This window comes from Petrotoga sp. 9PW.55.5.1, assembly GCF_003265365.1.
Lineage (GTDB): Bacteria > Thermotogota > Thermotogae > Petrotogales > Petrotogaceae > Petrotoga.
Map to the genome: position 1 here is coordinate 1 of NZ_AUPM01000058.1, position 55,719 is coordinate 55,719.

Below are 55,719 nucleotides of genomic sequence, written 5' to 3' on the forward strand. Positions count from 1 at the left end.
ATTCCAAAAACCCTATGCACTATTGAGTGAGTAATAGGGGGTGAAGAGAACGATACGGGAAACACCCAGACCCATACCGAACCTGACGGTTAAGCCGTATCGTGCCGATGGTAGTACGATTCATTCGTGCAAGAGTAGGTATCGCCCCCTTTCTTTTATTTAATTGCCGCTTCTTTTTAGAGCGGCAATTTTTTTGTTATAATTTGTACTATTAGTAGATAAATTTTAATGATCCAAGAGTTATAATAATATATAAGGCTTTAAAAAAATAATTTAATTATAAGAGAGGGGGGTTTCTATGTTGATGAATATTTTGTCGCTTTTAGGAGCTATATTTTTAATCATTTTAGCTGTACTTTTTTTTCCTTTGATCTTTAGAATTTTAATTATTATCGCCGGTATAATTTTAGTAGTTGTTGCATTTTTTGGTTTGGCTACTATTGCGTTTCCAATTATATTGATTCTTCTTGGAATAACTATAATTTATCAATTGATTACATATTTCTTTTAAATTTAGTTGACTAGCGAGTATTTTTGTGATAAAATATAAAAAATTCAGAAGAGTCAGGTGTTCATATGTTTTACAGGGGCGAAATAATTAGTTTTATTATAAGCTTTAGTAGTTTTCAAAATAATAATAATAACAATACACAGCGTCGGTAATTTACGCTGAGTGTTGTCATATATTACCGACGCCAAATATTTAGCGTCGGTTTTTTTATTTTCTACAAACATACAGGAGGGGAAATTTTATGAAAAAGATTTTAGAAATGTCAAAAAAGGTAGATTCTGTTGAAGTTGTAAAGAGTTATTTATCTGATAAAACTTATTATGACGCTTTGATAATTCAATCTGAGATTTTGGGGTCATCAAGAGAATTTCTCGTAGAGAGAGGTTTTGTTGAAATGTTACCAGTAATTATTTCAACAATTACAGATCCTTTGAACCATGATGTTCTAGATGCACAAATTGATTATTATGGGTATAAGTATTATGTGACAAAATCGATGATTTTACAAAAGCAAGTTAGTGTTTTAGTTCACGATAAAATATTCTCTTTTTCTCCAAATTTAAGGTTAGAAAAAGAAGAAAAGTATGATTCAGGAAGACATCTAATAGATTTTGTTCAGCTTGATATTGAAATAAAAAATAAAAAAAGGGAAGAGATTATGGATTTAATGGAAGATTTGATTATTTACGTTATAAGAAATGTTTTGGAAAAATATTCTGATATAATAGAAAAGTATCATCCATCATTAAAAATTCCTTCGAAGCCATTTAAAAAGATTTCTGTAAAAAAAGCAAAAGAACTTTATGGTGATGAATATGAAAAATTGTTGTCCGAACAGAGTGATCAACCTCTTTGGTTGATAGATTTTCCTATTTTGGAAAGAGAGTTTTATGATAAGCAAGATCCAAAAAATTCTGATATTCTTTTAGATTTTGATTTAATATACCCCGAAGGTTTCGGAGAAGGTATTTCTGGGGGAGAACGTGAACATGAATATGAACAAATTGTGAAAAGAATAAAGTTAAAAGGAAATGGGCTGGAAAGTTATGAAGATTATTTAAAAATTGCAAAAGAAGGATATTTAGAACAATCAGCTGGCTGCGGTATTGGTATTGAAAGATTCACCCGATTTATTTTAGGTTTGGATCATGTAGAAAAAACAAGATTGTTTGGAAAAGCGCCTGGGAAATTTACAATTTAATAATTTATTTTTGGAGGTTATTTATGAATATTAAAAGGGCGATAATTTCTGTTTATGATAAGACTAATTTGGAATCATTTGCCAAATTTTTGTTTGAAAATGGGGTAGAAATAATAAGCACTGAAGGAACAGCAAGATATTTAGAAAAAAAAGGCATATCTACTATAAGAATGTCGGATTTTATAGGATTTCCTGAAATTTTAGATGGTCGTGTAAAGAGCGTTGATCCTAAACTTATGGGAGGAATTTTAGCTAAATCTAATAAGAAAACTCATGAAAAGGATATGGTAGATTACAATTTAAAAAGAATTGATATGGTTATTGGAAATTTCCCCTCTTTTGAGGAGATTGTAAAAACTACCGTTAATGAGGAATCTCTTTTGGATTATATTGATATTGGAGGATTTTCTCTTTTAAGAGCTGCAGCAAAGAATTATAAAGATGTTGTTTCTTTGGTAGATCCAAAAGATTATCAACTTGTAATGGATAATTTAGAAGATTGTGGAGATGTTCCATTACAATTGAGAAGAAAATTGGCTTTAAAAGTTTTCTTTTCAACATCTAAATATGATGCAAATATTCATAAAACTTTTTCTGAGTTGTTTGCGGCTGAAAAATTTGATCATGAGTTTTTTGAGATTTTAGGAAATCTTAGATATGGTTCAAATCCTATGCAAGAAGCTACTTTGATGAAATTTTTGGGTGAAGACAGCTTTATAGATTTTTTGGAGAATATGACTTTTCATAAAAAACCAACTTTAAGAATTTTAAAAGATATTAAGATTCTTTTTAAATTAGCCAGTTTATCTGAAGATGAATTTTTAGGATTTGCCAAAAAAGGTGTATTTGTTTTTGGATATTTAACTCCTACTTCAGAAGAAAAAGAAAAGTTTGTAAAAACAATAAGGGAGTTAAAAGGTGGGGTTATTTATACTGATGATATAAATGTTATTAAGGAGTTAAAAGATTCGAAGCATGATGCATTATTATTTTCTAATGATTTTAATAATAGAGAAGAATTGATATCTTACAAACCAATGGTTTTTAAGATCAATAAGCAAATTCTAAATTTAAACGAAGAATACATAATTGATGGAGATTTACTTATTAAACAAAATTATCTTGATGTTTATATGGATTTATCTTCAACAGAAAAATTGGCTTTTGAAGTTGCAAAAATTCATAAATCAGATACAGTTGTATATGTTAAAGATAATTTAATATGTTCAGGTAATCAATCTTGTTTAAATAGAGAGATAGCATTAAATGCTTTGGAATTGACTTTGCAGAGATTTGAGATAATTCCTCAGAAGGGAATTATTATTTTTGATTCTCCTGTAAATTCAGACCAAATTGTGCAAACATTATTAGATTGGAATATCGGAAAAATTATTGTGCCTTCTAGTTTACCGGGGTATGAAAAATATTTGAAACTATTAGAGGATAATGGTATTAATATTATCACTAGTCAGAGAAGATATCATAGATACTAGTAGTTAAAGATATTAATTTTCTATGCTAAGAAAAATAAAATCTTACTAGAAAGAGAATAATTGCAATTTATAAAGGTGTAAAAAAGGAGTTGAAAGTTAAAATTAACCAGCCTTTAGTTTCAGTAATTCTAGTTTGTAGAAACGAAGAAATGACAATAAGAAAATCTTTGCTCTCATTGATAAAGCAGTCATATGAGCCTTATGAGATTGTTGTTGTTGATGGAAAGTCAACAGATAAAACTGTTGAAATTGTTAGAGAAATAAAAAGGGATTTTTCAAATATTAAAATTATTAATAATGAAAAGATTTACACCCCTCACGGTTTAAATTTAGGGATTAAAGAAAGTAAAGGGGATTTTATTTTGATTGCTGGGGCCCATACAGAATTTAGTAAAGATTACATCAAAGAATCTGTGAAATTTTTACTCAGTCATCCAGAAGCTGATGCTGTTGGTGGTGTATCGATGGCAAAGGGATTAGACAAAAATAATTGTATTCAAAATGCAATATCATACGCATATTCTTCAGTTTTTGGCACTGCTGCAAAACATAGGTATTATACAAAAGAACCTAGAGAAATAGATACAGTTGCATATGCTTGTTATAAAAGAGATGTTTTTGAAAAAGTAGGTTATTTTGATGAGAAGTTAATTAGAAATCAAGATATCGAGTTTAATTATAGAATGAGGAAACATAATCTAAAGATATTCTTGATACCTCAGATAAATTATTACTATGTTCCTTCAAAAATTAAGTTGTTTTTGAAAAAAAACTTTTCCAATGGTTATTGGAATTATATTACATTAATAAATTCACCTTACGGCATTTCTATCAGACATTTCATTCCTTTTCTTTTTTCTATATATATCATTTTTCTGATATTATTTTTAATCTTTTCTAAGAATTTTATTTTTAATTTTGTATTTTTAATTCCTTTAATTTTTTATTTTATTCTTGATGTATATTTTTCCTCTAGATTTTCAATAAAATTGAGGAATTTAAAATTATTTTTTTGTAGTCTTCTTGTATTTCCATCTTTACATATTTCATATGGATTGGGAACTCTTTTTAGTATAATAAGAGGTGGAAAAAAAGAAAAACAGAGTATATTATAATATTCTAATATTCTAAAAGATCGAAGGTGTAATAGAAGTTGCTGATATATAAAGTAATGCTTTCTTTCATTTTATCGCTTTGTTTAGTTCCTGTTATGATAAAAGTTGCTTTTAAATTTGATATAGTTGATAAACCTGATAATAAATTAAAACTTCATCAGAAACCTATACCTTATTTAGGTGGCATTGTAGTTTTTCTTTCAGTTTTGCCTTTCTTTTATAAAGATATAGGATTTATAGTTCCTGCCTCTATCTTGACTTTTATTGGTTTATACGATGACATAAAAAGCGTGTCTCCTTATATAAGGTTAGTAAGTGAATTTGTAGTAGTCTCTATGGCGGTTTATTTTGTAGCAGGAATAATTCAACCTGTTCAATTTTTATTATTAGTAATAACCGGAATGGCTCTTATTAATGGAGTTAATATGGTTGATGGAATGGATGGAGTGTGTGCTGGTACAGCTATAGTTAGCTTGTTGTTTTTTTCGATAATTTCAAAAAATTACGAATTATTGATTTTTGTATTTGCCATTTCTGGATTTTTAGTTTATAATTTTCCACCTGCCAAGATTTTTTTAGGAGATGCAGGTTCATATCTTCTAGGATTTATTTTGTTCTATTCTTTTTCTTTCCTCTCAGGAAGATCGGGAAGAGGGGGGTATTTTATTTCATTAATGATTACGGCTTTTTATTTTACCGATTTGGTATGGGCAATTATAAGAAGAGTTATTAATAATAAATCTCCATTCTTTGGAGATAAGGAACATATATATGATAAAATTAGAAAAAAATTTAATTTAAAACCTTTATTTGTTGCTTTGATCACATATTTTATATCTTTTATTTTTGGCATAATAGGATTAATTGCATGGGATTTTCAAGTAATTGGTGTTATAATTACAATAATAACCTTTATTTTTGTAGGATATTTTTTCAAGTTATACAAATATGATTAATTTACTAGAAGAGGTGCGTTTTTATGATTATTTTAAAAGGAAATTACGGTGATTATATGAAACTTCGTCCAATATCTGTAAAAAAGATTTTTTTAGACGAAGCTATGTTAAGAAACAACAAAAATCCTGATATTTATGAAAAATATATATATGAAGTAGAAGGCAGATTTGGAAATTATAAGTGGTTAAACAATGAGTTTAACATTGGTGATGAATATAAAGGGAAATTATCAAAATTGAATGTGGATATTGAATATATTCCTCTTGTATTAACAATTCTTAGAATGAATACGTTTTTTAAATCAAAAAAGAAAAGTATGATTTCTATACTTTCTTCCGATCATGAAAATAGAACTCATGAAATAATTACGGAGGAATCTTTTTTTTATGCAATAAATCAAGAAAATAATTTGGTCTTTTTATTTTTAAAAAAAATGGGCAAGGGATTAATTGAACACCATATAATATTTACAAATAGTAGTTATGGAGATTATTTTGATATTTATATTCAAACTGATAGAAAGAGTCTTCAAGGTTTTTATAATAGCCTGTTAAAAGAAACAAATAATTTTAGGGTAGCTGTTCTTCCAAATATAGCCCAAAGAATAACGCCTTTTTACGATAGGATAATTGAAAAAATTTCTATCGTTAATTATGAAGACATCAGTGAAATTACGGACGAATATTTTTCAGCTTATAATTTATTACCAAATGATTTTATTAGAGAGAATGAAGCCAAAAAGGAATTAGAGCGTTATACAAACTTTTTATATAGTAACAAATTTGATGAAGATGATTATATATTTGATGATGATATAGATGATGTAGATTTAGATTTTACAATAAAAAACATGGAAGATATTGAAAGTGAGTTACTAGATGCAACAACTTCTAGTCCAAAAGAGGAAAGTTACAAAGGTGATTATTATGATGACTCTTATGACTTATTTATAGAAATGGAAGAAGAATTTATGGATTTTATGGATCATATTATATACGATGAAAATATTGGTAAATTAGATAAAGAGCATTATTTTTTTAGAATAAAAAATATGATAAATGAAGTTTCCTCAATATTCCAAGATTTAAAAAGCAAAAGAGAGTTTGAACGAGAACTTCTACTAGATTTAGTAAATGCCTATGGTATAGAACAGATAACTAACAAGAAAAATTTATTAGCAAAAATATTTGAAGAAATTGATATGGAGAAAGATTTAAAAGAAATATACGAAATTTCAGAGGATAAAATTTTGAATGATTATAAAAACTGGTATAAAGATATTTTTTCCAAGAATGGAAAAAGTATGAAGGAGTTTATAAAAAATTAAATTTTTTAAATATCAGAGGAGTCCTATAAGGACTCCTCACTTTATTGTTTGGATATTAAAACAATTCACCACTACCGAGTTTGAAATCTACCAACTTTAATTTCTTTATTATAGGAATATCATAAGGGCATCTTTCTTCACAGACCATGCATTTTGTACAATTATTATAATTTTTATTTAAATCACTATAAGCTTTTTTAGCTACATTTTGATTGCCAAACCAGAACGCTAACCGTTCTCTTAGAGCATAATCAGGAGCTTCATGGGGCTGATAATCTCTCATTTGTCTATCAAACCAACCTTCAAATTCAAAAATTTTCATTATGTCTATACTTTCAGGGCAGGGCAAACATTTTCCACACTGTCTACAAACATAGTTGCCAAGCTCTTGCGCTTTATAATAAAGATTATCAATAGATTTTTGAGATAAAGGTTTAAAATTATTAGCTATTTCAATATCCTTTTTCAACATATCCTCCGAATTGGCTCCTACTACCATAACATCAATATCCTGAGTTAAAGCATAATTCAGGGCATCTTCTGTAGATCTATAAAGGTAACCATCGGCAAAAGCTTTCATACCAACTATTCCCATATTTTTTGATCTTGCTACAGGAATAAACTCATTGTAAGTACTTGGAAAATTAAAAACATCAAAATAATTAAATTGGGTCATAGCTACATCTAAATCTACAGTTTTAATTAGCTTAAGTGCAAAATCACAAAGTCCATGAAAAGAAACCCCTAAATTTTTAATAAATCCTTTATCTTTCATTTTATAAAAATAGTCGAGAGATGAGTCACTATTTAATAAAGCCTCTAAATCTTCTTGAGTTGTAACATGATGTAGAAATAAAACGTCTAAATAATCTGTTTTTAAGTTCTTTAATGTTCTTTCCAAGAAATATTGAGCATTTTTCATATCTCTTGCATGACATTTGCTGGCAAGAACTACCTGGTCTCGTCTACCTTTTAAGGCATATGCCATTTTATTTTCCGATTCACCGTCTCCATACTCAGCAGCCGTTTCAATATAATTTCCCCCCGACTCTAAATATATATCCATCAATTTTGCGACCAATTCTTTGGAAATTTCTAACATATGAAATCCACCAAGTCCTAAAAGAGAAACTTCTAAGCCTGTATCACCCAATTTTCGAGTTTGCATCTGTCTCACCTCCGTAATTTCAATGAGATAATTCTAGTTCTTTTCTCACCATTTTTAGAAGAGAAATTATAGGTAGATGTTGTGGACATTCCTTTTCACAATCACCACATTCCTCACATCTTGAAGGATCTACATTATCTGTTATTAAGGATTGATATCTTTTTTTAGCTTCTTCTATATTATCATAAATATATCCTTCGTTGTATATACTAAAAACGCTTGGAATGGCGATGTTATTTTTGCAAGGTACACAATAGTTACAACCAGTACAATTTATTTTTGATTTATTATTGTAAATGTTTTTAACTTTGTTAATTATTTCTAGTTCTTTTTCTGACAAGGATTTCGGGCCTGAATCTTCTGCACTTTTTATGTTATCTATAACCTGTTCCATATTTGACATTCCACTTAAGACAGTAGTTACTTCTGGATGGTTCCATACCCATCTTAATGCCCAATACGCTGGAGTTTTCGAAGGATCTAAAGCATTAAGAATATCAAGTGCTTCTTGAGGTAATTTATTGACTAACTTTCCACCTCTAAGAGGTTCCATCACAATAACTGCTAAACCTTTTTGATGAGCATATTTTAACCCTGCAAGTCCTGCTTGGTAATGAGTATCTAAATAATTAAACTGGATTTGACAAAAATCCCAATTGTAAGAGTCTATAATACTTTTAAATGTTTTAAAGTCATCGTGAAAAGAAAATCCAGCGTATCTAATTTTCCCAGTTTTTTTTGCATTATCTAGAAACTTTAATCCATTCAATTTATATACATTTTTCCACCGATTTTTATCAAGAGAATGCAATAAATACATATCTATGTAGTCAGTATCAAGTTTCTTTAACTGTTCATCAAGATATTTTTCAAAATCTTCAAACGTATTTACCAACCAAACAGGATTTTTAGTAGCTAAATAGACTTTTTCTCTGTATCCGTCTTTCAAGGCCCTTCCAACAAAGTATTCACTGTTACCTAGATGATAAGGATAAGCGGTATCTACATAATTCAACCCATTGTCTATTGCATATCTAAGCATTTTTGTTGCAGTTTGTTCATCGATTTTTCCTTCATCATTATCAAGAATTGGTAGTCTCATGCAACCAAAACCTAATGTAGAAATTTTATCATCAAATTTACTAAACTTTCTATATTTCAAAAACAAACACCTCCATAAAAATAATAAAAAAAATACAAAATATTTAGTTGGCATAATAAACTTTTCTGTTTATATTATATCTTAAATACAATAAAAAGAGAAATTATTATTTTAAAAATATAGGAAAAAAGTTGATTATGATATAATAAAAATAATTCTATATATTGAAAAATTTTTCAATTATTCTCTTCTCAGGAGGTAGTCGAATGGTATTAGAAGATATGCTTTATTTTTTCAGCAGTAGTGGATTTATGAATATTTCCCTATCTCAAGTTTTCATGATAATACTCGGTCTTATAATTATTTACATAGCTATTTCAAAGCATGCTGAGCCTCTTTTGTTAATTCCTCTCGGCTTTGGAATGATTATAGCTAATATTCCTCCAGAGGTAACAGGAGTTTTGATGCAACCAGAAAATGGTCAACCCGGAGGATTGTTATGGTATATTAAGTTAGGGTTAGATAAAGGGATATACCCACCTTTAATTTTCTTAGGAATTGGAGCATTAACGGATTTTTCATACCTTATTGCTAATCCAAAATTAATTTTGTTAGGGGGAGCTGCTCAAATAGGAATATTTATTAGTTTTATTCTTGCAAATCTGATAGGGTTTAATATTAATTCAGCTGCTGCTATTGGTATGATTGGGGGTGCAGACGGGCCTACTTCAATTTATTTAGCTTCAAAGTTTTCTCCAGACTTGTTACCCGTTATTGCTGTGGCAGCTTATTCTTATATATCTGTTATACCTATTTTACAACCGTTCATATCTAAAATGTTGACTACAAAAAGAGAAAGAAAAATTCGGATGAGAAGATTAAGAGTAGTTTCAAAAAGAGAAAGAATTATTTTTCCTATAGTAACCACTATTTTAGTTTCTCTAATTGTTCCTCAATCTTTACCTTTGATAGGGATGTTAATGTTAGGAAATTTATTGAAAGAATCTGGAGTTACCGGAAGACTTGCTGAAGCTGCTTCGCGTTTTATACTTGACACTGTTACCATATTGTTGATGCTTTCTGTTGGGGTTAAAGCTACGGCTGAAGTTTTTTTATCAATGGTTACATTAAAAATAATTTTATTAGGAGCAATTGCTTTTATTGTTGCCATGGCAAGTGGAATTGGGTTTGCAAAATTGATGAATCTATTTTCCAAGGAAAAAATTAATCCCTTAATTGGAGCAGCTGGTGTGTCCGCGGTTCCAAATTCAGCCCGAGTAGCTCAGCATATAGCTCAAGAAACGGATCCAGGAAATTTCATTTTAATGCATGCTATGGGACCAAACGTAGCAGGAGTTATTGGTTCGGCAATAGCTGCTGGAATGTTTTTAAGCGTACTTTGATTAAAATTCTTTTTAGGAGGAATATATTAATGCCATCTAGTACAAAAAGTTTCAAGGTGTTTATCAATTACAATTATTGTAAAAATTGTGGTATTTGTTCATGGATTTGCCCTGTAAATGCTATAATAGAGGAAAGTTTTGGAAAACCGGTTGTACCAGATCATGAAAAATGTACAGGATGTTTACAATGTGAAAGAATGTGTCCGGATTTTGCTATAAACGTTATAGAGATTAATTCATAGCATTTTTTAAGCTTCAAAAAGAGGTGAATTAGATGGGTAAAATGCTTTTTTTACAAGGTAATGAAGCGGTTGGGATGGCAGCAATAAAAGCAGGATGTCGATTTTTTGCTGGATATCCCATAACTCCTTCTACGGAAATTGCAGAATATATGTCCAGAGAATTACCTAAAGTAGGTGGGACATTTATTCAAATGGAAGACGAACTTGGGAGTGCAGCTGCAATGATTGGTGCTTCACTTGCCGGCGTTAAATCAATGACAGCTACTAGTGGTCCTGGTTTTTCTCTTATGCAGGAAGCTTTAGGTTACGCAATTATGACAGAGGTTCCATGTGTTTTTGTTGATGTTATGAGAGGAGGACCCAGCACGGGACTTCCAACTAAACCTTCTCAAGGAGATATAATGCAAATACGTTGGGGAACACATGGAGATCATCATATTATTGCAATTTATCCCTCAACAGTTGAAGAGGTTTATAATTATACAATTACTGCTTTTAATTATGCAGAAACTTATAGAACACCTGTAGTTTTAGTTCTGGACGAGACATTAGCTCATATGAGAGAAAATGTTTATTTTGATTATGAGAAAGAAAATCCTCAGGTTGTGGAAAGATTAAAAGAGGTGGATATAGGTGAAGAAGAATTGTTTTTGCCTTTTGATTTAGAAGAAAGATTTTCAGTAAATCCACTTGTTGAAATGGGGAAAAGTAGGTTTCATGTTTCCGGACTGGTACACGATGAAAGCGGTTTCCCAATTAGAGATCCTAACACAATATCAAAAGTTATAGAACATCTTGATTCTAAAATTAGATTATCGGCTGAAGAAATTTCCATTTATAACGAATATATGTTACAAGATGCTGATATAGTTGTTGTCGCATACGGTAGTGTTGCAAGAAGTGCATTAAAAGCCGTAAAACAAGCTAGAAGTGATAAAATACCAGTTGGTTTTTTTAAACCTATAACTATATGGCCTATGCCTACTTCAAGGTTGAAAATGATATTTAAAAACGCACAAACAATTATTGTACCAGAGATGAATATGGGGCAGTATGTTAAAGAGATGTCACGTCTTAATAAAATGAACAAACATGTAGAATCTTTGACTAAAACTTCAGGAGAATTAATAACTCCCGAAGAAATATTGAATGTGATCATGAAAATGTGGGTGCAGATAACGGAGATGTGATTACATGGATAATATAATTCCAGAAAAGTATATAAAAAATATAAAAATTTCTTATCTTAATCCCGGCATTACGTTTTTAGTAAAAAATCTAACAAAAGAAATTCTTCTTGAATTTTGGGTAGATATACGAATCCATGAAGATCCAAATGAAGTTCCAGAAACTTTTTACAAATTTCTTAAAGTATGTAATTCCTTTTCTGTTTTTGTTATTAAGAGTGTCGAAGAAGTTGATAAAAGTGTGGAACAACGTATAAAGATAAAATTATCTGATTATAATGATGAATTTGTAATAATAGATTATGAAATTCTCAAAAAAAATGAGACAGATTTTATATTTGAAATTATTAAAAAAGCTAATCCTTTGATAGGTTTAATTTTAGTTGATATTTTGATTAATTCTTCAAAACTTGCTAGTGTATTCAACACATCTAAAGAGCTAATAAAAAGAGGTTATAATCCTGATTCTACTATAGATGAAATGGTTTTTGCATCTATGGTTGGGATTACAGGTGGATTCAGTGGAGCTTTTAACAGATCGATATTGTATGTTGAAAGCAACGACCATTTCGAAGTTCTAAGAGCTTTAGGACCTGGAAATGCAAAAGAGGCCCATCAAATATATGAAGCTTTTGAAACATTAGAGGATAATATAGAACCGTACTTAGAAAGATATGATAATGGAGTTAAATACTTCTCGAATTTAGAGAAGTATTTAAAAATGTATACTTTAGATAAAAAAGTTATTTTAAATAACGGTCTTTTTCTTCAAGCGATTCAAGAAAATAAAACAATAAAAGTGCCAGTGAGTAGAATAGATAATGAAATTGTTAATCTTTTAGATTTAAGAGGAGAAATAGCGTTTTCTCCTTTTTATACAGAAAAAGATCATTTGGCTTTTTTTATTTGTGACAATCGTTATACTATGAGATCTATAACGGACGAACAACTTGATATACTTGATTATTATGCAAAAGAATGCGTCATGATGTGGCAGAATAAACTTTTTCAGAATACTTTAAAAAGAGATGCAGAAATAGATTCTCTTACTAAAATTGGCAATAGAAGAGCTTATGAAAAATACGTCTCTTCTTTGAAATATACGAAAAACAAAGAAATATCAATAGCAATATTTGATCTTGATGACTTTAAAAATATTAATGATAAATATGGCCATTCTCAGGGGGATATAGTGTTAAAAGAGTTTTCTGAAACTTTGAAGCTTAGCATGAGGGATTCTGATAAAATTTTTAGATATGGAGGAGATGAATTCGTAGCCTTCATTAATGAAATAGATAAAGAAAAGGTTTACTCAATATTAAAAAGAGTAAACCTAAATTGGAAGAAAAAAAACAAACACACTTTTTCAGTAGGTGTAGCAAGGGGTAATAGTAATCAAATAGATACACTGTTTGAAAAAGCTGATGAAAATTTATACAAAGCAAAAAAACTTGGTAAAAATAGAATTGTGATAGATTAAGAGATAAAACCGTCTATAACAGTTAACATTCCCAGAAAAATAAAAGCAAACCCTGCTATTTTACCAAGTTTTTCTTCAGAGGCCATATTTGCAAATAAAGCAGCCATTTTTGAACCTATAGCAGCTCCAACTACACAGAAAATAAGTAGATCCCAAGGGATAGGAGCATATAAAGCATGAGTAATAGCTCCAGATAAAGCTGTAAAAGCCATTATAAGAACAGAGGTTCCTATTGCAACATGAATTCTATAGCGTAACACAAATGCGAGTATTAAGAGAATCATAACTCCGCCACCTGCACCAACAAATCCTGCTATAATCCCTATTAGTAATCCCCAAAAGATAGAAATTATATATGTTTTTACTGAGTTGTTAGAAGAAGATGAATTATATTTTTCTTGAAAATTTTTGATTCTTTCATTTAGAGGTTTCTTTATAAAACTGAATCCTATTAATAGAATAGCTATTCCTGTGAAACCTCCTAAACCAGCTGAAGGGACAAAAGAAGAAAGCCAACTTCCTATTATTGCTCCGAAAATTGCGCTTATAGCCATTTGGATTCCAGACTTTAGGTCTATATTCCCATTTTTTCTATATGTGTTGGCAGCAACTAAAGATGCAACTACGTCAGTGGCTAAGCTGATACCTATAGCTTCAAAAGCAGGCATATTCAAAAATGCTATAAAAACTGGTACGATCACAACCGCGGCACTAGCGCCTATAATCCCTGTAACAACACCTGCTCCCCAACCTGCAATTATTGATATTATATAAAAACTTATCAACTTGTTTCTTCCTCCTTTATTTTTTTATCCTAAGGCAACGTCTAATATTAACATAAGAATAAAACCAAATATTAAAGAAAATGTTGCGGTTCTTTCGTAACCATGTGAATGAGTTTCGGGAATAATTTCATCACTTATAACGTATAGCATCGCTCCGCCTGCAAATGACAAAAAGAAAGGTAAGGCAGGTTGAATAAAAACTACCAAGGATGCACCAATTAATCCACCTATTGGCTCTACTAAGCCAGTCAAAGAAGTCCAAAAGAAGCTTTGTTTTTTGCTATAATTAGCTTTCAACAATGAAAAAGCTGTTGCTGTACCTTCTGGAATATTTTGTAAACCGATAGCCACAGCTACAGTTATACCATTGGCTATCATTCCTCCACCAAAACTCACACCTACGGCCATACCCTCAGGAAAATTATGTAATGCAATGGCTATAACAAAAAGCCATATTCTTTTTAACCTGGCTAGTTCGGGACCTTCGTGCCCTTTTAAAAAATGTTCGTGAGGTGAAAATTTATCCATTAAATCTATTGCTAAAGCTCCACTAATTATTCCTAAAACGGTTATCGGAATACCACCTATTTCAATAGAAGGTATGATAAGTGAAAACATGGTAGCAGCAAGCATGACCCCTGCAGCAAAACCAAGAAACATATCCAACTGTTTTTCTTCCAACTCTTTCTTTAAGAAAAAAATAGGGATAGCACCTATAATTGTTGCTAATCCAGCAATAAGGCTAGCAAGAGTTCCAAATAGCCATATCTGGGTTCCGGATAAATTCCCCATGATTACACCTCCAGCATCATTATTTTATTAAATTATTTAAGATTAAGAAATTTTCTCTAATAATTATAGATTGATTATTTTTTTACGGTGTTACGAAATTTGAAAAAATTAGTAAGGATTAAAATTGAAAGTTTGTAATTTATTTGGTATAATGATTATGTAAAATATGTTCAAAATATTATTTGGAGGTAGAAAAGTGGAAAGAAAAAAGAGTGAGAACGTAGTATGGCATGAAGGAAAAGTAAAAAAAGAGGATAGAGAAAGGTTATTAGGTCAAAAGGGTGTAATAATTTGGTTCACAGGGCTTTCAGGTTCAGGGAAGTCTACTATAGCGCATGAAGTTGAAGAAAGGCTATATCAAATGGGGAAATTAGGATATGTATTAGACGGAGATAATATTAGGCATGGATTGAATGGAGATTTAGGTTTTTCTCCTGAAGACAGGGAAGAAAATATTAGAAGGATAGGAGAAGTAGCGAAGTTGTTTTCTCAGCTTGGTATAATAACGATGACTGCTTTTATATCCCCTTACAGAAAAGATAGAAAAAGAGTAAGAAATTTAGTTAAAGAAGGAGAGTTTATAGAAGTCTATGTAAAATGTCCTTTAGATGAATTAAAACAAAGAGATCCAAAAGGGATGTATGAAAAGGCGCTGAAAGGAGAAATAAAAGAGTTTACTGGAATATCTGCTCCTTATGAAGAACCACAAAATCCTGAAATAATCTTAGAAACAGAAAAAGAAACTATAGAAGAATCATCAAAAAAAGTGATTAATTACTTGAAAAGCAAAAAAATAATTTAAAAATGAGTTGATTATAAACTTGCTCAGAAAAATAAATTGTCTAATATTTGGAGGAATAAGACTATGTCAAACGATCAAAAAAAAAGAAACAACAATTTTAATTTTATTATCATAACTTTAATATTTTTTGCAGGGTTAGGAATTTTTCAATTTTTTATGTTTAGAAATTTGCAGCTCAACTTTCAGGTATTAAAAGGAGATATAAAATTTGAAATATACGAAGACTACACAGTTGATTTTATAACAAACGTAGATATAAGAGCAGAAAATGAAAGAGATTTTAATACCTTGTTAGAAGGATTTCAAACATCTGATGCGGAGAAACTACAACATTTTCAAGAAGAATTGAATAAATTAGAAGAACAAATTCCTAGGGATTTTGTAGTGTTATCTTATGAATCAAAAGTTAATTCTAACTTTCCTATAATCAATCTGCATGAAAGTGTTAAGGTAAAAGGTTTTGTGTTTAAAAAGGATGACGGTAATGTGGAATTTTCGCTTCCAAATCAATTCTTAAGTGGTCCAAATCAAAGAGTTACAGTTGAAATTGTTTATCCTGAAAGTTGGGAAATAATTAGTGTTGATCCTACTCCAACTTATATAGAACAAAATTTAATAGGTTATACCTATACCGGCACTTTTGGATATCCTTCTATAGAATTTAAAGAATAGAATATTTTTGACAGTAGGTGGGCAAATATGATATTTTTGTATGTACTTGTAATATTCTCACTTCTAGTTTCGATTATAAACGTTTTTCTTTTAATACATTTTGTTAAAACCTTAAATAATAGTGAAGTAAAAAACGTTAATGAATCTATCTCTGAAGAGGGGAATCTTTTTTTAGCCAGATTTCAAAAAATAACTTCTTCACGATTAAGAGCATTAGATAACAAAATCGAGTTAGTTGATGAGTTATTAAAAGATTTAGATGAGGCTTACTCTAAAACGTTTTCTTTATTAACTGACTTAGAAAATAAAATAAATGAGTATAAAAAAACATCCACACAGAAAAAGGAAGAAAAACAAAAAATTCAAGAAAAGATAGATGATCTGAAAATATTAAACCAAAAAGTAGAAGAACAAAATCAAGATTCCAATGCCGGTATGAGAGTTTACGAATTATCTAAGGAGTTGGGTATTTCAAGTAGAGAGTTAATCGATTTTGTAAATGAAAATATTGGAATTAATATAGAAAATCATTTAGAAAAGTTAACATTTAAAGAAATTGATTCTATAAAAGAAAAGTTTATTGTTGAGAACTCAAAAGATGTTAATAATTCAAAGGTACAACATAATTCATTGCAGTCTAACTATGATAATAAAGAAAAAATATTAGAACTTTACAAACAAGGTATGACCCCACAAGAAATTGGAAAAGAACTTAAAATTGGAGTAGGAGAAATTATGCTTGTGTTAAGTTTATTTGCTAATCAGGGGAAATAAATACAAACCTTCCTTTACCAAAAGAGTCAGGAATTATCTTGGGGACCCCGATGTTAGAAAGAATCATTGCCGTCTTATTTATAGAAAATTCACTCGATTCAAAGATTAAATATTTGTTAATGAGAAGATTAGAATATTTTTTTGTAATTACTCTAAAAAAATTTTGACCATCATTACCCCCATTTAATGCAATGTATGGTTCGTATTTTAGTGAAGTATTCGAGTCAATAAAATCTGTTTCAACGTAGGGTGGATTTGACACGATAAGCTCAATTTCATTTAATTCTTCTAAAAAAGGCTCTAAATATGCTCCTGTTTTAAATTCTACATTTGCGCCTAGTTTTTTTGCATTATATTTTGCTGTCTTAATTGCTTCAGATGAAATATCAGATGCTTTAACATTTATATCGTTTATGTTTTTTTTTATAGATATTGCTATTGCTCCAGAACCAGTACCAATATCTAATACATTTTTTATCTTTTCTTCTTTTATTAAATTAATAGCAAATATGACAAGATCTTCAGTTTCTATCCTTGGAATTAACACATTTTCATTTACATAGAATTCATTTCCCATAAATTTTACTTTATTTGTAATGTATTCTATGGGATAGCCTTCTTTAAAATGTTTTAATATATTTCTAACAGATGATTCTCTGACTTCCAAATTAGGGTTAATAAGATAAAAAGAAATATCTTTTTCTTCAATTTGTGATAAAACTTTTAAAATATGAAAAGGGGAGATTTTAAGCTCCCCCTGAAATTTATTTACTAATTCTTGCACTTTCATTTTTTATATCTTTCCTCTATAGTCCTAAAAGATTTTTAACTTCTTCACTCGCCATTTGTGGATCCCAAGGCGGATCAAACGTTAGTTCTACCTCAACTTCATTTACCTCTTTTATTTCTTTTACTTTTTCTTTGGCACTATCTACGATAAAACCAGCAAGAGGACACATAGGCGTTGTTAAAGTCATCAATATGTGTACATTGTTATTATCATCAACATCAACTTTATATATTAAACCAAGAGAAACAATGTCAAAGCCTATTTCTAGATCGTAAACCTCTTTTAGGGCATCCATTATATTTTCTTTTCCAACATTTGGCATATAAATAACGTCCTCCTTAAAATAACTCAGAATTGATTATTACGACAGAGTTTTTTCTAAAAATTTCAAACTCTTCTGGTAAAACTTTATCAAAATATTCTTGAGTTTTTTTGTCTTTTAAGTTAAAAATTATCTGGTTTCTTGCTTCTTCAAAACTTAATTGTCTTTCTGGATATTTTTTTTCAATTTTCAATAGTGCAAATGTATTGTCTTCAGTATTATAAAGGATTGGTTCAGTAATATATCCTGGAGGATTGTTTTTCACTGTGTTAACCAAATTATTTAATTCATCTTCTAGGCTAATATTAGTAGTGACATTATTGTCAGACAGTTCAAACACTTCCTCAAAAGTATAATATCCCTCAATAATCCTTGTATATGTGTAAGAAGCTTCTTCTTCAGTATTAAAGACAACGATCTTTATATCCGCGGAAGGGCGGGATTTGTAAACAGGTTTATTATTATTATATTCGGTTAAGATTTCTTCTTCTGAAACAGTTTGTTGTTGAAAAATAAATTCATATAAGGCCATTATCGAATCGTTATACAAAACTTGATAAAAAAAATCATCAATAAAATTGCTTTTTGATGTATAACCTAGAAGCAACAAGTATTCTTCGATATTTTCATCAGGGATACCCGCATCTTTAAAGACATTTGAGAATTGATTTTCTATTTCATTTCTAAGAGATTCCCGTTCTAAGTCAATTCCTTTTTGTTCTACAAATTGAACAAAAAGTACTTGGTTAATAATTTTCATAGCCTGGTCATTCAAATATGTTTGAATAAGTTCTATTCCTGTGGCTGTATTGGTAAGAACTGTATAAAAGTCTTGGTAATTAGTACTCATATCAGATAATAAATAAACAATCTGTGATCTCGAAACTAAAAGTTCTTCACTTAAAGTTTCATTATTAACTTTTGCAAAAATATTTTGATTTATTGGTTGATAAGAAAAATCTGAAAATACCAAGGTAGAAAAAACCATAAAAAATAATAAAAAATAGAAAATTTTGTTTCTCACTTAAAGGACCTCCTAAAATAAATTATTAAATATTCATTGTATTATATTTATTATGCCCTCTTCTATAAATTTCTTAATCGGATTAAAAGTTTTTCTATGCTCTGATATTATACCAAATTTTATAATATTTTCAATATGCTTTTTTGTCGGATATCCTTTGTGACTTGCAAAGTCATAATTTGGGAATATGTTATGCAAATGTATCATGTATTGATCTCTTTCATATTTAGCTATAATAGAAGCTGCGCCAATCAGAGGTGAAATTTCATCTCCCTTTACAATACATTCTGAAGAATATGGAATCTTAAAATATTTTCCGTCTATAATAATATGATAGTTAGAATTATAAGGATCTATATGTTTTTCTACAAGTTTTGTAATCGCTTTTTCAGTAGCCTTAAAGATATTGATTTTATCAATTAATGAAGGAGTAGAGAAGTTGCTATAACACTTAAAATTATTGATTAATTGAAAGTATCTTTTTTCTCTCTCTTTGGATGACAGACTTTTTGAATCTTTTCCTATTTTAGATAAAATTATAAAATCATTTTTGGATTCTATTACTACTGCGCCTATAAAAACAGGGCCAGCTAATGGCCCTCTTCCAGCTTCATCTACCCCTATAAGAGTTTTGTATTTCAATAATAAATTATACTCTATTAAATCTTGCAAAAATAGACTCCTCTCATCAGTTTGTTATTCTTTTTCGTATGGCACACCATCAGCAGCAGGAGCTCTAGTTCTTCCAACAAATCCTCCAACGACAATAATAGTTAAAACAAAAGGTAATAAATTTAACAACGCTTTAATTTCTGAAGGAAGAACCATCAGTGTTTGTAACTGGATATTCATTGCTTCTGCAGCTCCAAAAAGTAAGGCTGCCCACATTGTACCAATTGGATTCCAGTTTCCTAATATCATGGCAGCTAATGCAATAAAACCTTTACCTGCAGGCATTTGTTCCTGAAATTGACCAATATCTCCTATAGCCAGATACATACCGCCTAAAGCAGCCAAAACCCCACTCATTAATACCCCAAAATACCTTATTGCTTTGACGTTTACGCCTAAAGTATCTGCAGCTTTCGGATTTTCACCAACAGAGCGCATTCTTAATCCTAAAGGAGTTTTGTAAAGTAAAAACCAAGAACCAAAAATAACTACAAGAGCTATATAAAAGAAAGCACTAATTTCTCCAAAAATTTCTCCAATAAAAGGAATATTTTGAATAGCTTCTATTTTAACATTTGGGATTTTAGTTACAAAATCAGTTTGTCCTTCTTGCCCAAAAATAGGTTTCATTAAAAAACCGGTAAAACCTTGAGCGATTAAAATAAGAGCAGTTGCAGAAACAATCTGGTTTGCTGACCACTCAATAGATACATAAGCGTGTAAAAATGCTAAAATTAAACCGCCAAGCATACCTAACAGCACTCCTAACCAAGGATTACCTGTTAGAAAAGTAAAAGCTACAGCAGTAAAAGCACCTAATTTCATAATACCTTCAAGGGCAATATTTGTTACACCAGTGATTTCACTAAAAACTCCTCCGATTCCCGCAAAAACAAGAGGTAATGCAGAAAGTATAGTTAGCTTATAAAAAAGAGGAGATGCAAAAGCTGTAAATATAGCTTCAACCCAGTTCATTCTTCTTCACCATCCTCTATTTTCTCTGGTGATTTTTTTCTACCTAAACTTGAAGCTTTTATTATCCAAGTTTTAATAATTCTGTCGGCAGCAACAAAGAAAATAATTATACCTTGTATAACAACAATAATATCATCTGGTACACCAATAGTTTGCATAGCGTTTGATCCTGATCTAAGAGAAGATATAAGAAAAGCAGCAAATATAATTCCTATAGGATTATTTTGTCCTATGAGGGCTATAGTAATTCCATCAAAACCTCTGTCGCTTGTAAATGCACCGAATATTCTGTGATGGACTGACATGACCTCTAAAGCACCAGCTAATCCTGCTAAAGCACCAGAAATTGCCATCGTTAATACAATATTTTTACTAATAGAAATTCCGCCATATTCAGCAGCATATGGATTTAACCCGACAGCTTTAACCTCATAGCCAGTAGTTGTTTTATCTAATATAATATACATAACTATAGCCGCCACTATTGCTATTAAAATGCTTGAAGGCAAAGTAGATGCTTGTACGGTAAAAAGAGGAGGAAGTTGGGCACTTTTTGCTATTTCAGGAGATTTGGGAACACCAGCACCTACAGCAAAAGGTCCAGCCACTAAATAATTTGTAATGTGATAAGCAATCCAGTTTAGCATTATAGTACTTATAACTTCGTGTGCACCAGTTTTAGCTTTTAACCAACCTGCAATAGAGGCCCAAAAAGCTCCACCAGCCATACCAGCGATAATAGTAATAGGTATAGCTATTGCAGGAGGAACATTTCCAAGACTTAATCCGACAGTTACAGCCATAATACCACCCATAGCCATTTGACCTTCTGCCCCGATATTGAATACACCGGCTCTAAATCCGAATCCCACAGCTAAACCTGTAAGTAATAAACTTGTCATTTTTGTAATATTATCAGCCCAGGCTAAGCTACTACCAAATGCACCTTTAATCATTTCTCCGTATGCTTTAAGTGGATTTTGACCAATAATTAATATTATTATTGCTGCTATTAAAAGTGAAACTAATACAGCTAAAGTTGGAACTAAAAAAGACATCCATTTTGAATTTGCAATTTTTGATGAAGAAGTCACCTCTTTAGCGCCTCCTATGTTATTAGTCTTTTATATTTCATGTGCCTCTTCTAGTAATTTTATTTCTTCTAAGGTTTTTCCGGCCATCATCAAACCAATTTCTTCGATTGTAAATTCGCCATTCTTAAAAATACCCATAGACTTCCCCTCATACATTACCATAATTCTATCAGATAAAGAGAGAACCTCTTCTAATTCCATAGAAATAAGTAATATAGCAACACCTTGTTCTCTTAAGCGAATCAATTCTTTATGAACGTATTCTATTGCTCCCACATCTAACCCTCTGGTGGGTTGAGAAACAATCATAAATTTTGGAGATGATCCTATTTCTCTAGCTATAATAACTTTTTGTTGATTTCCGCCTGATAAATTTCCAGTTGAAATATCTATTTCGGGTGGTCTTACATCAAATTTCTTTATTAAATCTTTTGAATATCCCCTTATTTCTTCAATTTTTAAAAAGCCTCTATTAGAAAAGTTTGATTTATCATGTAAACTTAAAATTAGATTATAATAGTTTGGAAACTCGCGAACCATTCCGCGTTTTTGTCTATCTTCAGGGATATGGCCTATACCTATATCTCTTAATTCTTTAACAGTAAAATTGGAAACATCTTTATTATCAAAGAAATAATTACCTTTTTCTATTTTTCTTAATCCCGCTAAGGCTTCAGCCAACTCAGTTTGCCCATTACCCGCTACCCCAGCTATTCCAAGTATCTCTTTTTCTTTGATTTCAAATGAAATACCTTTTACTGCATCAAGTTTTCTATTATCTTTTACCCAAAAATTCTCTACCCTAATTAAAGTTTTTCCAGTTTCTAATTTCGGTCTATCAATACTCAGAACTACCTCTCTTCCAACCATCATATTTGCTAATTCTTTTTCATTTGTGGACGAAGTTTTGACATTTCCTGTTACTTTGCCAAGCCTCATAACGGTAATATTGTCACTAATTTCTAAAACTTCTTTTAATTTATGACTTATAAAAATAATTGTTTTACCATCTTTTTTCAAACTTCTAAGAATATCAAAAAGTTCTTCTGTTTCCTGAGGCGTCAAAACAGCAGTTGGTTCGTCCAAAATAAGAATATCTGCACCTCTATATAACGTCTTAATGATTTCAACCCTTTGTTGCATTCCAACGGGAATATCTTCAATTTTGGCTTCTACATCGACTTTTAGTCCATATTTATCTGATAATTCTTTGACTTCATGTTTTGCTTTTTTAAAGTTGAATGTGATTCCTTTTCTTGGTTCAGCACCTAAAACGACATTCTCAGCTACGGTTAAATTTTCTACTAACATAAAATGTTGGTGAACCATTCCTATACCTACCGATATAGCATCAGATGGCCCTTTAAAATCAACTTTCTTGCCTTTTATATAAATTTCTCCGCTAGTAGGTTGATATAAACCATACAATTGATTCATTAAGGTGGTTTTACCGGCGCCGTTTTCTCCAATCAATGCGTGGATTTCTCCATTTTTTACCTTAAAATTAACTTTGTCATTTGCAACGACTTTTGGAAATATTTTAGTAATTTCTTTCATATATACAGCATATTCATTTAAATTTTCTTGTACATTTAAATTTTGAGGCATTTCATTCCTCCTTTCAAAATTAATTCAAAAAATACTTTTGAAATATTCTAAAATATTCTACAAAATAGGCGGGAATTTCTCCCGCCTAATTTATCATATTAAATGATTGTTAGAATGGGAAAACAATGTTGCTAGCATCAAATCCTCCTAATTCTGTTTCACTTTGAGGAATTTTAATACTTCCTTCAACAGCTAATTTTTGTAAAAATGCTAATTCAGCTATAACTTCATTTGGAACTAATCCTTTAGTGTATTTCATAGCAGAAATACCTACACCATCATCAGCAATGCCTAGGTTATTATGTCCAGATTGGAAATATCTTGCGGAAAGGGCTGATTCGATACCTTCGAAAGTTGCAACATCGATTTTCTTTGTGATACTTAATAAGACATATCCAGGAGCCATATAATCTTGATCAACATCAACACCGATTGCGAAATAACCTCGTCCTTCTTCATAGTATCTATCGATGATGTATCTCAATGAAGCATTAGGACCTAGACCATAAAAAGAGGATCCTTTTTCTTTTGCAGCGTCTATAACGCCATTACCGGTTGCTCCTGCAGCAGCGAATACAATGTCAGCACCAGCATCGTACTGAGAAAGAGTTAATTGTTTACCTTTAGCAGGATCTTCAAAACTAGCAGCATAACCAACTATAACTTCAATATTAGTTCCGTGGATTTGGTTGTATGCTTCTACTCCTGCTCTATAGCCGATTTCATACCTTTTTACTGGTGGGATTTCGATACCGCCAACAAACCCAATCTTGCCAGTTTTAGTCATAGCTGCAGCAACATAACCACCAAGGAATCCAGCTTCGTGTTCTTTGAAGGTATAAAGTGCCAAATTACTAGGAACAGTTTGTCCTGGCGACGGTTCAATGTCAATTCCTATAAAGAATGTATCTGGATATTGAGCAGCAATATTAAACAAGGCATCAGCCATCATAAACCCTACACCTATAACAACGTCTCCTTGTTGAGCAGCTGTTGTTAAATTTGGAATATAATCTGTTTGTTCTTTAGATATTATTAGCTCGGCTTCTACTCCAGGAAGCTGTTCTACAGCCATTTGAGCTCCTGCCCAGGTTCCGTCGTTAAAGGATTTATCTCCTAAACCACCTACATCAGTGACCATAACAACTTTTAATGCGAAGCTACTTACAAACATTAAACAAATTAAACCTAAAACCAACAACTTTTTCATGTGTTTCTACCTCCTTTATTGATTGGATTTTTTGTTTAAAAAGAAAAACTGTCTGATAACAAGCAAACTTGTTACGAGGAAAAGAATTATACCAAATAGCATGTTTATTTTGTAATCTGATGTGAAAATTGTTGGGTAACCATATTCGCTTATTACTTCTAAAGGAGTAACTTTTACTAAACTAAGTATACCTGAGAAGTACATAAGGGCAGTTGCTAAATATTTGGCAATTTTTTGCTCGTAAATAATAAATATTGTTATACTAAGAAAAAATAAAATCAAAATCTTATTTCCATAAAGTGTATTATAAGATCTTAATTTTATCGTATTCTCTTTATCTACATCGTAAAAAGTATTTATTTCAGAGAGTAATGGCTCTGTTAAATCTGTATTTAATAAAAGTTTATTAGATTCGCTAATAAACTTTGTTTCGAACACACTGTCTGAAAATTTAATCACATTTTCAATATTAGTTTCCATCGAATCAAGTTCATTTTTTATATTTCTTTGATTCATTTCAGAAGTTTTGATGAAATTTTCTATATTTTTTGAAAATTGTTCGGGATAACCTCTATAATTATCAATATTATTTATTTTCAATCCGTTTCTGTTTGTTTGAACATTAGATCCCTGAACTTGAGATAATACTTCAGTATTAATTAGATTTCTAAGAAAACCTCCAAAAGTTGATCTGTAAAAGGTATTTGCGGAAGAGTATTCCCTTCCTAAATAGGAAATTAAGGATGAAATATTTCGATTCAAAAACGAATGCGGATAGACTACTGTGTCATTAAGTAATTGGTATTGAAATTGAGAAAGATGAAAATCAGGATTTTCTTTCATTAAAAGATCATAAGAAAAGTATGAGGGAATAAACAATAATAATATAATCAATACAAATATAGAAAAGTTAATTATTTTTTCAATATAAGAGATTTTTTTCCCAAAACTTTTGAAGAAAAGTACCGCTAAAAACAAAAAAACAAAAGTTACAATATAACTTCCGTAAAAGAAACCGCTAATAGTATCCTTGATAGGATCAAAAAACGTGAATAAATAAAAGAGTTCGAAACCAAAAATTCCTATTGTTATGATCCATATATATTTTTTGATAAAATAAAAAGATAATAAAATTAATAGACCATATACAATAAATCTAATATAAGACATATTATTGCCTTGTTTACCTTCATTAATGAAAATTTGAATTACTTGGTTTATTTGATCATCTGTTTCTTTTATTAATGAATCAACATATCTGTACGAAAGTTGATCAATAGCTATTTGTAGTTGTCTTCCAGTAACTCCAGAAACAGCAAGCTCTTCAATACCTCTTTCTAAATTTTTAAGGTTTTCCTCTATTATCAAATCAAATTCTTCGTTTGGTTCGCCTTCATAGATATAGAATCGTCTGTCTAAAATTTTACCTGTAGTTTCAAATCTTTTTATATTTGTAAATGGGGCCTCATCTTCAATTCCTAAGGAATATATAATCACATTTCCAAAATAAGTCAAAGCGTTGTTTTCTAATTCTTTTTTATAATCTTGTACCGTTCGAAAGTAGGCTGGAAGAGATCTGATTTTTTCACGTGTCAAAGCGTCTCCTGATAAATCTGATTGTACATAAGCCAAAAAACCGGCAAAAGCAAGCTTCTCTTCAATTGTTTCAAACTGATTCTCAATATTGTCAAATATTTGAGAAAAATATGTTTGCACATTAGTTGGCCTATCTACATATTCTGCGCTTCCAATCATCTGAGTTCTGTAAAATCTGTATAAACCGAGGTTATTTAATTCTTCAAAAAAGGGGTCTAGGTTTCCTGCTTCAGAAGTATAACCTTCATTATATACATTTACAAAATTCAGATAAGTTTGTTTTACATTTTCAAGATCTATACTATAACTAATAGAAAAAAATATAAAGATAAAAAAGAGAAGGACAGTTTTCTTCATTTCTTGCCTCCTATGCTTTATGAGATTTGAATGTATAATACTTTCTTAAATCTATAAGTATTATATCATCTTTATTTGAGATGATCAAGATTCATTTTAAATGAATATAGGCAATAAGAAAAGATTAGAAGCTTTTAGAAACAAATATTTGAATATATCTTTCATTATCAATAAAAATGATTATATTGGTGTTTATCTTTAATTTATGATATAATAAGAAAAAAATTTTAATAGGGGGATAAAATATTAATATAAATTTCAAGAAATCGATTTCGTTAACCATAATACTTTTTTCTGTATTTGTTTTTAGAGTTTTTCCTAGTCCACTTTTTTTGGAAATAAATAATATATATATTGGAGACAGGGCTTTTCATATAGACATAGACAAAAACTATGCGATAATATCAGATTATGAAGGTACAGTGCACTTTATAGATATTTTTACTTTGGAAAAGCACGAATTTAACGAGGTTACAATACCAATGGGTGGAGCCTATGATGGAGAATTTTTCTTTGTAATTGATAATTATAAAAAAGAGATTTTGAAAATCAAAAATAATAGAATTGTCCAGAAACTTGTTCTTGATTCGAGACCTGTTAATATAAAATTAATCAATGACGAACTTTATGTGGTTGGTGAAGAACCTAATAAGTTTTTTCTAATCGACAGAAATCTGGTTATAAAAAGAACAATAGATTTACCTGTAAATAGTCCATTAATAAGGAATATTGGTGATCAGGTTTTCATACCTTTATTTAGTAATGTTAGCAACAATATCTTCATAACAGATTTACTTTTTTTAATACCTAAAAATAATACTTATATTGTTAATTACAATAAGATTGAATATCCAATAGATATAGTAGGTCATAATGGCATAACTTACATGGTGTCTTATTATAATGGGAAGCTTTATAAAAATGAATTTAGGAATCAGTCACAAATAGCTCAGTTTGGAAGATATACTACAAATATTGAATTATATAAGGGGAACATTGTTGGTAACTCTTTGATGGGAGGAATCTATTATTACGATTTAGAAAAAGAAAGAACTGATGAGATTTTAACAGATACCCCTTTTAGTGATATCGCAGTTTCACCAGATGGAGAATACTTATACGCAATATCTCATATTGAAAACAAATTATACGTAATAGAAAACAAAAGTGTTTATCAAATAATTAATACATATGATTATCCTATCGCAGTTGAATCCCCTGATGAAAATATTGTCTTAGTTCTATGTACCGATTCCTCATCTCTTCAAATTATAAGACGCTTTGAATAAGCTTTTTAATATTCAAAATGGTTTCATTTAATTTCTCCCTATAAATAACACTCATATCTCTAAAATTATAGTTTGAAGAGATAGCATCATAGTAGGCAAAAGGTATTTCCGAAGTATTTTTGTAAAAAAAATTGTAATCTTCTCTTATGTTTTTAAGGACTCTTTTGTTTTTCACATTGTTAAATGTAATAGTATGACCTCCAAAAAAAATTCCAATTAATGCACTATGTAAGCGATCTGATATAATTATTTTGGATTGAGATATTTCCTCTGTGATTTTTTGTGATTCTTTAAAAGGGAAATCTGCTTTTAGCTTAGTTTTTTTCCTAATATTTTCAACAAGCTCGTAGTTTCTCAAGGCATCTTGACTAGAATTTATAACTAATGTTGAAATAGAAAAATCCTCGAAAGCAGAAATGAAATCAGTTAGGATGTCTAAATCATGTTCTTCTTTTAGACAAACGGAAATTTTGTTTGTTTTTTTAAATGGGAAATTTATAAATAGATATGGACCTATATCAACACCTAAAGAAATGTTGTTGTTGATTTTTTTTGCAAAATTAAAGGAAGTTTTATCCCTTAGATTAGCGTATAATTTTGGGTAGGCAAGAATTTTTTTTAATTTACGTATACTTCTGGTTTCACTAAAAGAACCAAATCCTTGAGATAAGAGGAGTATAATTTTACTGAATTTAATTCCTAAAGAAGCAATGTAGTGATAATACATAAAACTTCGATAAGAAGTTTCAGATTGAAACAAGTTTCCTCCACCAAAAATAATAATATCAGAATCCTTTATGCTTCTTCTGAGTTCGTAAAAATTCATTCTTGATATTTTTATTATTTGAAAAGAAAATTTTTCATCAAAATGTAAATCGTTTTCTAGAGGCAAATATAATATTCCATCAAAATTTATTTCGTTTAATATAATCATAATACTCTTTAATAACAAATCATCTCCATAATTACCATAACCGTAAAATCCGATTAAAAAAATTTTTTTCATTATTTGTCCTCCGATTTAGTAATAAATTTAGGAAAATCTAAAACCGAAAAAGAATAATATATTAGATAACAAAAAAAGGTGGGAAACTTAGATGTTTGATAACATAAACTTTGGAATCATTCCTAAAACTATGGATGCTCTTTCTTTAAGACAAACAACCATCTCTCAAAATATTGCAAATTATGAAACTCCGGGATACAAAAGAAAATATGTTGAATTTGAAGATGAATTACAAAAAGCTTTGAACAAAGGTAAAAATTTAGAACTAAAAGTAAACAAGCAACAACATATAAATAATACCTTATCTTTTGAAAAAATTCAACCAAATATTCAAATTGATAATTCAAGGGGCTTAAGAGATGATGGCAACAATGTTGACCCAGAAGTAGAGTTAATAAATATGACTCAAAATACTTTAAAATACAATACTTTATCAAGATTAACAACTTATGCAATTCAACGATATGAAACTGCAATCAGAGGTGGAAAATGATGGATGGTCTTTTTAAAGTTCTTGATATAGCAGCCAGTGGGATGACTGCAGAAAGATTTAGATTAAACGTTATATCTCAAAATTTGGCAAATTCAGATACCACTAGAACAGAAGAAGGAGGCCCTTATAGAAGAAAAGCTATAGTATTTGAGGAAGCTTTAAACAAAACGACAAAAGGAAGGGAAGAATTTTCAGGAGTAAAGATTTTTTCGATAGTTGATGATCCTTCACCTTTTAGGTTGGTTTATGATCCAAACCATCCTGATGCAAATGAAGAAGGTTATGTTGAATATCCAAATGTAAATGTTTTAAGAGAAATGATTGATATGATATCTGCTCAAAGAGCTTATGAAATGAATGCAGCTGTAGTTAATTCAGCAAAGAGCATGTACAATTCTGCGCTTGGTATCGGAAGATAATGGGTTAAGGAGGTTTAAAGTGATGACAGATGGTATCAATGGAATAAATGGTTTAAATAATAATAACCTGTTTCCAGAAACAACGAAAAATAAGGACAAAAATTTGGATTTTTCACAGTTACTAAAAGATGCTATTGAAGAGGTAAATTCTTTGCAGAAAAATGCTGATAAAGTTGCTGCAGATTACGCGGCCGGTAAAATTACTGATATTCATCAAGTTATGATAGCAGCTGAAAAAGCTTCTTTATCTTTAAAATTAACTACTGAAGTAACAAATCGAATAGTTGAAGCTTATAAAGAAATTATGAGGATGCAGATTTAAAGAGAGCTAAAATCACAAATAGAATAGAAATATTGAAAAAATTCCCTCTTTAATAGAGGGAATTTGTTTAATTTTATAAAAATGTTAGAAATCTTTGTTATAATTTATCGAAAAAATATTGAGAGGAGGTGTTATTTATGGAGGAAATAATTAAAAGCGCCCAAAAGTACATTGATGAAAATTCGGAGGTAGATATAGAAAAATTAGAAAAACATTTGAAAAGTTTATATGATGAAAAAGAAGTAGATGAATATTTTTCTAGTTTGGGTGAAATATTATCTGGCTTGCAGGATATTTATAAAAATCCTATGGATCTTTTTTTTGATAATGAAAAAGAAGAAAAGTAAGGGGGTAGGTTTAATTGACAAAACAGGAGAGAAGTTGGATTTTGTATGATTGGGCAAATTCTGCTTATTCTGTTGCGATAACTACCGCATTATTGCCGATTTTTTTTAAGGATTTTGCTGCTGCGGGTATGCCTGATTATTTATCAACCGCTTATTGGGGATATGCATCTACTATAGCCACTTTAGCTGTTGCGATAATGGCCCCCATATTAGGAACATTAGCTGATTATAGGAATTATAAAAAGAGATTTTTGTTAACTTTTATACTTATCGGTGTCCTTTTCACGTCTTCTTTATCTTTAATCCAAGAAGGACAGTGGTTTTTTTGTTTAGTGCTTTACATCTTATCAAGTATAGGATTTTCCGGAGCTAATGTTTTCTATGACTCTTTTCTAACTGATGTAACGACTAAAGAACGTATGAATTGGGTTTCTTCAAGTGGTTTTGGCTGGGGTTACATTGGAAGTACGATACCTTTTTTAATCGGTCTTGTTTTTATTTTAAACCCGTCTTTAGTTAATTTAAACTCAACTATAGCCGCAACTAAATTAGCCTTCTTAATTACAGCCGCTTGGTGGTTGATTTTCTCGATACCTATTCTAAAGAATGTTCAACAAGTTTATTATGTAGAAAAGTCGAAAACCCCTATTAAAGATTCTTTTGCGAGAATTGGGAATTTTTTAAAAGATATGAAAACAGACAAAAATGTTTTATTGTTTTTGCTTGCTTATTTTTTCTATATAGACGGAGTAGATACAATTATCAGAATGTCTACTTCATATGGTATGGATGTTGGTTTGAACTCTAACGATTTGCTGATAGTTTTTCTAGTAATTCAAATAGTTGCTTTTCCTTTTGCTTTACTTTATGGGAAATTATCAAAAAAGTTTTCTACAAAAAGTTTAATCTATTTTGCTATTTTCGTGTATATTTTTATAACCATTTTTGCTTTTTTCTTAGAAACTATTGTGCAATTTTGGATTCTAGCTATGCTTGTAGCATCGTCACAAGGAGGTATTCAAGCATTAAGTAGATCATTATATGGAAGGATGATACCAAAGGAGAAATCCGCCGAATATTTTGGTTTCTACAACATCTTTGGTAAATTCTCAGCTATTTTGGGCCCTTTCTTAGTAGGACTTTTTACACAAATAGGTAAAAGTTCAAGATGGGGGGTAGTAAGTTTGTTATTCCTTTTCATTGTAGGAGGGATTCTCTTCTTTTTTGTCAAAGAACCTGATAAAGAGTTTGCATAAATTTTTAGAAAAAAAAGGAGGAAAAATTATGGATAGTGCCAGTAGCAGTTCAATAGAATATGCTAATCAACCGCCGTAATAGAAAGGAGGATACAAAATGAAAATTGAGGTAAAAGTCGATATCAAAAGGTTGATAAATGAAAAAGAGTTCAAAGTATTAAAAGAACTATTAAAAGACGAAGAACCCGCTGATATTGTTGGAATGATTGAAGAGTTACCACACGATGAGAAAATAGTTGTTTTTAGATTTTTACCCAAAGATACCGCTGCAGAAGTTTTTTCACAACTTGAAAAAGATGATCAGATGGAATTAATATCTCTTTTTAAAGAAGACAAATTGAAAGAAATTATTGAAAATATGGAACCGGATGATAGGGCTGATTTATTGGAAGAATTGCCCGCAAACGTTGTTAAAAAATTACTATCTCACTTGTCTGACGAAGAAAGAAAAAACACCCTTGTTCTACTTAATTATCCTGAAGATTCTTCTGGTAGGATAATGAATCCAAATTTTTTGGACTTAAAAGAAAATATGACAACAAAAGAAGCTCTTTTATATATAAAAAAGGAAGGAAGCAAAAAAGAAACTATATATACCTTATTTGTGATAGATAATACAAGGAAGTTAAAAGGTGTTGTAGAACTCAAAGACCTAATATTTGCTCAGGAAGAAGAGAAAGTAAAAAATATAATGAATGAAGACCCTACGTATGTAACAGTTTATGAAAACGAAGAAGAGGTAGCTAGAATTATGCAGGATTATGACTTGCTTGCAATTCCTGTTGTCGACAGTGAAAAAAGATTAGTGGGTATAATTACTATAGACGATATTGTAGATGTTTTAGAAGAATCTGCAACTGAAGATATACAAAAAATGGCAGCAGTAGGTGTAACAGAAACCTCGTATTTTCATACATCTATTTTTGAACTCGTTAAAAGTAGAGTTATTTGGTTGGGAGCATTATTGCTTTTTGAAAGTGTTGCTGTTTTTGTAATAGAAGGATTTTCGGATGTTTTACAAAAAATTACCATATTAGCTGCCTTTATGCCAACAATTAATGCGATCGGGGGTAATACGGGTGGTCAAATGTCTGCAATAATTATTAGATCCATGGCTTTGGGGGATATAGATGACAACGATTTGAAAAAAGTTTTGAAAAAAGAGATTATTTCTGGAATTATTTTGGGAATTATTTTGGGAATTATAATGTTTTTACGGGCGATTATAAACACGAGAGAACCATTGATTATGTTAAGTTTAGCCCTTTCAATAGTTGTCGTGGTAATCGTTTCAAATTTGTTAGGAGCAATATTACCATTTATAGCTAAAAAAATGAAGCTAGATCCTGCTCTAATATCTGGACCTTTTATAGCTACGTTGATGGACATTTTGAGTATGTTTTTCTATTTCTCAATTGCTTTATTACTTCTTAAGGATCTTTTATGATCTTAGGAAATTATAGAGATCATTTTCGAAAGGACTTGATAAGATGAATAACAAAGATATTAATGAAATTACGGATAAAATCAATGAACTTCCCACACCTGATTTTATAGTTCAAAGAATCATTTCTATAGCCTCAGATCCACAAGCAGATATAAAAGATTTGCAAAATGTGATTATACAATCTCCATCATTATCTGCTAAAATTTTAAGGTTAGCTAATTCGGCTTATTATGCATTACCAAAAAGAATATCAAAACTAAGTCAAGCTATTAATCTGTTAGGTTTTAAAACAATAAGAAACCTTGCTTTAAGTATTTTTACGGTTGAAAAATACTTTAAGGATACTGTACCAAATTTTAACAGTTCTAATTTTTGGACACATTTGATTTCAACAGGAATTGCTGCAGAGTTACTTGCAAATTATTTAAATTTTTTAGATAAAGAAGAAGTATTCATGTGTGGGGTTTTGCATGATTTGGGGAAAATAGTAATGGCTCATATAATGCCAGAAATTTTTGATATGATAGTGAAAGTTGCTAAACACGAGAAGGTATCTTTTTGGGACGCAGAACAACTATTATCTAGTTATTCTCATGAACATATTGGTAGAATCTTATTTGAAAAGTGGAATATGCCTGATATTGTTATTGAATCAGCATCTTTTCATGATAACCCCTTTGATTCACAGAAAGAAGAAACAAAGAAAATACTATATATAGTAAATGTAGCTAATGTTACAGTCAATACCTATTTTTATGGCTATTCCGGATGTTTTAATATTTCAGAAATTGATCTTAAGGTATGGAATTATTTAGGACTAAGTTATAGAAAATATTTTAGCTATTTTCAAGAATTCAAGGATATTATTAACCAATCGCCAGAGTTTACAAACATGAGACAACTGATTAATGAAGTGGAGGTGATTCAAGATGGCCCAATACAGAAGGGAGATGCTTGAATCTGAAATGAAAAAAATAATTTCTCAAGGTTTTTCACAATTAAAAGATCCCAGGATTAAAGATAAATTTTTAGATATAAACTTAGTTAAATTATCTAAGGATAAATCTTACTTAGATGTTTATGTATCAACTCTTGAGGATAATACTGAAAATGTTGTACAGATACTGAATAAGGCAAAAGGATTTTTTAGAACTTTAATAGCAAAAAATATTAAAATTTTTAAGGTTCCTGAAATTAGATTTCATGAAGATAAAGGAATACAAGCAAGTATAAAGATCAATAAATTGATAGATAAAATTGAACAAGATGAGGCTAAGGAATGAAAAGCGGTTTTATCATAGTTAATAAACCAAAAGGAATAACTTCTCATGATGTTGTTCAAAGGATTAGAAACATATTAGGAATTAAAAAAGTTGGACATGCTGGAACTTTAGATCCATTTGCTACAGGTGTTCTTATAATTGGGGTGAACAAGGCCACAAGATTATTGGAATTTTTTCAAAATGAAAGAAAAACTTATTATGTAAAAGGTCAGTTAGGCATAATAACTGAAACTTTTGATATAGAAGGAGAAATAAAAGAAAGAAATTCTGTTGATAAAATAGATATAGAAAATTTAAGGAACGTTTTATTATCCTTTATAGGAGAGTATTTACAAGTTCCTCCTGCTTATTCTGCAAAAAAATACAAGGGTAGAAAACTATATGAATATGCAAGAGAGGGGAAAATAATCAATCTTCCACCTAAAAAGGTAACGATATACAATATAATAAATTTTTCTCAAATTGGAACAGAGTTTGCATTTCAAGTGGACGTTAGTTCTGGAACATACATAAGGTCATTAATTATGGATATTGGTTATAAGTTAGGTTGTGGGGCAGTAACTAAAGAACTTGTTAGGTTAAAAAGCGGTAAATATTCCTTAAAAGATGCAGTCGAATTAAATGAGGTTTCAAAAGATAAAATTATAGATATGGATAAGGCTTTAGATCTCCCATATGTTCAAGTAAATAATGGAGAAAAGGTACTTCAAGGTCAACAAATTTTCAAAGAAAATATAATGGAATATTCTACTTTCGATAAGGGGGATTATGTTAAAATTTATGATGAAAGTATGGATTTTCTGGGGATTGGTCTATCTGAGAGAAAATCAGATTTTTTAAACACTCTTATTGAGAAAATTCCCGAAAGAAATGAAAGAATAGTAAAAATACATAAAATCTTAATTTGAGGTGAGTTAGAAATTGTATGTTGCAACTATAGGGATATTTGATGGGGTACATAAAGGGCATCAATATATATTAAAAAACGCTTTGGAACTATCTCAAAATTTAAAATTAGCACCATTGATTATAATGTTTAAATACCCTGCAGAAAAGTATATTGGAGGCTTCGAAGGTTTAATATTACCAAGTTGGAGAAGAAAAGATATTTGTGAAAAAATGGGTTTTAAAGTTTTAATAAAGGATCTTCAAGAAGTATGGGGAGTTCCTCATCAGGAGTATTTAGATAATCTAATAAAAATGGGGGTTAAAGGTTTTGTCTGTGGAGAAGATTTTACATTTGGAAAAGATGCATATGGAAATGTAGATTATTTAAAAACAGTAGGGAGAAATAAAGGATTGGTTGTAAAAGTATTGAATGATTTAAAAAAATATGGAAATAGAGTAAGTTCGTCAGCAATAAAAAGAGAGATAAAATTGGGGAATATTCCTAATGCAAATGAAATGCTTGGAAGACCATGGACTTTAGAAGGTAAGGTTTATGAGGACAGACATTTAGGTTTTAAATTAGGATTTCCAACAGCAAATATCGATATATCAGAAAGAGAAGAAATTTTATTACCAAAATATGGAGTATATTTGGTCAAAGGGCAAATTAAAGGTCAGTCAGGAACCTTGTGGGGTTTGATGAACGTGGGATTGAGGCCAACTTTTATAGAAGAGAAAAAGGAACCAAAAGTGGAAGTGTATTTCTTAGATTTTTTTGGTGACCTATACGGAAATTATATTATTATAGAAGTTTTAGAGTTTATTAGGGAAGAGGTAAAATTTGAAAACGAAAAACAATTGATTAGAGCAATGGAAAAAGACGAAGATTACGCAAGAAAAATCATACAAAAACATTATTTGTAATTGTTATTAATAAAAAGGGGGAATTACTTTGCCTAACTGGGATTTAACTTTCTTTTATTCTTCGCCAGAAGATAAGAAAATAAAAAGAGATTTTGAAGAAAGCTTGAAACTTACAAAAGATCTCAAAAAAAATTATTACCATAAACTTTCAGATCCTTCTTTAACACCTGAAGAAATGAAAAATTTCTTTTTGGAGCTTGAAGAAATTTTTAAAAAGAATTATTTCGCTTCTCAATATTGTAATTTATTTTATGCCTCTAACACACAAAATGAAACCGCCCAAAAACTTTTTCAGATGAGTATGGATTATAATTCAAAATTAGATGTGGAGAGTTCTTTTTGGAAACCCGTATTACTAAAACAGGGTGAGAAAAAATTAGAGGAATTTTTAGCATCAGAAATTCTAAAGGATTACACTCACGTTATAGAAAAACTTATAAAATCAAAGCAACATGTATTAAGTGAAGACGCTGAAAAAGTATTAGCAGCAATGTATAATTCTTCTAGAGGCGGATTCGAAGATCTGTATGAGAGATTGGTTAGTTCTTATGAATTTGAGTTAGAAATAGATGGCATTACTCAAAAATTAACTGATCCTCAAATAAGATCTTTAAGAAGAAGACCAGAAGCTAGATTAAGAAGAGAAGCCATGAAAACTTTTTTTTCAAGGTATGACCAAGATAAAATAGTTTTCGAAAAAACCTATAACTCCATTGTGAAAAATTATGACACAGAAGCGTCGCTACGTAACTTTCGCGAGCCTATATCTATGAGAAATTTGGCAAATGAGGTCGAGGACGATATAGTAAAAACGGTAATTGATGTAACTACTGAAAGAACCTATATGGTTCATAAATATTACAAATGGAAAGGGAAAAAATTAGGCATAGAGCAAACACTTGCCGACATTTATGCTCCACTTGAAAAGATTCAAAAAAAGTATTCTTTTGATGAGGCGAAAGCTATTGTGCTTGAATCATATTATGAATTTGATGAGGAAGTAGGAGAGATAGTAGAATCATTTTTCAAAGAAAATAGGATAGATTCTGATATAAGGAAAGGCAAGAGAGGTGGAGCTTTTGCTTCTTATGCTATTCCCAACAGAAAACCTTTTATATTATTAAATTATACAGGAAATCTTTCTGATGTAGGTACTTTAGCTCATGAATTGGGTCATGGTGTTCATGGGACTTTATCTTCTCAGCAAAACATTTGGAATTATCATACGCCTCTAACAATGGCTGAAGTTGCTTCTGTATTTGGTGAAATGCTTGTTATTGATAAGCTACTTCCAACCCTTTCAAAAGAAGAAAAAGTTGCATTTATCGCTTCAAAAGTTGAAGAAATGTTTGCAACTATGTTCAGACAAAATATGATTGGAAGATTTGAAATAACTTCTCACCAATTAATTGGTGAAAATGGTAGTGCAAATTGGAAAGAGTTAGCAAACGTATATCGAGAAGAACTGAAAATAATGTTTGGAGATTCTGTTAAAATTCCTGATGAATACTGTTATGAATGGGCTACTATTCCTCATATTTTTAGTACACCTTTTTATGTATACGCTTATAATTTTGCCAATCTTTTAGTACTTGCAATTTTCGAAAAATATAAACAAGAGGGAAAAGTATTTGTTCCAAAATACAAAGAGTTATTAAAAAGCGGAAGTTCTGATTCGCCTCAAAAGTTATTAGAAAAAATAGGTATAAACATAAAAGAAAGAAAATTCTGGGAAAATGGTTTTAATTATATAGAAAGAGAATTTATAAATAAATTATCATAAGGTTATGGAGGAATTGTTTTGAAAGTTCAGAGAGTTGAAACTAGTGGTGAATTGATGACTAACACTTACATTATTAATGAAGATACTATTATAGATCCAGGTGAAGGTATAGGAGAGTATATTCCAAAAGATAAAGAAGTTGTAGTTTTACTAACTCATGCTCATTATGACCATATTCTTGGATTATCTGAATTAAATGTAAAACAATTGTATGTGCATCCTTTAGATGTTGAGATTTTAAAAGATCCTATAAAAAATTTTTCTTATTATGTAAAAAAACCGTTTTCATGGAACAATGGTTGGGAAGATATTACAGAAACTTTTGAAGTGATTCACACACCCGGACATACGCCTGGTTCTTGCGTTATTCATTTAGAAAATTATTTATTTACTGGAGACACATTATTTTATGATTCAATTGGGAGAGTAGACCTAGAAGGAGGATCTTTTCAAGATATGAAAAAGTCCCTAAAGATATTAAAAGATTATCTACTAACACTACCTAAAGATACCATAATTGCACCAGGGCATATGGCTTTAGGGAAAATAAGCGATGTGATGGAATTCAATTCATATCTGAAATAATTTTTGGAATATACGGTTTAATAATTCCGGGAGGGAGTATTATGACAAAAGATGAATTATTGGAAGAGGTTAAAAAGCAAGGAATAAAGTACATTAGATTACAAATTACAGACATTAACGGAACGTTGAAAAATGTGGAAATACCGTCAACTCAGTTAGAGTCATCTTTAAATTATGGAACAATGTTTGACGGTTCTTCTATCGAGGGCTTAGTAAGAATAAATGAATCCGATATGTTGTTAAAACCAGATATAGAAACATTTACCGTACTACCTTGGACAGTTGAAAGAGAAAAAGTAGGACGGTTTATATGTGATATTTATACTCCAGAAGGAACTCATTTCATTGGGGATCCAAGATATGTTTTAAAAAAAGTAATCAATGAAATGAAGGAATTTGGTTACTCCCCATATGCTGGACCCGAACCAGAATTTTTTATTCTTCCAAGAGACGAAAAAAGTCGTGATCCTTTGCTAATTCCACTAGATAAAGGAGGATATTTTGATTTACTTCCTATCGATTTGGGTGAGCGAGTTAGAAAGAGCATGGTAGAAACCTTGCAAGGAATGGGGATAAAGGTAGAAGCTGCCCACCATGAAGTTGCTAATTCACAACATGAAATAGATTTTAGATATGATTATGCATTAAAAACTGCCGATAATATACAAACATTCAAATTGGTTGTTAGAACAATTGCTCTTCTCAATGGATTATGGGCAACATTCATGCCAAAACCTTTTTTTGGAATGAATGGTTCAGGTATGCATACTCATTTAAGTATTTTTAAAGAAGGTATCAATATTTTTTATGATAAAAATAAGCCTTATGAAATTAGTGACGAAATGAAATGGTTTATTGGAGGATTATTTCAACATATTGATGCTATAACAGCTTTAGCTAATCCTACAATAAACTCGTATAAAAGATTAGTACCAGGTTATGAAGCGCCTGTAAATGTTGCTTGGTCTGTTGTAAATAGAAGTGCTTTGGTAAGAATACCAATGACCAGAGGAGATGGGACAAGGTTGGAACTAAGGTCTCCAGATCCAACAGCAAATCCCTATTTACTATTAGCAAGTATTTTTGCTGCTGGTTTAGAAGGGATAAAAAATAAAGTTGAACCTCCTCAACCCGTTGACGGAAATATATACGAAATGGGAAAAAAAGAAAAGGATGATAAAAATATTAGATATCTCCCAAGTTCTCTTCAAGAGTCTTTATCTATTCTTAAAAAAGATGAACTAATTAGGGGAGTTTTAGGAGAGCATATATTTTCTAAGTTTATAGAAATGAAAGAAAAAGAGATTGAGGAATATAGAATCGCAGTAACAGATTGGGAAGTCAAAAGATATATCCAACAATTTTAAAAAAAGTACAAAAGAAAGAGGCGCTTTTGTTTTAAGCGTCTCTTTTTTAAATATAATTTTTTTCTTCACCCGGTTTTATTTTACCGTCTAAAAGTAGTTTTTTGATCTCTTCCAATTTTTCTCTAATTTCTATTCCTTTATAACCTTTTTCTAATAGATCTTTTCCAGATATTGAAAGCTTCAAATCTGTTAATTTTTTTAAATATGTATAATAAATATCAACTATTTGTGGAGGTAATTTAACTGCTAAAAATATGAATTGTTCATTATCTAGTGTATTAGTAATTTTGTAAAAAAAGGATAACTCATCTATTTTTCCATATTTATTTAAATGATTGGATATTAATTCATTAGCTCTTTTTACTTGTTGTAGTTTCCTTATAAATTCTTTTGGAAGGCCATATCTTGCAGAAATATTCTTCAAAGATTCTTCACTCGTGTATTGCAAAATAACAAACAAAACTACGTGAAAAATCCTCACTTTATTTAAGTAAAAACGCATATTGTAATTGAAAAAATGCAAAATATCGAAAAGATTTTCTAAATCTTTTTCTAAAGTAGGTGTATAATATGTTTTTTCAAAAAGATGAGAAATAATTTTTAGATTTCCCATCCTTTTTATAGCTTTTAAAGGTTCTTTTTCACAAAGTATTTTTTCAAATTCTTCCCTAATTCTCATTCCAGTAACTTTTTCTAAGTATTCATTTTCTACAGCGTCCTCTAATTTTGTTAAAGTGTTTGAATCAATCTCAAATCCAAACCTTTGCTCAAATCTAATAGCTCTTAAGATTCGTGTTGGATCTTCAATAAATGAAAGTGGATGTAAAATTCTTATGATACCTTTTTCAAGATCTTTTTTACAATTAAAAAAATCAAGAAGCACACCAAAAGATTCTGAGTTCAATTTTATTGCCATTGCATTTATAGAAAAATCTCTTCTGTAAAGGTCTTTTTTAATTGTTGAAAGTTCTACCTTTGGTAATTCTGCAGCTTCTTGATAATACTCAGTTCTTGCAGTTGCTAGATCTATCCTAATAATTTTATTTTCTCCATTTCTGTAAAATATAGAACATGTGTGAAATTTTGGATGTTCGACATATTTTGCCCTCAGTTGTTTTGCTACATATTTTCCAAATATTAAACCATCCCCTTCTACGACTACATCTATATCGTAAGGGAGTGTGTTATTAGTTAATTTATTATCGATTTTTAAAAGTAGGTCTCTTACAAATCCCCCCACTACATAGACGCTTATGCCCTTTTCGTTTCCATAAACACCTATTAATCTTAAAATATTTAAAACAGAGGTTGGTAAAACTTTTTCCATTTCCGAATTTAAATTTTGTGACTGATATTTTTCTCTTAAAATCGGGTTTAAAGTAAAATTTAGAACCCCGTTAGTCGCTCTTAAGAGATCTGTTCGAGTAATTATACCTACAAGTATTCCATCCTTTAAAACTGGTATTCTTCCAACATCAGCTTCTGCCATAATTTTTCTCACTTGAGTTAAAGAAGTTTCAACATCAGTAACTTTTAGATTAGTACTCATAATGGCTTTAATAGGAGCATTTTTTAATCCATGCTTTATAGCTTTTTCAATATCTTTTTTTGTAATAATACCAACTAACTTGTTATTCTGAATTACTGGTAAACCAGAATGGCCAGTCTGGTACATTATTTCACTGGCTCTTTCAACCGTCTCCTCAGATAGTATGGTTCTAACCGGTGAAGACATTATATGCTTTGCTCTCAAAACAGGCAAAAAGGATGATTTTAGTTCATTTTTTATTTTACTTATGACTTGGTTAATATCATACTTTTTCGTTTTTGCGGATCCTGCTTTTCTATGTCCTCCCCCTCCAAAGTGAGATAGTATCTTATTTAAATCTATTTCATCGATTCTTGATCTAGCTACTATATATATGCTCTTCCCCATTCTAGTAACCACAAAAAAAACATCTGGTGTTAAGGCTTCAAATAGCTTATGAGTTATTACATTTAATCCTCCAATGAACTTATCAATCTCTGCATATGCTATATATACATTTATCTCTTCCAAAGTTAGTTCTTGAATATTATTATATAATTTATTAAAAAGATCTTTTTGTTCTTTAGTCATTTCAAGTGAAACGAACTCTTCTATTTCTTCGATGCGTGCACCACCTTTTATAAGTTGTGCAGCAATCTCATGGTCAAGAGAAGTTGTTGTCGGATAAACGAAATTACCTGTATCTTCATGAATTGCTATTAAAAAAAGAGTTTCATAGGTATCAGGAAGTACTATTTTATTTTGTAATAGCTTTTCAAGTAGTATAGTAGTTGCACTTCCCGTTTCTTTAGAGAAGTTTTTACCTTTGATATTTTGTTCTTTTAATTCGGGGTGATGATCGTATATATCAACATCGATTCCTTTCTCAATTAATTGTCTAATTATGGGAGGGATTCTATTAATATCAGCTGTATCAACTACAACTATTTTTTCAATTATTTTGTTGTTTATCACGTCTTCAAATTCTTTTTTGAAATTATTATCTTGAATATAATGAATATCATAGATATTCAAAAATTCTTTCAAATTTTGTTGTGGTTCAGCTTCCAAAACGATTATTGAATCATCGTAAATTAAAGAAGCAGCAACACAGGCCGCAAACCCATCGAAATCAGCATTTTTATGAGTAGTTATAATGGTTTTTGGATTCAAAATAATTTCCCCTTTAATTAAACTTTGTAAAATTTAAAAATACTAATTTCATTATATCATATCCATCTCTTATGAAGGATAAATCAACTATGATATAAAAATTTGACAATGAAGAATTTTCATGGTATAATCCAAAAAATTAAACAGAGGAAGGATTTTAAAAAATGGATATTTATGAAAAATATTTCACAAATAATATATCAAATACAATATTAAATAATGATAGGAGGCGCTCAAGTAGCCGGTGGATCATAAGCACCGGTAAGTTGGGTGCTTATGAAAATGGGGATTAATACCCCTCTATGAAAAAACAATCCATGCGGCTACATCTTTTTTTAGATGTAGCCGTTTTTTTTATGATAACTAATTTTCATATAATTTTGGGAGGTTAAAAGATGAAGAGATTTGATGTAATTGAAGAAAAAATAGATTTGCCATTAGGGTTTAAAGTTTCAGGGATTCATTGTGGAATAAAAAAGTCGAAAAAAGATTTGGGAATGATTTATTCAGAGAAAAAAGCAAATGCAGCTGCAGTATTTACTACAAATAAAGTTAAGGCTGCCCCAGTACTATTAAGTATGGAGCATATAACAGACAACGAAATTCAAGCTGTTATCGTCAATAGTGGAAATGCGAATGCTTGTACAGGTGAAAAAGGTTATTCTGACGCAATGAATATGGCTAAAAAAACAGCATCAGTTTTAGGGTTAAATAAAGAAGACGTATTTGTAGCTTCTACAGGCGTAATCGGTGTACCTTTACCGTTGAATAACATTTTAAGAGGTATCGAAGATTTGCAAAATAAAGTTAATCATGAAGACGAAAATGATTTATTGAATTTAGCTCAGTCTATCATGACTACAGACACTTTCCCAAAGATTTATAGTAAAGATCTATATATTGATGGGAAAAAGATTACTTTAACAGGAGTCGCAAAAGGTTCAGGGATGATTCATCCAAACATGGCAACGATGCTTTCTTTTATTATGACTGATGCAAATATCTCTAAGACAGCTCTAAGTAAAGCCTTAAAAAGTTCAGTTGATAAAACTTTCAATATGATTTCAGTTGATGGGGATACAAGTACCAACGACACCGTTTTAATATTAGCGAATAAAGAAGCCAATAACAAAGAAATTATAGAAGATACTGTAGGTTTTGAATTTTTCCAATCTGCCTTGGATGAAGTAACTTTATATTTAGCTCAAATGATAGCAAAAGATGGAGAAGGAGCAACGAAGCTTGTGGAAATCAGAGTAATAAATGCTAAAACTGAAAAAGATGCAAAATTGATATCAAAAACAATTGCAAAATCTAACTTAGTTAAAACAGCTATATTCGGGGAAGATGCTAATTGGGGAAGGATTTTGGTAGCAGCAGGGTATTCTGGAGCAAACTTTGATCCTAAAAAAGTTGATGTATGGTTCCAAAGTGCATCAGGTAAGATTCAAACATGTTGCAATGGATCCTTCAAGGAATTCAGCGAAGAGAAGGCAAAATTAATTCTCAAAGAAAAGACAATAAGAATTATTGTTGATCTAAAAGATGGAGATGAAAAAGCGGATTCATGGGGTTGTGATTTAAGTTATGAATACGTAAAAATAAATGGAGGATACAGAACATGATTAAAGAAGAAAAATTTTTGGATGAAATTAAAAAAGCAGAGGTTTTAGTTGAAGCTCTACCGTATATCAAAAAGTTTTCAGGTAAAGTTGCCGTGATTAAATTTGGGGGTAACGCTATGAAAGATTCACTAATAAAAAAGATGGTTGCTCAAGATATAGTTCTTATGAAATATGTTGGATTAAACCCAGTTGTAGTTCATGGTGGTGGCCCTGAAATAACTAAATTTTTAAAAGATTTAAATGTTGAAACAAATTTTGTAAACGGATTGAGAGTAACTGATGGAAAAACTATGGAAATTGTTGAAATGGTGCTTGTTGGTAAAGTGAATAAAGATATAACCTCATTGATAAACAAAATGGGAGGTAAAGCAGTAGGATTAAGTGGGAAAGATTCAAATTTGCTTGAAGCAAAAAAGGAACTTTCCAACGGGGATCTAGGCTTTGTAGGTGAGGTTGTTAATGTAAATAAAGATATTCTAAATATACTAATCAATAAAGGATATATCCCTGTAATAGCCCCTTGTGCAATTGGCATAGATGGAAACACTTACAATGTAAACGCGGATCTTGCTGCCAGTAAAATAGCGGCTGCATTAAATGCTGAAAAATTTATACTTTTAACCGATGTAGAAGGTATTTTAAAAGACAAAGGAAACAAGGATAGTGTCATTTCAAGGGTAAATTTAAGTCAAGCAAAAGAATTGTTAGATGCAAAATATGTTAGTGAAGGAATGGTTCCAAAGTTGCAATGTTGTATTGAAGCAGTAGAAAGTGGAGTAAAAAGGGTTCACATTATAGACGGTAGAATATCCCACTCTTTACTTTTAGAAATATACACTGATAAAGGTGTGGGTACAATGATAGCAAAGGAGTGTTTTGATGATGACAATCTCTGAAGATAAAAAGTATGTTATGAACACATATTCAAGATTCCCTATAACTCTTGTCAAAGGAGAAGGCGTAAAAGTCTGGGATAAAGATGGTAAAGAGTATCTTGATTTTGTTGGGGGGATAGCGGTTAACGCTTTAGGGCATTCTCATCAAGCGGTAGTGAATGCAATTAAAGAGCAAGCTGATAAGTTGATACACTGTTCTAATCTTTATTGGACAGAAAATCAAATAGAGTTAGCAAAGTTGATATGTGAAAACTCTTTTGGAAAAAGTGTGTTTTTTTGCAATAGCGGAGCGGAAGCAAATGAAGGAGCAATAAAATTAGCAAGAAAATATGGAAATACAAAATACAAAGGGAAAAGATACAAGATTATTACCGCTAAAAATTCTTTTCACGGAAGAACATACGGAGCTTTAACGGCAACGGGACAGATTAAGTATCATAATGGATTTGAACCACTCTTAGATGGGTTTGTATATGTAGATTACAACGATTTAAATTCGTTACAATCAGCCGTAGATGAGAATACTTGTGCCATTATGTTAGAGGTTATTCAAGGTGAAGGTGGCGTGAATGAAGCTGATAGTAATTATCTTAAAGAAGTCAAAAATTTATGTGAAAAAAATGATTTACTTTTAATTTTTGATGAAGTTCAAACAGGAATTGGAAGAACAGGAAAACTTTTCGCTTATGAACATTCAGGGGTAGTACCAGATGTGATGACATTAGCTAAGGCTTTAGGTGGGGGTGTTCCTATTGGTGCTTTGGTTGTGAATGAAAAGGCAGATATTTTCGTTCCTGGTAACCATGCTTCAACTTTTGGAGGAAATCCATTGGCTTGTGCAGCTGGCAAAATTGTAATGAATATAATTTCTCAAAAAAGTTTTCTAGATGAGGTGAAAGAAAAGGGAGAATACTTCAAAGGAGAGTTGGAAAAATTAAAATCAAAATTTTCTATTATAAAGAAGGTAAAAGGGAAAGGGTTAATGTTGGGGGTTGAATTAGATACAAATGATGGAAGTAAAATAGTTAAAAAATCTATGGAAAAAGGACTTTTAATCAACGTAATAAATCATAACATCCTAAGATTCGTTCCACCATTAATTATTTCTAAAAAGGAAATAAAAGATGGAATAGAGATACTTAAAGATGTTTTTTTGGAAATGAATTCTTGAGGGAGGGTTAAAATGCCTAAAAATAATAGAAAAGGAAACGCCTGATAGTGTACTAGGAACTTTGGGAGGGCAAACCGATTTTTATCGCAACACACAGAAAAAATCTTTCAGTGAAAATAATAAAATAAATTATTAGAAGAGGTGAATTCATTATGAAAAAAGGGGACAAAGTTGTATTGGCATATTCAGGAGGGCTAGACACATCTGTAATAATACCATGGTTGAAAGAAAAGTATCAATGTGAAATTATCGCAGTATGTATCGATGTTGGACAGGGAGATGAAACTAACTCAATAGAAGAAAAAGCTATTTTAAGTGGAGCTAGTAAAGTATATGTTGAAGACGTAACAGAAGAGTTTATAACTGATTATATTTATCCCACTTTAAAAGCAGGGGCAGTTTATGAAGGTAAATATTTATTAGGTACATCTTTTGCAAGACCATTAATGGCAAAAAAACTGGTTGAAATAGCTCATAAGGAAGATGCTAAAGCTATTGCCCATGGATGTACAGGAAAGGGCAACGACCAAGTAAGATTTGAAGTATCTATAAAGGCATTGGATCCAACAATAGAAATAATTGCCCCATGGCGAATATGGGATATTAAATCTAGAGAAGAAGAAATAGAATATGCAATGAAAAAAGGCATACAACTTTCAATAACAAAAGAAAAGATATACAGTGTTGATAAAAACATATGGCATATAAGTCACGAAGGTGGAGATTTAGAAGACCCATGGAATGAACCAAAATCTTATCTTTACGATGTTATAACTCCTCCAGAAAATGCACCAGACACTGCAGAATACATAACGATAGAATTTGAAGAAGGAATTCCAAAAAAAATCAACGGTGAAGAGCTTTCTCCTATTAAACTTTTAGAAAAGGTAAATTTTTTGGCAGCCAAACATGGAGTTGGAATCGCAGATATCGTTGAAAATAGATTAGTAGGTATGAAATCAAGGGGAGTTTATGAAACACCTGGAGGAACGCTGTTATACTATGCACATAAAGAACTTGAGAGTTTAGTTCTTGATAAAGACACATCAAGATTCAAAGATCTAGTTTCTCAAAAATATGCGGACTTGGTTTATGACGGGCTGTGGTTTTCACAATTAAAAGAATCTCTAGACGCTTTTGTAAATGAAACTCAAAAAGTAGTTACTGGTACTGTTAGACTTAAACTGTATAAAGGGAATATTTATACAGCTGGATTGAATTCTCCCTACTCCCTATACAACGAAGAGTTAGCAACTTTTGGTGAAGATAAAATATATGACCAAAAAGATGCGGAAGGTTTTATAAACCTATTCGGCTTGCCTTTAAAGATGAGAGCTTATCAAAAAGAAAAGCTTCAGAATAAGTTTATGAAAACCAAGTAATCAAAAATATATAAATAAATAAAGTTGCTGGGGGTGAAAAGATGAAATTATGGGGAGGACGTTTCAAAGGCCAGTTATCAAAAGATATGGAAAGTTTTAATAATTCAATAAATATAGATATCAGATTACTCCCATACGATATTGAAGCTTCTATAGCTTATGCAGCTGGATTGATGAAAGCTGGTGTAATATCACAAGAAGAGTTTAATTTAATGAAAAAGGCCTTAGAAAAGATAAAAAATATGGAAATTAAGGATATTCCTGATGTTGAAGACGTTCACACACTGGTAGAAAAGCTTCTTGTAGAAGAAATAGGTGATTTAGGCAAAAAGTTACATACCGGTAGAAGTAGAAACGATCAAGTTGCAACAGATGAAAGATTATATCTAAGAAAAGAGATAGAAGAAATAATAGAGTTATTGGAAAATTTAATTGATACCTTAAATATGCTTGCTAAAGTAAACAAAAATACTATTATGCCGGGTTATACTCACTTGCAAAGAGCACAACCAGTTACTTTTTCTCATCATTTGTTAGCTTATCAAGAGATGTTCAAAAGGGATACATCACGTTTGAAAGATTTAAAAAAGCGAGTAAATGTTTTAGTTTTAGGCTCTGGTGCTCTTGCAGGAACCACTTATAATATAGATAGAAAGTATATTGCTTCTTTGCTGGGATTTAATGATGTATCTTTAAACAGCATGGACGCTGTTAGCGATAGAGACTTTATAATCGAATTTTTATCGGCTGCATCGTTAATTATGATGCATTTAAGTAGATTCTCTGAAGAGATCGTATTATGGACAACTCAAGAGTTCAACTTTATAGAATTATCCGATGAATATTCCACAGGAAGTAGTATTATGCCTCAAAAAAAGAATCCAGATGCAGCGGAATTAATTAGAGGAAAAACAGGCAGAATATACGGAAACCTGATGAGTCTATTAACTGTTATGAAATCTTTGCCCCTTACTTACAACAAAGATATGCAGGAAGATAAAGAACCTCTTTTTGACTCTATAGACACTTTAAAGATATGTTTAAAGGTATTTACCGGAATGATAAAAAGTATGCATATAAAAAAAGAAAAAATGGAAAGCGCTGTAAAATACGGATATTTAAACGCCACAGATTTAGCAGATTATTTAGTCAAAAAAGAGATACCTTTTAGAAGTGCGCACGAAATTGTTGGTAATATAGTTTCTTATGCTATAGAAAAAAACACTACTCTAGAAGATTTGGAAATCGATGAATTCCGAATATTTTGCAATAAAATAGATGAAGATGTATATGAATATTTGAATATCAAAAATATTTTGAAAAGTAGAAAAACGATAGGTGCAGCAAAATGGGAGGATGAAAAATGAATGTAGGCATTTTAGGAGCAACGGGTTATACAGGAATAGAATTAATTAGAATATTATCAAAACATCCGAAAGTTAAAATTGTTTATCTATCATCAAAAAACTTTGAATCAAAGTTAATCTCTGAGGTATACCCGGGAATTCAAGGTTATAATGATTTAATCTTAGAAGAAGTTGATTTAGAAAAAGTAGTTAAAAATTGTGATGTTATATTCAATACGTTGCCCCCTCATTTTTCTTTTGAAATTGCAGGTATGATAAAAGATAATGGAAAACGATTGATAGATTTGGGAGCTGCTTTCCGTTTTGACAATTTTGACAATTTTAAAAGATGGTATAATTTCAAAGAGGATCTGGAATACAATGAGTATCAAAGAGTATATGGATTAACTGAGTTGAGTAGAGATTTAATTAAAGAGTCCAAGATAATTGGTAACCCTGGTTGTTATCCTACAAGTGTAATATTAGGATTAGCCCCACTTTTTAAAAATGGTTTAATTGAAAAAAACAGTATAGTTGTTGATAGTAAATCAGGTGTTTCTGGGGCTGGTCATGATCCTAAATACAATAATCTATACGCAGAATGCAATGAAAACTTAAAACCTTATAACGTTACAAAGCACAGACACATTCCAGAAATGGAACAAGAATTATCAAAAATAGCAAATAGTCAAGTTAATTTAATTTTTACTCCTCACTTGGTCCCAATGACAAGAGGAATTTTAAGTACTATTTATTGTCAGTTAAAATCAATTGATAATGTGCAAAGGATTTATAATCTTTATAAAGAATTCTATCAAAACGATCATTTCATTAAAATATGTAAACCAGGTACTTATCCATCAACTAAGAATGTTTATGGATCGAATTATTGTCACATAGGTTTTGAAATAGAAGAAAGAACTAATACACTAATTGTTATGTCAGTTATTGATAATTTGGTAAAAGGGGCAAGTGGGCAGGCAATTCAAAATATGAACTTAATGTTCGGATTACCTGAAAATAAAGGTTTAGACCTCGTTCCAATATATCCATAAGTAGCTAAAAAAGTAGCAAAAAAACTATTTTTATGAATTATATTCACTAATTTGATATTTCTTTGATTTTAATATATAATTAAAAAAACACTTTATCAAAGTAAAACACTTATATATTCAAATTTTCAAGATGAAAGGAGGGAGGGTGCGCTTTTAAAAAAAATAAAAAAGCGTACCAAGAAAATGAACAACGTTTATATCGTAGACACTACCTTAAGAGATGGAGAACAAACGGCCGGGGTTGTATTTGCAAATGAAGAAAAAGTTCAGATTGCCAAGATTTTGGCAGAGTTAGGAGTTTACCAGATTGAAGCAGGAATTCCCACCATGGGCGGGGATGAAAAAGAAGCTATTAAAAAGATTTGTAAGCTGGATCTTGGAGTAAGCGTTATGGGATGGAACAGAGCGGTTATAAAAGATATTGAAGAATCAATTGATTGTGGTGTTGATGCTGTTGCTATATCTATTTCTACTTCGGATATTCATATTAAGCATAAATTGAAGAAAGATAGAGAATGGGTTTTAAAAAGTATGACACAAGCTACAAAATTCGCGAAAAAACACAATTTGTATGTATCTGTTAACGCAGAAGATGCTTCAAGAAGTGATATGGATTTTCTTTTGAAATTTGCTAAAGAAGCAAAAGATGCCGGAGCTGATAGACTTAGATATTGTGATACAGTGGGAATGATGGAACCATTTACTATATATGAACACGTAAAAACTATCATTGATGAAGTAGGAATCAATGTTGAAATGCATACTCACAACGACTTTGGATTAGCTACTGCAAATACGCTATCAGGAATTAAAGCTGGAGCAAAGTTTGCAGGAGTAACAGTCAATGGCTTGGGCGAAAGGGCAGGGAATGCCGCTTTAGAAGAAGTAGTAATGGCTTTAAAGTATATATATAAAATCGATTTAGGTATTAAAACAAATATGTTGAAAGAAGTTTGTGAATACGTAGCAAAAGCTTCTGGAAGAATTTTGCCATTATCTAAAACGATAGTAGGTCTTAATGTTTTTGCACATGAATCTGGAATACACACGGACGGGATTTTGAAGGATTCAAATACATACGAATCATTCAGTCCAGAAGAGGTTGGGTTAGAAAGACAAATTTTAATTGGAAAACATTCTGGTAGAAATGCTATATTAGCTAAATTTGAAGAATATGACATAGAATTAACTCCCGAAGAAGCCGAAGAAATTTTAAAAAGAGTAAGGTCTTTATCTGTTCAACTGAAAAGAAGCCTGTTTGATAAAGAGTTGATTTATTTATACAAAGAAATGAGGGAGGATAAGATAAAGGATGCCGAATTACAAGACAATATCTGAGAAAATATTTAGTGACCACTTAGGAAGAGAAGTGGTTGCAGGTGAGATAGTAATAGTTGGCATAGATTTTATGATGGGTCAAGATGGAACAAGTCCTTTAGCAATTAAAACCTTTCAGGAAATTGGTGCAGAAAAAGTTTTTGATCCTGAAAAGATTGCTTTGGTTATTGATCATAATGCTCCTAGTCCAAGTGAAAAGGTATCGGCTTTGCATAAGATGATGAGAGATTTTACAAATAAAAATCAAGCTAACTTTTATGATATTGGTGAAGGGATATGTCATCAGTTGATTCCAGAAAAAGGGCATGCTTTACCTGGGCAGATTGTGATTGGTGCGGATTCTCATACATGTACGTATGGTGCTATAAACTGTTTTTCAACAGGCGTTGGTTCTACAGACTTGGCTATTGCTATGGCAAGTGGTAAATTATGGTTTAAAGTTCCTGAAAGTATAAAAATTGTTTTAGAAGGGAATTTACCTGAAGGGGTATATTCAAAAGATATAGCATTGTATATAATTAATAATATTACCGCAAATGGAGCAACTTACAAAGCAGTTGAATTTGAAGGCCCTGTGATTGATAATCTATCAGTTGAAGCAAGATTTACAATATCAAATATGGCTGTAGAAATGGGTGCAAAAGTAGGTCTTATGAAAGCTGATGAAAAAGTAAAAGAATGGGTAAAGCTAAGAACAGACAAAGCTTTTAAAACTTATGAAGCCGATGAAAAAGCTAATTATGAAAAGATATATAAATTTGATATAAGTAACTTAGAACCACAAATAGCAAAACCACACACAGTAGATAACGTTAGTCCAATATCCGAAGTTGAAGGAACTCCGATACAACAAGGTTTATTGGGTACATGTACAAATGGTAGAATCGAAGATTTACGTGTTGCAGCAAAAATATTAAAAGGTAAAAAGATAAAAAGTGGTGTAAGGCTCATTGTAGCACCTGCTTCTAGAGATACATTAATAAAAGCGATGGACGAAGGTGTAATAAAAACTTTAATACAAGCTGGAGCAACGGTTGTAGCACCAGGATGTGGTCCTTGTGTTGGAACGCACAATGGGGTACCCTCTGATGGTGAAAATGTTATTTCTACGGCAAATAGAAATTTCAAAGGAAGAATGGGGAACAACAAAGCCTTTATATATTTGGGATCTCCTGCAACAGTTGCAGCATCTTGTTTAGAAGGAAAAATTACCGATCCTAGAAAATATATAGCTTAAAGGAGGAAATCTATGGAACTTAAAGGAAATGCTCACAAATTTGGTAACGACATAAATACCGATTATATAATATCTGGGAAATATAAATTCAATACGATAGATATGAAAGAACTATCTGTTCACTTAATGGAAGATTTAAGACCGAATTTTTATAAAGAGATAAAAAGTGGAGATTTCATAGTAGCAGGAGAAAACTTCGGTTGTGGCTCTTCTAGAGAGCAAGCTCCGTTAGTTATAAAACACGCAGGCATTAGTGCTGTTATTGCTTCTTCATTTGCGAGAATATTTTATAGAAACGCTATAAATATTGGACTACCCTTAATTGAAGTACCAACTGATAATATAGAAGAAGGCGATTTATTGAGTGTTGATCTGGAAAAGGGAATAGTTAAAAATATAAGCAAAAATGAATCTTTGAATATCATACCTCTTCCAGTTGTAATGTTAAAAATTCTTCAAGAAGGCGGATTAGTTAGTTACTATAAAAAATACGGTTCTTTGGAATCTATAAACGAGTAGGTGGTTTGATGTATAAAGTTACTTTGATTCCGGGAGATGGAATAGGGCCAGAAATAACCGATGTAGTTGTTGATGTGTTTGAACATCTAAAAGCCCCAATCAGCTGGGAAGTAGTCGAAGCTGGTGAAAAAGAGATTGAAAAAAATGGGACACCACTTCCTGAAAAAGTTATTGAATCAATCAAAAAAAATAAAGTTGCCTTAAAAGGCCCCATAACTACACCCATTGGTAAAGGATTTAGAAGTGTAAACGTTACTTTAAGAGAAGAACTTGGATTATACGCAAATCTAAGACCAGTAAAAAGTTTGCCTGGAATAAATACTAGATTTGAAAATGTTGATTTAGTAGTTGTAAGAGAAAATACCGAAGGTCTTTACAAAGGAATTGAATATAAGATAGATGAAGTTGCAACTGCCATAAGAGTTATAACCAAAAAAGCAAGCGAGAAAATTGGATTCTTTGCCTTTAAATATGCTAAAGAGAACAACAGAAAAAAGGTTACTGCAGTACATAAAGCAAATATTCAAAAATTGACTGATGGGTTATTTTTAGACTGTATAAGAGAAATTTCTAAGAATTTTCCAGAGATAGAGTATGAAGAAAAGATTGTAGATAATATGTCCATGCAATTAGTAATGAATCCAGAAAAATATGATGTTTTGGTTGCACCGAACTTATACGGGGATATTCTATCAGACCTTGCTGCTGGGCTTATAGGGGGGTTAGGTTTTGCACCAGGTGCTAATATTGGAGAAAACATCGCAGTATTTGAAGCTGTTCATGGTAGCGCACCAGATATTGCTAAAAAAGGAATTGCAAATCCCATTGCCATACTTAGATCTTCAATTATGCTTTTAGATTATTTAAAATTGAACGAACTATCAAGAAAATTAGAAAACGCTATTTCTGAAGCTGTTAAAGACAAAGAAGCATTAACCCCGGATTTAAAAGGTAAAGGAAATACTGAAACAATTAAACAAAAAATAATAGATCATCTATCTTAGTTGGTGAAATAATTTGAGTAAAAAAATTTCAAAAGTGGTTATAAAAGTTGGAAGTAGTTCAATAAGTGATGAATATGGAATAAACGAAGATAAAATAAAAAAGATTGTTGACCAAATTAGCGAATTAAATAAAAGAGCAAAAGAGGTTGTAATAGTCTCATCCGGAGCTGTTGCTGCAGGAATGGGGGAATTAAATTTTCCAAAAAAGCCTCATTCTTTAATTGAAAAACAAGCTTGTTCCGCTGTAGGGCAAGGAATATTAATATCTATATATCGAAAATTATTCAATCAAAAGGGTATTAAAATTGCTCAAATATTACTTAATTCAGAAGATTTTGCTCACAGAGATCGTTATTTGAATGCCTACAACACAATGTATAAACTTCTAGAATACGGGCTTGTACCAATAGTCAACGAAAACGACACGGTAACTACAGATGAAATCAAATTTGGTGATAACGATATTCTTTCAGCTCAAGTTGCTAGTCTGCTCGAAGCAGATTTATTAATCATCTTATCGGATATTCCTGGATTGTTGAAAAATATCAATGATTTAAATTCTACAATAAAACTTGTAGAAAGCATTACCCCTGAAATTGAAGCTCTAGCAAACGGGAAAAGTGCAAGTAATGTAGGAACGGGGGGAATGAGTTCAAAATTAAAGGCTGCAAAAATATCTTTATCTGCCGGAATCCCCTTGGTAATAGTTCCAAGCTATGAAAAAGATGTAATTTTAAGAACATTAGAAAGTATGGAAAATAAAGAATACACAATTGGAACTACATTTTTAGCTAAAACAAAAAAATTAAGCAAAAGAAAAAGATGGATCTATTTTAGTTTAAAACCAAAAGGAGAGTTAGTAGTAGATGAAGGGGCACAAGATGCACTCTTAAAAGGGAAAAGTTTGCTGGCTGTAGGTATTAAAGAGGTTTCAGGAGAATTTTCAGTTGGAGACCTGGTTAATATAGTAAGTCAAGATATAACAATAATTGGAAAAGGATTGGTGAATTATTCTTCGGAAGAGTTAAAAAAGTTTATGGGGAAAAAATCAACAGACATTTTAGCAAAGAAAAACTCTCAAGGACCTGAAGAAGTAATTCATAGAGATAACATGGTAATAGTAAAATAAAAAACGGGTAATTATAATTACTAAAAAAGCCGCTGAATGATATGATACCTCCAAAGTAGACGCGTGTAATTAATAAAAATTACACAACTGCTTTGGAGGCATAATTATTATGTCACGGCCTCACTCTCCGTTATTGGAGAATAAATAAAGAAATTTTACTTTTTCACAAAAATGTTTGACACGTTAGAAAAGATAGCTAAAAGAGACAGAAAAGCAGAATTGGCTTTAATTCCCCTCTTGAGAGGGGT

At 30.8% G+C, this 55,719-nt stretch carries 53 protein-coding genes and 1 rRNA gene; 39 read left to right on the forward strand and 15 right to left on the reverse strand.

All coding sequences use genetic code 11. From position 1 onward, the window contains the following. The first annotated feature begins 36 nt into the window (after nucleotides 1-36). The 7 genes from rrf to PW5551_RS08485 all read left to right on the forward strand — a co-directional run bounded on the left by rrf (nucleotide 37) and on the right by PW5551_RS08485 (nucleotide 6,604). A 5S ribosomal RNA gene (gene rrf / locus PW5551_RS08455) occupies nucleotides 37-150 on the forward strand. 154 nt (nucleotides 151-304) lie between these two features. Next, the gene (locus PW5551_RS08460) at nucleotides 305-511 is read left to right on the forward strand and encodes a hypothetical protein (RefSeq protein WP_146738348.1); all 207 of its coding nucleotides are present in this window, start codon (nucleotides 305-307) and stop codon (nucleotides 509-511) included. Nucleotides 512-752: 241 nt separating this feature from the next. Further along, nucleotides 753-1,712 (forward strand): asparagine synthetase A, encoded by a 960-nt coding sequence (locus PW5551_RS08465; protein WP_113075345.1) that lies wholly within the window; start codon nucleotides 753-755, stop codon nucleotides 1,710-1,712. Nucleotides 1,713-1,735: 23 nt separating this feature from the next. After that, the gene (locus tag PW5551_RS08470; protein ID WP_113075346.1) at nucleotides 1,736-3,205 is read left to right on the forward strand and encodes a hypothetical protein; all 1,470 of its coding nucleotides are present in this window, start codon (nucleotides 1,736-1,738) and stop codon (nucleotides 3,203-3,205) included. A gap of 89 nt (nucleotides 3,206-3,294) precedes the next feature. After that, nucleotides 3,295-4,320: a glycosyltransferase family 2 protein gene (locus PW5551_RS08475; RefSeq protein WP_113075347.1), complete on the forward strand. Its 1,026-nt coding sequence runs from the start codon at nucleotides 3,295-3,297 to the stop codon at nucleotides 4,318-4,320. Nucleotides 4,321-4,358: 38 nt separating this feature from the next. Next, nucleotides 4,359-5,276: a glycosyltransferase family 4 protein gene (locus PW5551_RS08480; protein WP_113075348.1), complete on the forward strand. Its 918-nt coding sequence runs from the start codon at nucleotides 4,359-4,361 to the stop codon at nucleotides 5,274-5,276. Nucleotides 5,277-5,299: 23 nt separating this feature from the next. Continuing rightward, the gene (locus PW5551_RS08485) at nucleotides 5,300-6,604 is read left to right on the forward strand and encodes a hypothetical protein (RefSeq protein ID WP_113075349.1); all 1,305 of its coding nucleotides are present in this window, start codon (nucleotides 5,300-5,302) and stop codon (nucleotides 6,602-6,604) included. Between the two features lie 55 nt (nucleotides 6,605-6,659). Here the strand turns inward: PW5551_RS08485 and PW5551_RS08490 are convergent, their stop codons facing one another. Both PW5551_RS08490 and PW5551_RS08495 read right to left on the reverse strand, forming a co-directional pair. Continuing rightward, a complete protein-coding gene (locus tag PW5551_RS08490; RefSeq protein WP_113075350.1) occupies nucleotides 6,660-7,772 on the reverse strand; it encodes an aldo/keto reductase in 1,113 nt (370 codons plus the stop codon). Between the two features lie 19 nt (nucleotides 7,773-7,791). Beyond that, the gene (locus PW5551_RS08495; RefSeq protein WP_113075351.1) at nucleotides 7,792-8,934 is read right to left on the reverse strand and encodes an aldo/keto reductase; all 1,143 of its coding nucleotides are present in this window, start codon (nucleotides 8,932-8,934) and stop codon (nucleotides 7,792-7,794) included. A 206-nt stretch (nucleotides 8,935-9,140) separates the two neighbouring features. On the opposite strand from PW5551_RS08495, the gene PW5551_RS08500 reads away from it, so the two are divergent. From PW5551_RS08500 to PW5551_RS08515, 4 genes are read left to right on the forward strand one after another with little or no spacing between them, the layout of a single operon-like run. Continuing rightward, nucleotides 9,141-10,277 carry a sodium ion-translocating decarboxylase subunit beta gene (locus PW5551_RS08500; protein WP_113075352.1) on the forward strand — a complete coding sequence of 379 codons (1,137 nt, stop codon included), beginning with the start codon at nucleotides 9,141-9,143 and terminating at the stop codon, nucleotides 10,275-10,277. A gap of 29 nt (nucleotides 10,278-10,306) precedes the next feature. Further along, complete coding sequence (locus PW5551_RS08505; protein WP_113075353.1) at nucleotides 10,307-10,519, forward strand: ferredoxin family protein; 213 nt, start codon at nucleotides 10,307-10,309, stop codon at nucleotides 10,517-10,519. A 32-nt stretch (nucleotides 10,520-10,551) separates the two neighbouring features. Beyond that, nucleotides 10,552-11,709, forward strand: coding sequence for a 2-oxoacid:acceptor oxidoreductase subunit alpha (locus PW5551_RS08510; RefSeq protein WP_113075354.1), 1,158 nt, complete (start codon nucleotides 10,552-10,554; stop codon nucleotides 11,707-11,709). 4 nt (nucleotides 11,710-11,713) lie between these two features. Continuing rightward, nucleotides 11,714-13,186: a GGDEF domain-containing protein gene (locus PW5551_RS08515; RefSeq protein WP_113075355.1), complete on the forward strand. Its 1,473-nt coding sequence runs from the start codon at nucleotides 11,714-11,716 to the stop codon at nucleotides 13,184-13,186. Here PW5551_RS08515 and PW5551_RS08520 read toward each other — a convergent pair. Beyond that, nucleotides 13,183-13,971, reverse strand: coding sequence for a sulfite exporter TauE/SafE family protein (locus PW5551_RS08520; RefSeq protein ID WP_113075356.1), 789 nt, complete (start codon nucleotides 13,969-13,971; stop codon nucleotides 13,183-13,185). The genes PW5551_RS08515 and PW5551_RS08520 overlap by 4 nt on opposite strands. A gap of 24 nt (nucleotides 13,972-13,995) precedes the next feature. Next, nucleotides 13,996-14,763 (reverse strand): ZIP family metal transporter, encoded by a 768-nt coding sequence (locus PW5551_RS08525; RefSeq protein WP_113075357.1) that lies wholly within the window; start codon nucleotides 14,761-14,763, stop codon nucleotides 13,996-13,998. A gap of 196 nt (nucleotides 14,764-14,959) precedes the next feature. Here PW5551_RS08525 and cysC point away from each other — a divergent pair, with 196 nt between their 5' ends. From cysC to PW5551_RS08540, 3 genes are all read left to right on the forward strand, one after another. Continuing rightward, nucleotides 14,960-15,565: an adenylyl-sulfate kinase gene (cysC, locus tag PW5551_RS08530; RefSeq protein ID WP_113075358.1), complete on the forward strand. Its 606-nt coding sequence runs from the start codon at nucleotides 14,960-14,962 to the stop codon at nucleotides 15,563-15,565. Nucleotides 15,566-15,628: 63 nt separating this feature from the next. Next, nucleotides 15,629-16,237, forward strand: coding sequence for a DUF4897 domain-containing protein (locus PW5551_RS08535; RefSeq protein WP_113075359.1), 609 nt, complete (start codon nucleotides 15,629-15,631; stop codon nucleotides 16,235-16,237). 27 nt (nucleotides 16,238-16,264) lie between these two features. Continuing rightward, nucleotides 16,265-17,011 carry a translation initiation factor IF-2 N-terminal domain-containing protein gene (locus PW5551_RS08540; protein ID WP_113075360.1) on the forward strand — a complete coding sequence of 249 codons (747 nt, stop codon included), beginning with the start codon at nucleotides 16,265-16,267 and terminating at the stop codon, nucleotides 17,009-17,011. On the opposite strand, the gene PW5551_RS08545 is transcribed toward PW5551_RS08540, so the two are convergent. The 9 genes from PW5551_RS08545 to PW5551_RS08585 form a co-directional block, all read right to left on the reverse strand. Continuing rightward, complete coding sequence (locus PW5551_RS08545; RefSeq protein WP_113075361.1) at nucleotides 16,995-17,801, reverse strand: HemK/PrmC family methyltransferase; 807 nt, start codon at nucleotides 17,799-17,801, stop codon at nucleotides 16,995-16,997. The two genes, PW5551_RS08540 and PW5551_RS08545, sit on opposite strands and share 17 nt — an antisense overlap. Before the next feature lie 16 nt (nucleotides 17,802-17,817). Continuing rightward, the gene (locus PW5551_RS08550) at nucleotides 17,818-18,123 is read right to left on the reverse strand and encodes a metal-sulfur cluster assembly factor (protein ID WP_113075362.1); all 306 of its coding nucleotides are present in this window, start codon (nucleotides 18,121-18,123) and stop codon (nucleotides 17,818-17,820) included. A gap of 16 nt (nucleotides 18,124-18,139) precedes the next feature. Then, nucleotides 18,140-19,147, reverse strand: coding sequence for a peptidyl-prolyl cis-trans isomerase (locus PW5551_RS08555; RefSeq protein ID WP_113075363.1), 1,008 nt, complete (start codon nucleotides 19,145-19,147; stop codon nucleotides 18,140-18,142). Nucleotides 19,148-19,180: 33 nt separating this feature from the next. After that, nucleotides 19,181-19,819 carry a ribonuclease HII gene (locus PW5551_RS08560; protein ID WP_233488497.1) on the reverse strand — a complete coding sequence of 213 codons (639 nt, stop codon included), beginning with the start codon at nucleotides 19,817-19,819 and terminating at the stop codon, nucleotides 19,181-19,183. 24 nt (nucleotides 19,820-19,843) lie between these two features. Next, nucleotides 19,844-20,794, reverse strand: a complete 951-nt coding sequence (locus tag PW5551_RS08565) for an ABC transporter permease (protein ID WP_113075364.1) — start codon at nucleotides 20,792-20,794, stop codon at nucleotides 19,844-19,846. Further along, the gene (locus PW5551_RS08570) at nucleotides 20,791-21,852 is read right to left on the reverse strand and encodes an ABC transporter permease (protein WP_113075396.1); all 1,062 of its coding nucleotides are present in this window, start codon (nucleotides 21,850-21,852) and stop codon (nucleotides 20,791-20,793) included. The genes PW5551_RS08565 and PW5551_RS08570 overlap by 4 nt, the downstream gene beginning before the upstream one ends. A gap of 66 nt (nucleotides 21,853-21,918) precedes the next feature. After that, nucleotides 21,919-23,496: an ABC transporter ATP-binding protein gene (locus tag PW5551_RS08575; RefSeq protein WP_113075365.1), complete on the reverse strand. Its 1,578-nt coding sequence runs from the start codon at nucleotides 23,494-23,496 to the stop codon at nucleotides 21,919-21,921. 109 nt (nucleotides 23,497-23,605) lie between these two features. After that, entirely contained in the window at nucleotides 23,606-24,706 is a 1,101-nt protein-coding gene (locus PW5551_RS08580; RefSeq protein ID WP_113075366.1) for a BMP family protein, read from the reverse strand. Nucleotides 24,707-24,721: 15 nt separating this feature from the next. Then, on the reverse strand, nucleotides 24,722-26,659 hold the full coding sequence (locus PW5551_RS08585; RefSeq protein WP_113075367.1) for a hypothetical protein: 1,938 nt from the start codon (nucleotides 26,657-26,659) through the stop codon (nucleotides 24,722-24,724). A gap of 332 nt (nucleotides 26,660-26,991) precedes the next feature. Between PW5551_RS08585 and PW5551_RS08590 the strand changes: the two genes are divergently transcribed. Next, nucleotides 26,992-27,948, forward strand: a complete 957-nt coding sequence (locus PW5551_RS08590) for a YncE family protein (protein ID WP_113075368.1) — start codon at nucleotides 26,992-26,994, stop codon at nucleotides 27,946-27,948. Here PW5551_RS08590 and PW5551_RS08595 read toward each other — a convergent pair. Continuing rightward, entirely contained in the window at nucleotides 27,929-28,954 is a 1,026-nt protein-coding gene (locus PW5551_RS08595; protein WP_113075369.1) for a polysaccharide pyruvyl transferase family protein, read from the reverse strand. The genes PW5551_RS08590 and PW5551_RS08595 overlap by 20 nt on opposite strands. 91 nt (nucleotides 28,955-29,045) lie before the next feature. Here PW5551_RS08595 and flgB point away from each other — a divergent pair, with 91 nt between their 5' ends. The 13 genes from flgB (at nucleotide 29,046) to glnA (ending at nucleotide 40,068) form a co-directional block, all read left to right on the forward strand. Beyond that, the gene (gene flgB / locus PW5551_RS08600) at nucleotides 29,046-29,447 is read left to right on the forward strand and encodes a flagellar basal body rod protein FlgB (RefSeq protein WP_113075370.1); all 402 of its coding nucleotides are present in this window, start codon (nucleotides 29,046-29,048) and stop codon (nucleotides 29,445-29,447) included. Continuing rightward, nucleotides 29,444-29,866 (forward strand): flagellar basal body rod protein FlgC, encoded by a 423-nt coding sequence (gene flgC / locus PW5551_RS08605; protein ID WP_113075371.1) that lies wholly within the window; start codon nucleotides 29,444-29,446, stop codon nucleotides 29,864-29,866. Before flgB ends, flgC begins: the two co-directional genes overlap by 4 nt. A gap of 22 nt (nucleotides 29,867-29,888) precedes the next feature. Beyond that, a complete protein-coding gene (fliE, locus tag PW5551_RS08610; protein ID WP_113075372.1) occupies nucleotides 29,889-30,188 on the forward strand; it encodes a flagellar hook-basal body complex protein FliE in 300 nt (99 codons plus the stop codon). 137 nt (nucleotides 30,189-30,325) lie between these two features. Continuing rightward, the gene (locus PW5551_RS08615) at nucleotides 30,326-30,535 is read left to right on the forward strand and encodes a hypothetical protein (RefSeq protein ID WP_113075373.1); all 210 of its coding nucleotides are present in this window, start codon (nucleotides 30,326-30,328) and stop codon (nucleotides 30,533-30,535) included. Between the two features lie 14 nt (nucleotides 30,536-30,549). Further along, nucleotides 30,550-31,791 (forward strand): MFS transporter, encoded by a 1,242-nt coding sequence (locus PW5551_RS08620; protein ID WP_113075374.1) that lies wholly within the window; start codon nucleotides 30,550-30,552, stop codon nucleotides 31,789-31,791. Between the two features lie 97 nt (nucleotides 31,792-31,888). Beyond that, nucleotides 31,889-33,238, forward strand: a complete 1,350-nt coding sequence (gene mgtE, locus PW5551_RS08625; protein ID WP_113075375.1) for a magnesium transporter — start codon at nucleotides 31,889-31,891, stop codon at nucleotides 33,236-33,238. Nucleotides 33,239-33,281: 43 nt separating this feature from the next. Then, nucleotides 33,282-34,196: an HDOD domain-containing protein gene (locus PW5551_RS08630; protein WP_113075376.1), complete on the forward strand. Its 915-nt coding sequence runs from the start codon at nucleotides 33,282-33,284 to the stop codon at nucleotides 34,194-34,196. After that, nucleotides 34,168-34,521, forward strand: a complete 354-nt coding sequence (gene rbfA, locus PW5551_RS08635; RefSeq protein WP_113075377.1) for a 30S ribosome-binding factor RbfA — start codon at nucleotides 34,168-34,170, stop codon at nucleotides 34,519-34,521. The genes PW5551_RS08630 and rbfA overlap by 29 nt, the downstream gene beginning before the upstream one ends. Beyond that, nucleotides 34,518-35,429, forward strand: a complete 912-nt coding sequence (gene truB, locus PW5551_RS08640; protein ID WP_113075378.1) for a tRNA pseudouridine(55) synthase TruB — start codon at nucleotides 34,518-34,520, stop codon at nucleotides 35,427-35,429. Before rbfA ends, truB begins: the two co-directional genes overlap by 4 nt. 13 nt (nucleotides 35,430-35,442) lie before the next feature. Further along, nucleotides 35,443-36,333, forward strand: coding sequence for a riboflavin biosynthesis protein RibF (gene ribF, locus PW5551_RS08645; protein ID WP_113075379.1), 891 nt, complete (start codon nucleotides 35,443-35,445; stop codon nucleotides 36,331-36,333). 28 nt (nucleotides 36,334-36,361) lie between these two features. Then, a complete protein-coding gene (locus tag PW5551_RS08650; RefSeq protein ID WP_113075380.1) occupies nucleotides 36,362-38,116 on the forward strand; it encodes a M3 family oligoendopeptidase in 1,755 nt (584 codons plus the stop codon). 18 nt (nucleotides 38,117-38,134) lie between these two features. Next, nucleotides 38,135-38,701, forward strand: coding sequence for an MBL fold metallo-hydrolase (locus PW5551_RS08655; RefSeq protein WP_113075381.1), 567 nt, complete (start codon nucleotides 38,135-38,137; stop codon nucleotides 38,699-38,701). Between the two features lie 41 nt (nucleotides 38,702-38,742). Beyond that, on the forward strand, nucleotides 38,743-40,068 hold the full coding sequence (glnA, locus tag PW5551_RS08660) for a type I glutamate--ammonia ligase (RefSeq protein ID WP_113075382.1): 1,326 nt from the start codon (nucleotides 38,743-38,745) through the stop codon (nucleotides 40,066-40,068). Nucleotides 40,069-40,114: 46 nt separating this feature from the next. Here glnA and PW5551_RS08665 read toward each other — a convergent pair whose 3' ends face one another. Next, nucleotides 40,115-42,769, reverse strand: a complete 2,655-nt coding sequence (locus tag PW5551_RS08665) for a CBS domain-containing protein (RefSeq protein WP_113075383.1) — start codon at nucleotides 42,767-42,769, stop codon at nucleotides 40,115-40,117. 425 nt (nucleotides 42,770-43,194) lie between these two features. On the opposite strand from PW5551_RS08665, the gene argJ reads away from it, so the two are divergent. The 11 genes from argJ to proB all read left to right on the forward strand — a co-directional run bounded on the left by argJ (nucleotide 43,195) and on the right by proB (nucleotide 55,471). Beyond that, on the forward strand, nucleotides 43,195-44,394 hold the full coding sequence (argJ, locus tag PW5551_RS08670; RefSeq protein WP_370445941.1) for a bifunctional ornithine acetyltransferase/N-acetylglutamate synthase: 1,200 nt from the start codon (nucleotides 43,195-43,197) through the stop codon (nucleotides 44,392-44,394). Further along, nucleotides 44,391-45,290: an acetylglutamate kinase gene (gene argB / locus PW5551_RS08675; protein ID WP_113075385.1), complete on the forward strand. Its 900-nt coding sequence runs from the start codon at nucleotides 44,391-44,393 to the stop codon at nucleotides 45,288-45,290. The genes argJ and argB overlap by 4 nt, the downstream gene beginning before the upstream one ends. Continuing rightward, nucleotides 45,277-46,461: an acetylornithine transaminase gene (locus tag PW5551_RS08680; protein WP_113075386.1), complete on the forward strand. Its 1,185-nt coding sequence runs from the start codon at nucleotides 45,277-45,279 to the stop codon at nucleotides 46,459-46,461. The genes argB and PW5551_RS08680 overlap by 14 nt, the downstream gene beginning before the upstream one ends. A 152-nt stretch (nucleotides 46,462-46,613) precedes the next feature. Then, nucleotides 46,614-47,843: an argininosuccinate synthase gene (locus PW5551_RS08685; RefSeq protein ID WP_113075387.1), complete on the forward strand. Its 1,230-nt coding sequence runs from the start codon at nucleotides 46,614-46,616 to the stop codon at nucleotides 47,841-47,843. A 41-nt stretch (nucleotides 47,844-47,884) separates the two neighbouring features. Continuing rightward, entirely contained in the window at nucleotides 47,885-49,210 is a 1,326-nt protein-coding gene (gene argH / locus PW5551_RS08690; protein WP_113075388.1) for an argininosuccinate lyase, read from the forward strand. Beyond that, complete coding sequence (argC, locus tag PW5551_RS08695; protein WP_113075389.1) at nucleotides 49,207-50,244, forward strand: N-acetyl-gamma-glutamyl-phosphate reductase; 1,038 nt, start codon at nucleotides 49,207-49,209, stop codon at nucleotides 50,242-50,244. The genes argH and argC overlap by 4 nt, the downstream gene beginning before the upstream one ends. Before the next feature lie 183 nt (nucleotides 50,245-50,427). Then, nucleotides 50,428-51,582, forward strand: a complete 1,155-nt coding sequence (gene nifV, locus PW5551_RS08700) for a homocitrate synthase (RefSeq protein ID WP_113075390.1) — start codon at nucleotides 50,428-50,430, stop codon at nucleotides 51,580-51,582. Continuing rightward, nucleotides 51,557-52,819 carry a 3-isopropylmalate dehydratase large subunit gene (locus tag PW5551_RS08705; protein ID WP_113075391.1) on the forward strand — a complete coding sequence of 421 codons (1,263 nt, stop codon included), beginning with the start codon at nucleotides 51,557-51,559 and terminating at the stop codon, nucleotides 52,817-52,819. The genes nifV and PW5551_RS08705 overlap by 26 nt, the downstream gene beginning before the upstream one ends. A 12-nt stretch (nucleotides 52,820-52,831) precedes the next feature. Further along, the gene (locus PW5551_RS08710) at nucleotides 52,832-53,338 is read left to right on the forward strand and encodes a 3-isopropylmalate dehydratase small subunit (protein ID WP_113075392.1); all 507 of its coding nucleotides are present in this window, start codon (nucleotides 52,832-52,834) and stop codon (nucleotides 53,336-53,338) included. Nucleotides 53,339-53,343: 5 nt separating this feature from the next. After that, nucleotides 53,344-54,342 carry an isocitrate/isopropylmalate dehydrogenase family protein gene (locus tag PW5551_RS08715; protein WP_370445940.1) on the forward strand — a complete coding sequence of 333 codons (999 nt, stop codon included), beginning with the start codon at nucleotides 53,344-53,346 and terminating at the stop codon, nucleotides 54,340-54,342. A 13-nt stretch (nucleotides 54,343-54,355) separates the two neighbouring features. After that, a complete protein-coding gene (gene proB, locus PW5551_RS08720; protein WP_113075394.1) occupies nucleotides 54,356-55,471 on the forward strand; it encodes a glutamate 5-kinase in 1,116 nt (371 codons plus the stop codon). The last annotated feature ends 248 nt before the right edge of the window (nucleotides 55,472-55,719 follow it).

What these genes read in the sequence shown, in the direction of transcription:
- PW5551_RS08585 (WP_113075367.1), bottom strand. Translation starts at nt 26,659, where the DNA reads ATGAAGAAAACTGTCCTTCTCTTTTTTATCTTTATATTTTTTTCTATT.
- PW5551_RS08505 (WP_113075353.1), top strand. Translation starts at nt 10,307, where the DNA reads ATGCCATCTAGTACAAAAAGTTTCAAGGTGTTTATCAATTACAATTAT.
- argH (WP_113075388.1), top strand. Translation starts at nt 47,885, where the DNA reads ATGAAATTATGGGGAGGACGTTTCAAAGGCCAGTTATCAAAAGATATG.
- flgB (WP_113075370.1), top strand. Translation starts at nt 29,046, where the DNA reads ATGTTTGATAACATAAACTTTGGAATCATTCCTAAAACTATGGATGCT.
- PW5551_RS08565 (WP_113075364.1), bottom strand. Translation starts at nt 20,794, where the DNA reads ATGAACTGGGTTGAAGCTATATTTACAGCTTTTGCATCTCCTCTTTTT.
- PW5551_RS08525 (WP_113075357.1), bottom strand. Translation starts at nt 14,763, where the DNA reads ATGGGGAATTTATCCGGAACCCAGATATGGCTATTTGGAACTCTTGCT.
- PW5551_RS08535 (WP_113075359.1), top strand. Translation starts at nt 15,629, where the DNA reads ATGTCAAACGATCAAAAAAAAAGAAACAACAATTTTAATTTTATTATC.
- PW5551_RS08500 (WP_113075352.1), top strand. Translation starts at nt 9,141, where the DNA reads ATGGTATTAGAAGATATGCTTTATTTTTTCAGCAGTAGTGGATTTATG.
- PW5551_RS08595 (WP_113075369.1), bottom strand. Translation starts at nt 28,954, where the DNA reads ATGAAAAAAATTTTTTTAATCGGATTTTACGGTTATGGTAATTATGGA.
- PW5551_RS08685 (WP_113075387.1), top strand. Translation starts at nt 46,614, where the DNA reads ATGAAAAAAGGGGACAAAGTTGTATTGGCATATTCAGGAGGGCTAGAC.
- PW5551_RS08705 (WP_113075391.1), top strand. Translation starts at nt 51,557, where the DNA reads ATGCCGAATTACAAGACAATATCTGAGAAAATATTTAGTGACCACTTA.
- PW5551_RS08580 (WP_113075366.1), bottom strand. Translation starts at nt 24,706, where the DNA reads ATGAAAAAGTTGTTGGTTTTAGGTTTAATTTGTTTAATGTTTGTAAGT.
- glnA (WP_113075382.1), top strand. Translation starts at nt 38,743, where the DNA reads ATGACAAAAGATGAATTATTGGAAGAGGTTAAAAAGCAAGGAATAAAG.
- PW5551_RS08490 (WP_113075350.1), bottom strand. Translation starts at nt 7,772, where the DNA reads ATGCAAACTCGAAAATTGGGTGATACAGGCTTAGAAGTTTCTCTTTTA.
- PW5551_RS08470 (WP_113075346.1), top strand. Translation starts at nt 1,736, where the DNA reads ATGAATATTAAAAGGGCGATAATTTCTGTTTATGATAAGACTAATTTG.
- fliE (WP_113075372.1), top strand. Translation starts at nt 29,889, where the DNA reads ATGACAGATGGTATCAATGGAATAAATGGTTTAAATAATAATAACCTG.
- PW5551_RS08540 (WP_113075360.1), top strand. Translation starts at nt 16,265, where the DNA reads ATGATATTTTTGTATGTACTTGTAATATTCTCACTTCTAGTTTCGATT.
- PW5551_RS08485 (WP_113075349.1), top strand. Translation starts at nt 5,300, where the DNA reads ATGATTATTTTAAAAGGAAATTACGGTGATTATATGAAACTTCGTCCA.
- PW5551_RS08570 (WP_113075396.1), bottom strand. Translation starts at nt 21,852, where the DNA reads ATGTCTTTTTTAGTTCCAACTTTAGCTGTATTAGTTTCACTTTTAATA.
- PW5551_RS08545 (WP_113075361.1), bottom strand. Translation starts at nt 17,801, where the DNA reads ATGAAAGTGCAAGAATTAGTAAATAAATTTCAGGGGGAGCTTAAAATC.
- flgC (WP_113075371.1), top strand. Translation starts at nt 29,444, where the DNA reads ATGATGGATGGTCTTTTTAAAGTTCTTGATATAGCAGCCAGTGGGATG.
- rbfA (WP_113075377.1), top strand. Translation starts at nt 34,168, where the DNA reads ATGGCCCAATACAGAAGGGAGATGCTTGAATCTGAAATGAAAAAAATA.
- PW5551_RS08680 (WP_113075386.1), top strand. Translation starts at nt 45,277, where the DNA reads ATGACAATCTCTGAAGATAAAAAGTATGTTATGAACACATATTCAAGA.
- PW5551_RS08515 (WP_113075355.1), top strand. Translation starts at nt 11,714, where the DNA reads ATGGATAATATAATTCCAGAAAAGTATATAAAAAATATAAAAATTTCT.
- PW5551_RS08615 (WP_113075373.1), top strand. Translation starts at nt 30,326, where the DNA reads ATGGAGGAAATAATTAAAAGCGCCCAAAAGTACATTGATGAAAATTCG.
- argB (WP_113075385.1), top strand. Translation starts at nt 44,391, where the DNA reads ATGATTAAAGAAGAAAAATTTTTGGATGAAATTAAAAAAGCAGAGGTT.
- argC (WP_113075389.1), top strand. Translation starts at nt 49,207, where the DNA reads ATGAATGTAGGCATTTTAGGAGCAACGGGTTATACAGGAATAGAATTA.
- truB (WP_113075378.1), top strand. Translation starts at nt 34,518, where the DNA reads ATGAAAAGCGGTTTTATCATAGTTAATAAACCAAAAGGAATAACTTCT.
- nifV (WP_113075390.1), top strand. Translation starts at nt 50,428, where the DNA reads ATGAACAACGTTTATATCGTAGACACTACCTTAAGAGATGGAGAACAA.
- PW5551_RS08460 (WP_146738348.1), top strand. Translation starts at nt 305, where the DNA reads ATGAATATTTTGTCGCTTTTAGGAGCTATATTTTTAATCATTTTAGCT.
- PW5551_RS08575 (WP_113075365.1), bottom strand. Translation starts at nt 23,496, where the DNA reads ATGCCTCAAAATTTAAATGTACAAGAAAATTTAAATGAATATGCTGTA.
- PW5551_RS08510 (WP_113075354.1), top strand. Translation starts at nt 10,552, where the DNA reads ATGGGTAAAATGCTTTTTTTACAAGGTAATGAAGCGGTTGGGATGGCA.
- PW5551_RS08465 (WP_113075345.1), top strand. Translation starts at nt 753, where the DNA reads ATGAAAAAGATTTTAGAAATGTCAAAAAAGGTAGATTCTGTTGAAGTT.
- PW5551_RS08550 (WP_113075362.1), bottom strand. Translation starts at nt 18,123, where the DNA reads ATGCCAAATGTTGGAAAAGAAAATATAATGGATGCCCTAAAAGAGGTT.
- mgtE (WP_113075375.1), top strand. Translation starts at nt 31,889, where the DNA reads ATGAAAATTGAGGTAAAAGTCGATATCAAAAGGTTGATAAATGAAAAA.
- PW5551_RS08630 (WP_113075376.1), top strand. Translation starts at nt 33,282, where the DNA reads ATGAATAACAAAGATATTAATGAAATTACGGATAAAATCAATGAACTT.
- PW5551_RS08710 (WP_113075392.1), top strand. Translation starts at nt 52,832, where the DNA reads ATGGAACTTAAAGGAAATGCTCACAAATTTGGTAACGACATAAATACC.